The 57,671-nt window shown below is 59.6% G+C and carries 47 protein-coding genes (1 of these 47 running past the window's edge); 22 read left to right on the top strand and 25 right to left on the bottom strand.

The window, feature by feature from the left end; genetic code table 11:
* Positions 1–353 carry the final stretch of a cysteine synthase A gene (cysK, locus tag CKW15_RS11845; protein ID WP_095060660.1) on the top strand. 622 nt of this gene lie to the left of the window's left edge, so the window shows 353 of its 975 coding nt (coding positions 623–975); the start codon falls outside the window, past its left edge; the stop codon is at positions 351–353.
* A gap of 292 nt (positions 354–645) precedes the next feature.
* Here cysK and CKW15_RS11840 read toward each other — a convergent pair whose 3' ends face one another.
* From CKW15_RS11840 to CKW15_RS11825, 4 genes are all read right to left on the bottom strand, one after another.
* Positions 646–1,587, bottom strand: coding sequence for a LysR family transcriptional regulator (locus CKW15_RS11840; protein WP_095060661.1), 942 nt, complete (start codon positions 1,585–1,587; stop codon positions 646–648).
* A 69-nt stretch (positions 1,588–1,656) separates the two neighbouring features.
* Positions 1,657–3,186 (bottom strand): tripartite tricarboxylate transporter permease, encoded by a 1,530-nt coding sequence (locus tag CKW15_RS11835; protein WP_095060662.1) that lies wholly within the window; start codon positions 3,184–3,186, stop codon positions 1,657–1,659.
* Complete coding sequence (locus CKW15_RS11830) at positions 3,183–3,716, bottom strand: tripartite tricarboxylate transporter TctB family protein (RefSeq protein WP_095060663.1); 534 nt, start codon at positions 3,714–3,716, stop codon at positions 3,183–3,185. Before CKW15_RS11830 ends, CKW15_RS11835 begins: the two co-directional genes overlap by 4 nt.
* 51 nt (positions 3,717–3,767) lie before the next feature.
* Positions 3,768–4,781, bottom strand: coding sequence for a tripartite tricarboxylate transporter substrate binding protein (locus tag CKW15_RS11825; protein ID WP_095060665.1), 1,014 nt, complete (start codon positions 4,779–4,781; stop codon positions 3,768–3,770).
* A gap of 429 nt (positions 4,782–5,210) precedes the next feature.
* On the opposite strand from CKW15_RS11825, the gene CKW15_RS11820 reads away from it, so the two are divergent.
* From CKW15_RS11820 to CKW15_RS11795, 6 genes are all read left to right on the top strand, one after another.
* Complete coding sequence (locus CKW15_RS11820; RefSeq protein ID WP_095060666.1) at positions 5,211–6,548, top strand: MFS transporter; 1,338 nt, start codon at positions 5,211–5,213, stop codon at positions 6,546–6,548.
* Positions 6,541–7,512, top strand: a complete 972-nt coding sequence (locus CKW15_RS11815; RefSeq protein WP_371856294.1) for an amidohydrolase — start codon at positions 6,541–6,543, stop codon at positions 7,510–7,512. The genes CKW15_RS11820 and CKW15_RS11815 overlap by 8 nt, the downstream gene beginning before the upstream one ends.
* Positions 7,509–8,513 (top strand): 4-hydroxythreonine-4-phosphate dehydrogenase PdxA, encoded by a 1,005-nt coding sequence (locus CKW15_RS11810; protein ID WP_095060668.1) that lies wholly within the window; start codon positions 7,509–7,511, stop codon positions 8,511–8,513. The genes CKW15_RS11815 and CKW15_RS11810 overlap by 4 nt, the downstream gene beginning before the upstream one ends.
* Positions 8,514–8,833: 320 nt before the next feature.
* Positions 8,834–10,009 (top strand): L-rhamnonate dehydratase, encoded by a 1,176-nt coding sequence (locus tag CKW15_RS11805; protein ID WP_095060670.1) that lies wholly within the window; start codon positions 8,834–8,836, stop codon positions 10,007–10,009.
* A 52-nt stretch (positions 10,010–10,061) separates the two neighbouring features.
* Positions 10,062–11,057 (top strand): AraD1 family protein, encoded by a 996-nt coding sequence (gene araD1 / locus CKW15_RS11800; protein WP_095152166.1) that lies wholly within the window; start codon positions 10,062–10,064, stop codon positions 11,055–11,057.
* Between the two features lie 120 nt (positions 11,058–11,177).
* Positions 11,178–12,758: an aldehyde dehydrogenase (NADP(+)) gene (locus tag CKW15_RS11795; RefSeq protein WP_095060674.1), complete on the top strand. Its 1,581-nt coding sequence runs from the start codon at positions 11,178–11,180 to the stop codon at positions 12,756–12,758.
* 111 nt (positions 12,759–12,869) lie between these two features.
* On the opposite strand, the gene CKW15_RS11790 is transcribed toward CKW15_RS11795, so the two are convergent.
* Entirely contained in the window at positions 12,870–13,778 is a 909-nt protein-coding gene (locus tag CKW15_RS11790) for a DMT family transporter (protein WP_095060676.1), read from the bottom strand.
* A 158-nt stretch (positions 13,779–13,936) separates the two neighbouring features.
* Here CKW15_RS11790 and aceK point away from each other — a divergent pair, with 158 nt between their 5' ends.
* The 3 genes from aceK to CKW15_RS11775 all read left to right on the top strand — a co-directional run bounded on the left by aceK (position 13,937) and on the right by CKW15_RS11775 (position 21,175).
* Positions 13,937–15,655: a bifunctional isocitrate dehydrogenase kinase/phosphatase gene (aceK, locus tag CKW15_RS11785; protein ID WP_095060678.1), complete on the top strand. Its 1,719-nt coding sequence runs from the start codon at positions 13,937–13,939 to the stop codon at positions 15,653–15,655.
* Positions 15,656–15,820: 165 nt separating this feature from the next.
* Complete coding sequence (hrpA, locus tag CKW15_RS11780; RefSeq protein WP_095060680.1) at positions 15,821–19,732, top strand: ATP-dependent RNA helicase HrpA; 3,912 nt, start codon at positions 15,821–15,823, stop codon at positions 19,730–19,732.
* 321 nt (positions 19,733–20,053) lie between these two features.
* Positions 20,054–21,175 carry a beta-ketoacyl-ACP synthase III gene (locus CKW15_RS11775; protein ID WP_095060682.1) on the top strand — a complete coding sequence of 374 codons (1,122 nt, stop codon included), beginning with the start codon at positions 20,054–20,056 and terminating at the stop codon, positions 21,173–21,175.
* Between the two features lie 316 nt (positions 21,176–21,491).
* On the opposite strand, the gene CKW15_RS11770 is transcribed toward CKW15_RS11775, so the two are convergent.
* Positions 21,492–22,823 (bottom strand): putative porin, encoded by a 1,332-nt coding sequence (locus CKW15_RS11770; protein ID WP_095060684.1) that lies wholly within the window; start codon positions 22,821–22,823, stop codon positions 21,492–21,494.
* 283 nt (positions 22,824–23,106) lie between these two features.
* On the opposite strand from CKW15_RS11770, the gene CKW15_RS11765 reads away from it, so the two are divergent.
* Positions 23,107–24,231, top strand: coding sequence for a GNAT family N-acetyltransferase (locus CKW15_RS11765; protein WP_095152165.1), 1,125 nt, complete (start codon positions 23,107–23,109; stop codon positions 24,229–24,231).
* A 12-nt stretch (positions 24,232–24,243) separates the two neighbouring features.
* On the opposite strand, the gene aqpZ is transcribed toward CKW15_RS11765, so the two are convergent.
* The 5 genes from aqpZ to CKW15_RS11740 form a co-directional block, all read right to left on the bottom strand.
* Positions 24,244–24,942 carry an aquaporin Z gene (gene aqpZ / locus CKW15_RS11760; protein ID WP_095060688.1) on the bottom strand — a complete coding sequence of 233 codons (699 nt, stop codon included), beginning with the start codon at positions 24,940–24,942 and terminating at the stop codon, positions 24,244–24,246.
* Positions 24,943–25,245: 303 nt separating this feature from the next.
* A complete protein-coding gene (locus tag CKW15_RS11755) occupies positions 25,246–27,078 on the bottom strand; it encodes an ABC transporter ATP-binding protein (protein ID WP_095152169.1) in 1,833 nt (610 codons plus the stop codon).
* A 93-nt stretch (positions 27,079–27,171) separates the two neighbouring features.
* Positions 27,172–27,729 carry a peptidylprolyl isomerase gene (locus CKW15_RS11750; protein WP_095058941.1) on the bottom strand — a complete coding sequence of 186 codons (558 nt, stop codon included), beginning with the start codon at positions 27,727–27,729 and terminating at the stop codon, positions 27,172–27,174.
* Between the two features lie 3 nt (positions 27,730–27,732).
* On the bottom strand, positions 27,733–28,536 hold the full coding sequence (locus CKW15_RS11745) for an alpha/beta fold hydrolase (RefSeq protein WP_095058942.1): 804 nt from the start codon (positions 28,534–28,536) through the stop codon (positions 27,733–27,735).
* Positions 28,537–28,550: 14 nt separating this feature from the next.
* A complete protein-coding gene (locus CKW15_RS11740) occupies positions 28,551–29,474 on the bottom strand; it encodes a LysR family transcriptional regulator (RefSeq protein ID WP_095058943.1) in 924 nt (307 codons plus the stop codon).
* Positions 29,475–29,523: 49 nt separating this feature from the next.
* On the opposite strand from CKW15_RS11740, the gene CKW15_RS11735 reads away from it, so the two are divergent.
* The 3 genes from CKW15_RS11735 (at position 29,524) to CKW15_RS11725 (ending at position 31,860) form a co-directional block, all read left to right on the top strand.
* On the top strand, positions 29,524–29,838 hold the full coding sequence (locus CKW15_RS11735; protein ID WP_095058944.1) for a 3-phosphoglycerate kinase: 315 nt from the start codon (positions 29,524–29,526) through the stop codon (positions 29,836–29,838).
* A gap of 224 nt (positions 29,839–30,062) precedes the next feature.
* Entirely contained in the window at positions 30,063–30,662 is a 600-nt protein-coding gene (locus CKW15_RS11730) for an FMN-dependent NADH-azoreductase (RefSeq protein ID WP_095058945.1), read from the top strand.
* Between the two features lie 331 nt (positions 30,663–30,993).
* Entirely contained in the window at positions 30,994–31,860 is an 867-nt protein-coding gene (locus tag CKW15_RS11725) for a carboxylate/amino acid/amine transporter (RefSeq protein WP_095152164.1), read from the top strand.
* An 81-nt stretch (positions 31,861–31,941) separates the two neighbouring features.
* Here CKW15_RS11725 and CKW15_RS11720 read toward each other — a convergent pair whose 3' ends face one another.
* A complete protein-coding gene (locus CKW15_RS11720; RefSeq protein ID WP_095152163.1) occupies positions 31,942–33,240 on the bottom strand; it encodes a mechanosensitive ion channel family protein in 1,299 nt (432 codons plus the stop codon).
* Between the two features lie 192 nt (positions 33,241–33,432).
* Here CKW15_RS11720 and CKW15_RS11715 point away from each other — a divergent pair, with 192 nt between their 5' ends.
* Entirely contained in the window at positions 33,433–34,773 is a 1,341-nt protein-coding gene (locus CKW15_RS11715) for a DEAD/DEAH box helicase (protein ID WP_053156346.1), read from the top strand.
* A 113-nt stretch (positions 34,774–34,886) separates the two neighbouring features.
* Here the strand turns inward: CKW15_RS11715 and CKW15_RS11710 are convergent, their stop codons facing one another.
* A complete protein-coding gene (locus CKW15_RS11710) occupies positions 34,887–35,162 on the bottom strand; it encodes a hypothetical protein (RefSeq protein ID WP_095152162.1) in 276 nt (91 codons plus the stop codon).
* 109 nt (positions 35,163–35,271) lie between these two features.
* A complete protein-coding gene (locus tag CKW15_RS11705; RefSeq protein WP_095058949.1) occupies positions 35,272–36,006 on the bottom strand; it encodes a thioredoxin family protein in 735 nt (244 codons plus the stop codon).
* A 194-nt stretch (positions 36,007–36,200) separates the two neighbouring features.
* On the opposite strand from CKW15_RS11705, the gene CKW15_RS11700 reads away from it, so the two are divergent.
* Positions 36,201–36,593 (top strand): transcriptional regulator, encoded by a 393-nt coding sequence (locus CKW15_RS11700; protein ID WP_095152161.1) that lies wholly within the window; start codon positions 36,201–36,203, stop codon positions 36,591–36,593.
* 65 nt (positions 36,594–36,658) lie between these two features.
* Here the strand turns inward: CKW15_RS11700 and CKW15_RS11695 are convergent, their stop codons facing one another.
* The 3 genes from CKW15_RS11695 to CKW15_RS11685 all read right to left on the bottom strand — a co-directional run bounded on the left by CKW15_RS11695 (position 36,659) and on the right by CKW15_RS11685 (position 38,721).
* Positions 36,659–37,525 carry a DUF6279 family lipoprotein gene (locus CKW15_RS11695; protein WP_095152160.1) on the bottom strand — a complete coding sequence of 289 codons (867 nt, stop codon included), beginning with the start codon at positions 37,523–37,525 and terminating at the stop codon, positions 36,659–36,661.
* 77 nt (positions 37,526–37,602) lie between these two features.
* Positions 37,603–38,325: a TorF family putative porin gene (locus CKW15_RS11690; RefSeq protein WP_095152159.1), complete on the bottom strand. Its 723-nt coding sequence runs from the start codon at positions 38,323–38,325 to the stop codon at positions 37,603–37,605.
* 207 nt (positions 38,326–38,532) lie between these two features.
* Positions 38,533–38,721 carry a hypothetical protein gene (locus CKW15_RS11685; protein WP_015096330.1) on the bottom strand — a complete coding sequence of 63 codons (189 nt, stop codon included), beginning with the start codon at positions 38,719–38,721 and terminating at the stop codon, positions 38,533–38,535.
* A gap of 351 nt (positions 38,722–39,072) precedes the next feature.
* Here CKW15_RS11685 and CKW15_RS11680 point away from each other — a divergent pair, with 351 nt between their 5' ends.
* The 3 genes from CKW15_RS11680 to CKW15_RS28725 all read left to right on the top strand — a co-directional run bounded on the left by CKW15_RS11680 (position 39,073) and on the right by CKW15_RS28725 (position 41,360).
* On the top strand, positions 39,073–39,909 hold the full coding sequence (locus CKW15_RS11680) for a S1 RNA-binding domain-containing protein (RefSeq protein WP_095058953.1): 837 nt from the start codon (positions 39,073–39,075) through the stop codon (positions 39,907–39,909).
* Positions 39,910–40,089: 180 nt separating this feature from the next.
* Positions 40,090–41,022, top strand: a complete 933-nt coding sequence (locus CKW15_RS11675; protein ID WP_095152158.1) for a DMT family transporter — start codon at positions 40,090–40,092, stop codon at positions 41,020–41,022.
* 209 nt (positions 41,023–41,231) lie between these two features.
* Complete coding sequence (locus tag CKW15_RS28725) at positions 41,232–41,360, top strand: PA1414 family protein (protein ID WP_007914492.1); 129 nt, start codon at positions 41,232–41,234, stop codon at positions 41,358–41,360.
* Between the two features lie 179 nt (positions 41,361–41,539).
* On the opposite strand, the gene CKW15_RS11670 is transcribed toward CKW15_RS28725, so the two are convergent.
* From CKW15_RS11670 to speB, 5 genes are all read right to left on the bottom strand, one after another.
* Entirely contained in the window at positions 41,540–41,791 is a 252-nt protein-coding gene (locus CKW15_RS11670) for a phosphopantetheine-containing protein (protein WP_095058955.1), read from the bottom strand.
* A gap of 135 nt (positions 41,792–41,926) precedes the next feature.
* Positions 41,927–43,306 (bottom strand): sodium:solute symporter, encoded by a 1,380-nt coding sequence (locus tag CKW15_RS11665; protein WP_095152157.1) that lies wholly within the window; start codon positions 43,304–43,306, stop codon positions 41,927–41,929.
* A gap of 128 nt (positions 43,307–43,434) precedes the next feature.
* Entirely contained in the window at positions 43,435–44,949 is a 1,515-nt protein-coding gene (locus CKW15_RS11660; protein WP_095152156.1) for a cytosine permease, read from the bottom strand.
* 54 nt (positions 44,950–45,003) lie between these two features.
* On the bottom strand, positions 45,004–45,426 hold the full coding sequence (locus tag CKW15_RS11655) for a nuclear transport factor 2 family protein (protein WP_095058958.1): 423 nt from the start codon (positions 45,424–45,426) through the stop codon (positions 45,004–45,006).
* 9 nt (positions 45,427–45,435) lie between these two features.
* The gene (gene speB, locus CKW15_RS11650) at positions 45,436–46,386 is read right to left on the bottom strand and encodes an agmatinase (protein WP_047532133.1); all 951 of its coding nucleotides are present in this window, start codon (positions 46,384–46,386) and stop codon (positions 45,436–45,438) included.
* Positions 46,387–46,723: 337 nt separating this feature from the next.
* Between speB and CKW15_RS11645 the strand changes: the two genes are divergently transcribed.
* Together CKW15_RS11645 and CKW15_RS11640 are read left to right on the top strand one after the other, a co-directional pair.
* Complete coding sequence (locus CKW15_RS11645; protein ID WP_053156392.1) at positions 46,724–47,617, top strand: LysR family transcriptional regulator; 894 nt, start codon at positions 46,724–46,726, stop codon at positions 47,615–47,617.
* A 5-nt stretch (positions 47,618–47,622) separates the two neighbouring features.
* Complete coding sequence (locus tag CKW15_RS11640; protein ID WP_095058959.1) at positions 47,623–48,216, top strand: tRNA-uridine aminocarboxypropyltransferase; 594 nt, start codon at positions 47,623–47,625, stop codon at positions 48,214–48,216.
* A gap of 56 nt (positions 48,217–48,272) precedes the next feature.
* Here the strand turns inward: CKW15_RS11640 and CKW15_RS11635 are convergent, their stop codons facing one another.
* The 3 genes from CKW15_RS11635 to CKW15_RS11625 form a co-directional block, all read right to left on the bottom strand.
* Positions 48,273–49,640 carry an HlyD family type I secretion periplasmic adaptor subunit gene (locus tag CKW15_RS11635; RefSeq protein WP_095058960.1) on the bottom strand — a complete coding sequence of 456 codons (1,368 nt, stop codon included), beginning with the start codon at positions 49,638–49,640 and terminating at the stop codon, positions 48,273–48,275.
* Positions 49,641–49,649: 9 nt separating this feature from the next.
* The gene (locus CKW15_RS11630; protein ID WP_095152155.1) at positions 49,650–51,809 is read right to left on the bottom strand and encodes a type I secretion system permease/ATPase; all 2,160 of its coding nucleotides are present in this window, start codon (positions 51,807–51,809) and stop codon (positions 49,650–49,652) included.
* A gap of 138 nt (positions 51,810–51,947) precedes the next feature.
* Positions 51,948–53,306 (bottom strand): TolC family outer membrane protein, encoded by a 1,359-nt coding sequence (locus tag CKW15_RS11625; RefSeq protein WP_095152154.1) that lies wholly within the window; start codon positions 53,304–53,306, stop codon positions 51,948–51,950.
* A 591-nt stretch (positions 53,307–53,897) separates the two neighbouring features.
* Here CKW15_RS11625 and CKW15_RS11620 point away from each other — a divergent pair.
* A partial coding sequence (locus CKW15_RS11620; RefSeq protein WP_143498425.1) for a retention module-containing protein occupies positions 53,898–57,671 on the top strand: 3,774 nt, incomplete at its 3' end.

Below are 57,671 nucleotides of genomic sequence, written 5' to 3'. Positions count from 1 at the left end.
TCTCCCCGGTGATTACCCAAGCGCTGGCGGGAGAGGAAATCAAACCGAGCCCGCACAAGATCCAGGGCATCGGTGCCGGATTTGTGCCGAAGAACCTGGACCTGTCGATGGTCGACCGTGTCGAGTTGGTCAGCGACGATGAGTCCAAGGCGATGGCCCTGAGGTTGATGCAGGAAGAAGGGATTTTGTGCGGCATCTCCTGCGGTGCAGCGATGGCGGTAGCGGTGCGGTTGGCCGAAACCCCGGAAATGCAGGGCAAGACCATCGTGGTCATCCTGCCGGATTCGGGCGAGCGTTATCTGTCGAGCATGCTCTTCAGCGATCTGTTCACCGAGCAGGAGAACCAGCAGTAACAGTCGGGTGCAGGACAATGAAGGGGCGGGGCAACCGCCTCTTCATCAAGGAGATTCAAGGTCAGCGAGCGTTCAGGTGCTTCATGTTAGCAACGGCTTTGTTGCGTAACTGTTAAGACTGAATGTCGGGTCAGGCGGGTTATTCCCGTGGTTGGCGATGTCGGGTAGTTGTAGGTGGACCTATCCTTTGTCGCAAAGGCGTCCCGGTGTTGGCGGTCGTGGTGCTGACGTTGTTGGGGTATTGGCTGTTTGGGTGATTCTGATGAAGAAACAGCGCTCTGGGAGCGATTTTTTATTTAACCTGAGTATGCTCAGCCCGCACCGAATTCATGAACGCCTGCATCGCCGAAGACTGAATACGATGTCGGCGGGTGATTAACCCATAAGGCGGAAGTCGCGCTTCGAATTTGATCGGCAACACCGCCAGCAGATCCCGGCCGGGATAGTCCTCGACCACTGACACCGGCGTTACACCGAGCATGTCGGTTTGTTGAATCAAAGACAGCAAGGTCATGATCGATGTGGTTTCAACGATGCTGCTCGGGATGTCGACGCGGGCGTTGTGAAACACCTGATTGATGATTGCGCGCATCGGACTTGGGTGTTGTTGCAGCACCCAGGTCATGTTCTGCAATTCGGCCCAGCTCAGTTGCGTGGCTTTGGCCAGTGGATGTTGCGCACCGGCAATCACGCACAGGGCTTCTTCGCCGAGGCTGTCAAAGAGCAATTCTTCGGCGCGGGCACCTGCGGGAATTCGTCCCAACACGATGTCCAGTTGATCCTGCAACAGCGCCTGTACCAGCACGTCGCTGGTATCGACCTGGATGCTCATGGACAAGCGCGGGTGGCTTTTTTTCAAGGTGGCGATGGTGCGGGTCAACAACCCTGAGGCGAGTGCCGGAATGGCGCCGACCGCGACCCGGCCCAGGTTGCCGGATTCGAGGGCGACCAGTTCTTCACGCATGCCGCTCAATTCAGCGAAGACCATGCGCGCGTAATAGATGACGGTTTCCCCGAACGGGGTAGAGCGCATGCCCCGGGGCAGGCGTTCGAAGAGTTCGACGCCGAGCAAGTCCTCGGCTTCGTGAAGCATCTTGGTCGCCGCTGGTTGGGTCATGCCGATGTGGTCGGCAGCGCGGCGCAATGAACCGAATTCCTGCAACGCCAGCATCAGCCGCAATTGGCGCAAACGCAGACGACTATGGATGACATTGGCAACTGGAATTCGGGTCATGGGCCGCGCTCGCAAGAAAGTCTGCGGCAAGCCTGACAACAAATGTCAGGCGTTGCCAGCATTGCTGTGTCACAGCACCGATTTTGGCTTGGCGACGTGAGGTTTGCGCAGGCCGATCAAGAGGCCCAAGGCCTTGGAAATCAACGGCCAGAACAGCATCAGCAGGGCTGCCGTGGTCAGGCTGCCCACCAGTGGGTTGGACCAGAAAATCCCCAGTTGCCCGTCAGAGAACAGCATCGACTGACGGAAGGCGTCTTCCGCTTTGTCTCCCAACACAGCCGCCAGCACCAGCGGCGCAATCGGATAGCCGAGTTTCTTGAACAGGTAACCCAGCGCACCGAAGCCCAGCATCAGGACCACATCGAAGAACGAGTTGTGCACCGAGTACGCGCCGATGGCGCAGACCATGATGATGATCGGCGCGATGATCGAGAACGGAATGCGCAGGATCGAAGCGAATAGCGGCACGGTGGCCAACACCACGATCAGGCTCACCACGTTACCCAGGTACATGCTGGCGATCAGGCCCCAGACAAAGTCGTGTTGCTCGACGAACAGCGTCGGCCCGGGATGCAGCCCCCAGATCATCAAGCCGCCGAGCATGACCGCGGCAGTGGCCGAACCCGGAATGCCGAGGGTCAGCATTGGCAACAGTGCGCTGGTGCCAGCGGCGTGGTCGGCGGTTTCCGGGGCGATCACGCCTTCGATTTCACCTTTGCCGAAATTGTCACGGTTCTTCGAGAAGCGCCGCGCGAGGCTGTAGCTCATGAAGGACGCAGCGGTTGGGCCGCCAGGTGTGATGCCCATCCAGCAACCGACCAGCGTACTGCGCACGATTGTCCACCAGTAGCGCGGCAGCTTTGCCCAGGTGCGCAAAATCACCATCGGCGTGATGCGCGCGTGCTCCCCACGGAACACCAGACCTTCTTCGACCGTGCAGAGGATTTCGCCGATGCCGAACAGGCCGATCACCGCCACCTCGAAACTGATACCGGTCATCAGGATCGGTTGGTCGAAAGTCAGGCGCAGGTTGCCGGAAACGGTGTCCATGCCGACCGCCGCCATGGCGAAACCGATCATCATCGCCACCACGGTTTTCAGCGGCGGGTTCTTGCTCATGCCGATGAAGGTGCAGAACGCCAAGAGGTACACCGCAAAGAACTCCGGTGAACTGAACGACATGGCGAACGCCGCGATCTTGGTCGACAGGAATGTCAGCAGCAGCACCCCGCACAACGCGCCGATCAGGGCCGAACTGAACGCGGCGGTCAACGCCTCGGCAGCGCGGCCTTCGCGGGCCATGGGGTAGCCGTCGAACGTGGTGGCCACCGATGAGGGCTCGCCGGGTATGTTGAACAGGATCGAGGTGATCGAACCGCCGAACAGCGCGCCCCAATACATGCACGACAGCAGAATGATCGCCGACACCGGCGACATGGTGAACGTCAGCGGCAGCAGCAACGCCACGCCATTGGGGGCGCCAAGGCCGGGCAGGACGCCGACCAGAATGCCCAGCAGCACGCCGATCACCATCAAGCCGATGTGGCCTGGGGTGAGGATCAGGTTCATGCCTTGCAGCAGGGAATCGAACTCGCTCATTTGAAATTTCTCCCGACCAGGGCAATCAAGTCGCCCATTGGGCCGGCATCCAGCGGCACCTTGAACCACAACGCGAAAATCAGGTAGCTGGCGAGCACCGCGCCGAGCGATACGCATCCGATCATCAACTTGCCGTACGGCTTGACGCGAACCTTGTCACGCCACATGAACCAGGCGATGAAACACGCCGAGGCCACGTAGATGCCGGTGAACGGCATGGCGCCGACGAACAGTGCAATTGGAATGAACACCGACAACACTTGCCTGAACGCGTCGCGACTGACAAAAGCCACGCTCATGGCCTGCCAGCGCACCAGCGTCAGAACGGCGTTACCCACGCTCGCGGCGCTCAGCAGCAGGCCGATATAAAAGGGGAAGTAACCCGGCTCGGGGCCGGCATCACCCCAGCCGATGCCTTGTTCGACACTGCCGAACATCACCACGGCGCCGATCAGGGTGGTGAACAGCGTCAGGCCGAGTTCGACCCAACGGGTGCCGACCAGCGCCGGTGAATCCGAAGAATGGGACATGAAACACCTCCAGCAGGAGACGCTCGCCCGCAGGCGAGCGGCCGCGACAACTTAGTTTTTCAGCCAGCCGGCTTCTTTGAACACCGGGGTGACGCGGGCGGTGTCTTTTTCGATGTAGGCGGTCAGTGGCTCGCCCTCAAGGAAGGTCGGCACCAGCGCGTTCTGTTTTACGTAGGCCTTGAACTCCGGCGTTTCGGTAACTTTGCGCATCAGCTCGACATAGAACGCCCGTTGTTCGGCGCTGATATCGCCGGGCATGAACACGGTGCGCGGGAAGCGATACTGATCGATCCCAAGGCCCTGTTCATGGCAGGTCGGCACGTCGGCCCAGGCTTTGTCGCCGGCGACTTTTTCGGTGTAGCTCATGCGTTCTTTACTAAACACGCAGAGCGGCTCGACCTGATCACCACGCCACTGGCTGATGCTTTCGCTGGGGTTGTTGACGTTGGCGGCGATGTGTTTGCCGGCCAGTTGGGTCGCGGCCTCGCTGCCGCTCTTGAACGGGATGTACACCAGTTTGCTGTTGTTGGTCTGGTTGAGCAGCAGGGTCAGGGTCTGGTCGACGTCCTTGGACTGGCTGCCACCCATGCGCAGGTTCGATGGGTCAGCCTTGACCGCTTCGTAGAAGCTTTTCGCGTCTTTCCACGGCGCGCCTTTGTAGCTCCAGAGGATGAAGTCATCTTCGGCCACGGCGGCAATCGGCGTCAGCTCCTGCCATTGGTAGCCGAGCTTGGAGACCAGCGGCAACAGGTAGATGTTGTTGGTGCCGATCACCAGTTTCTCGGCATCGCCCTTGTTCATTTTCATGTCGAGGAAGGCTTCGGCACCGTTGCCGCCACCCTTGTTGAGGACGATGGTATTGACGTCGAGCAGCTTGTGCGTGGTGATGATCGACTGGATCAGGCGACCGAGTTGGTCAGTACCGCCTCCGGGGCCACCGGCGACAACGATTTCGACATTTTTGTCCGGTTGCCAGGCGTGAGCCAGCGCGGGAAGGGCGCCGGCGGCGACCAGTGTACAACCGAGAAACAGACGGGATGTGCGACGGACGAATGCATTTCGCATGATGGAAGGGCCTCGTTTTTGTAGTTGTTATGAGTAGTGACTTGTCTGCGCTCGAAAGCTGCAAGCCTGGCCTGAGTGTGTGAAGGTCCAGGCGTGGCGTCTAGTCAAAACAATACATACACCGATAGCCTGGGGTTATAGCAATGGGAGCGAGCCTGCTCCTACAAGGATCTGAGTTGAAAGGTCATTGAAAGCACGACATGACATAACCCGTGGCTATCACCTGATTTCAAGTTTTGATTAGACGGTTATCAGTGAGCCTTCGATAGTGTTCAACAACGTCACAACGCCAATCCCGTAGGAGCCGGCTTGCTGGCGATCATGGCGCATCAACATTGATTGCGACTGACACACCGCTTTCGCCAGCAAGCCGGCTCCTACAGATCGACGTTTGCATCTCCACAAAAATAATAAAACGAGGTACGCACCATGGCTCGATCCAGTGCTTCCCTGAGCCTGCCCGACGCAGGTGTCCAGAAGCAGGCCGCTGCGCCCGCGCAAGCCAGTGCCAAAGCCAGCGGTGTGCGCTGGAAAATCTTCGCGATCATCTTCGCGCTGACCATGGTCAACCTGATCGACCGGGTGTCGCTGTCTATCGCGATGCCGACCATCGCCCATGAGTTCTCCCTGTCACCAAGCCTGCAAGGGCTCATCCTCAGCAGCTTCTTCTGGGCCTATGCGTTGTTGCAGATTCCCGGCGGCTGGTTGATCGATCGCTTCGGCCCGCATCGGGTCATCAGCTGGTCGACGGGATTGTGGGGAACCTTCCAGGTGCTGGCGGCGTTTGCTACCGGCGGCTTGTCGCTGTTATTTGCACGGGTGGCACTGGGTGCGGCGGAAGCGCCGTTGTTCCCGTCGGGTGGCAAGCTGATTTCCTTGTGGCTGGCCCCGAGCGAACGCAGTCGTGGCGCGGTGTTGATGGACAGTGGCAGCCCATTGGGGGTGGCGCTGGGCGGCTTGATCATTGCGTACCTGATCGCGTCGCTGGACTCCTGGCGCCTGGCCTTTGTGATCGCCGGCATTGCCACGTTGGTGCTGGCGTGGGTGGCCCGGCGTTATCTGCGGGATGACCCGGCCAGCCATCCGCAGGTCAACGACGCGGAGCTGGAAAAAATCAACGCCGGTCGTGCAACCCCTGCCGCCGAAGCAGCGCGGGTTCCGGTCAAAGGACTGGGCATCGCCGCCCGTTCCCTGAGCGGTTTGCTGATCGGACGGGCCAGTTGGGCGATGGTGTATTTCGGTCTGCTGACCTGGGGGCCGAGTTATCTGTCTCAGGCTCGCGGCTTTGATATCAAGGGCATTGGTGCCGCGACGTTTGTGATTTTCATCTGCGGTGCGCTGGGTTCGTTGACCGGTGGTTTCCTGTGCGACGGTTTGATCCGCAAAGGTGTCAGCCGCGGTGTCGCGGTCAAGAGCCTGCTGGCGTTTTCCGGGCTGGTCGCACTGGGTGCGTTCCTGATGCTGCCAACACTGACCAATCCCTACGCGGCGGTGGCGTTGTTGGCCATGACTGCGTTTTTCCTGATGTGGGGCAGCCTCTACTGGAGCTTCCCGGCGCTGCTGGCAGCCCCGGCGCGGGTCGGCCTGATCGGCGGTGTGATGAACATGGCCGGCAGCACCGGCGGTATTGCGGTGCCGATTCTGGTGGGGGTGATTCTGCAAGCGGCCGGTGGTTTTGCCCCGGTGCTCGGGTTCTTCGCGGCGTGTTCGGCAGTGTTTGTGCTGGCGACGTTGTTCATCAGCCTCGACGAGGTGCGTCATGACTGAGCCCTTACTGAAAAAAGCCTGGAACGGCCCGATCATCGATGCCCATCATCATTTCTGGGATCCGACCGTCAACGACCATCCGTGGCTCGCGCCCGAGGCCAGCATCCCGTTTCGCTACGGCGATTACACCGCGATCAAACGCCGATATTTCCCTGAGGATTATTTCGCCGATGCAGGTCCGCACAACGTCGTGCAAACGGTGTACGTCGAGACCGAATGGAACCCTGAGGATCCGATTGGCGAAACCCGTTTCATCGAGCAACTCGCCGCCCGCTACGGCGTGCCGAATGCTGTCGTCGCGCAAGCCTGGCTCGATCACCCGGACGCCATCGACGTGCTCACCGAGCAGGCGCGCTTCAAGCATGTGCGCAGCGTGCGCCACAAACCGGGCGGGCCGATCACGGCGTCGCAGGTGGGACACATGCGCAGCCTGATGAGCGACGAGCACTGGCGTCGCAGCTACGCCGCGCTGGAAGGCCTGGGCCTGCATTTCGATTTGCAGACGCCTTGGTGGAACCTGCACGAAGCCGAACGCCTGGCTCGGGATTTCCCTGGCATCACGCTGATTCTCAACCATGCCGGGTTGCCCAATGACCGCAGCGCCGAAGGCCTCGCCGGTTGGCGCCTGGCGATGGCGCGGCTGGCGCAATGGCCGAACGTCGTGGTGAAGATTTCCGGACTGGGCCAGGGCGGCCAACGCTGGCGCGCCAAGGACAACACGTGGATCGTGCGCGAAGTCATCGCCATGTTCGGCAGCCACCGGGCGATGTTCGCCAGCAACTTTCCCGTCGACAGCCTGTGCGGCTCGTTCGATGACATCTACAGCGGTTTCAAATCCATCGTCGCCGATCTGCCCTGGGCTGATCAGGAGCGACTGTTCTACAGCAACGCGCAGCGTGTGTATCGCTGCGAGCCTTGCGCCATTGACCGGGCGCAGCCTGAACCCTTGAGGAGTGAAGCATGAAAAAATCCACCATCGCGATGGTCCTGGGAGACCCCGCGGGCATCGGTCCGGAATTGATCGCACGCCTGCTCGGCGAGTCCGACGTGCGCAGCAAGGCCAACGTGATCCTGATCGCCGACGAAGCGGAAATGCTCCGCGGCATGCGCATCGCCGGGATGGAATTTCCGTATCGACGCGTGGATTCGCTGGAGCAACTTTCCTTTATTGATGACACGCCCCTGTTCTACGACTTTCGCGGCGATGCCGTTGGTGAGTTCCCGCGCAGTGAAGCCAGCGTCGTCGGCGGTCGCTACAGTCTCGATACCCTGGAAGTTGCCCTGCGCCTGACCGAGGCCGGCACGACTGACGCGGTGCTGTTCGGGCCGTTGAACAAGACTTCGCTGCACATGGCCGGCATGGCCCACAGCGATGAGTTGCACTGGTTCGCCGAGCTGCTGGATTTCCACGGGCCGTTCTGCGAATTCAACGTGCTCGACAATCTGTGGACTTCACGGGTGACGTCCCATGTGGCCTTGAAGGATGTGCCGGGGCTGCTCAGCGAAAAGCGGGTGGTCGAAGCGATCCAGTTGATCGACACAGCACTCAAGCGCAACGGCCTGGAAAAACCGCGCATCGGCGTGTGTGGGTTGAATCCGCATAACGGCGACAACGGCTCGTTCGGCCGCGAAGAACTGGACATTATCGGCCCGGCCGTGCGCTCGGCTCAGGCGCTGGGGATTGCGGCGGAAGGACCGTATCCGGGTGACACGATTTTCCTCAAGGTCCAGGGCGATGCCAGTGCTTTCGACGCGGTCGTCACGATGTACCACGACCAGGGCCAGATTGCGATCAAGTTGATGGGGTTCTCTCGCGGCGTGACGGTGCAGGGCGGTCTGCCGATCCCGATCACCACTCCGGCTCACGGCACGGCGTTTGATATCGCGGGGCAGGGCACGGCGAATGTGGGCGCGATTCGCCAGGCGTTCGAGATTGCTTGCCGGATGGGTGGCAACCGCTACTGACTTTCAGACCCACGCAACCCCTTGCAGGAGCTGGCTTGCCAGCGATGACGGCCTGACAGACACCCTTGAAGTGACTGTCGGGCCGCTATCGCTGGCAAGCCAGCTCCTACAGTTTTAGGTATTGCCCCGATAACTCGATCTACGGGGTAACTGCTTTTTCCTATCACCCCAGGTTATCGCCGGATACGCATAAGTGATTATCCGCAGCCCCCGGGCGCTGGCTAAAGTCGGTCCATCGAATGCGAAAGCCCAACTATCCAGAGGCTCTGCGCACACGACCCACAATGACAAGAAGGCCGGTAGCCCAAGGAACTGTATTCATGAAAATCAAAGCGATCCGTACCCGCGTTTTCGAGTGGAAAGGCAAAGTCGTTCCTCCTCAAGCGCACTTCTGCACCAACGCCAGCGACATCCTGTTCGAGCGCGGCGATGCCATGGGCTCGTTCCGTTTCCACGGCTGGCTGGTGGTGGAAGTCGAGACCGACACCGGTCTTGTCGGCATCGGTAACTGCGCCCTGGCACCACGCGTGGCCAAGGAAATCATCGACACCTATCTGGCGCCGATCGCGATTGGCGAAGACCCGTTCGACAACGAATACATCTGGCAGAAAATGTACCGCCAGAGCCACGCCTGGGGCCGCAAAGGCATCGGCATGGCCGCGATCTCGGCCATCGACATTGCCATCTGGGACATCATGGGCAAGGCGGTGAACAAACCGGTGTTCAAGTTGCTGGGCGGGCGCACCAAGGAAAAGATCTGGACCTACGCGTCCAAGCTCTACGCCAACGACAACCTCGACCTGTTCCTCGAAGAAGCCCAGGGCTACCTGAACCAGGGTTTCACCGCGCTGAAAATGCGCTTCGGCTACGGCCCGAAAGACGGCCCTGCGGGCATGCGCCGCAACATCGAACAGGTGCGCGCCCTGCGTCAGCTGGCCGGCCCCGATGTCGACATCATGCTCGAATGCTACATGGGCTGGACCCTGGAATACGCGCGCCGCATGTTGCCGAAACTGGCCGAATTCGAACCGCGCTGGCTCGAAGAACCGGTGATCGCCGACGACATCGAAGGCTACATCGAGCTGAAAAAAATGGGGATCATGCCGATCTCCGGCGGCGAACACGAGTTCACCTCCTACGGCTTCAAGGACCTGCTGGAACGCCGCGCCGTCGACGTGATCCAGTACGACACCAACCGCGTAGGCGGCATCACCGCTGCGCGCAAGATCAACGCCATGGCCGAGGCCTGGTCGGTGCCGGTCATCCCCCACGCCGGGCAGATGCACAATTACCACCTGACCATGTCCACCACCGCCTCGCCGATGGCCGAGTTCTTCCCGGTGTTCGACGTCGAGGTCGGCAACGAGCTCTTCTACTACGTGTTCAAGGGCGAGCCGCAACCGGTCAACGGCTACATCCAGCTCGATGACAACAAACCGGGCCTGGGCCTGGAAATCTCCGATGAGTACCTGAGCGATTTCAACATCATCGAATGACCTTCAGGCGCCGCTTTCGGGCGGCGCCCGGCTGACTTGTCGGAGACACAACATGCACCTGATTCAATTTGAAAACACTGACGGCGAGCGTCAGGTCGGGCTGGTCGCCGGCGCGCAGATTCTGGTCGTGCGCGACACCCGCAGCACTCGTGAACTGGCGCTGGCGGCGATCCGCAGCCAACGCAATCTGCAGGAAGAAGTCGCCTTGCGCGGCACAGACCCGGGCCCGGATTACGCGACGCTATTGCAGCAGCGCAAAGTCCTGCCTCCGCTGGATCACGAAGACCCGGCTCATTGCCTGATCAGCGGCACCGGCCTGACGCATCTGGGCAGCGCCGCGACTCGAGACAAGATGCACCAGCAGGACGGCGCCGTCGAAGCCGGCATGACCGACACCATGCGCATCTTCAAGTGGGGCCTTGAGGGCGGCAAGCCAGAAGCGGGGCAGGTCGGCGCGCAACCGGAATGGTTCTACAAAGGCGATGGCAGCATTGTCGTGCGCCCCGGTGCGGACTTCCCCGTGCCGCCCTTTGCCGAGGACGCCGGTGAAGAACCGGAGCTGACCGGCCTCTACGTGATTGGCGACGATGGCCAGCCGTATCGCGTCGGTTATGCGCTGGGTAACGAGTTCTCCGACCATGTGATGGAACGGCGCAATTACCTGTACCTCGCCCATTCAAAACTGCGCAGTTGTTCCTACGGTCCGGAGCTGCGTGTCGGCGAGTTGCCTAGGCATTTGGTCGGCACCAGCCGGATCAAGCGCAACGGCGAAACGATCTGGGAAAAGGAGTTTCTCAGCGGCGAGGACAACATGTGCCACAGCTTGGCCAACCTTGAATTTCACCACTTCAAATACGCGCAGTTTTTGCGTCCCGGCGATGTCCATGTGCATTACTTCGGCACCGCCACGCTGTCGTTTGCCGACGGCGTGAAAACCCAGCCGGGGGATCGCTTCCAGATCAGCCTCGACGCGTTCGGTGCACCGTTGGTCAACGGCATCGGCGAGAGCGCCCAGCCGTTAGCCATCGGCCAGGTGCGCACACTCTGATCCTGTAGGAGCCGGCTTGCTGGCGATAGCGGCGCATCAATCAACATTGATAGCGCCTGACACACCGCTATCGCCAGCAAGCCGGCTCCTACAGGGCGGCAATTGATCAAGGAATTCGACATGACCACGTTACTCGGACACAACTACATCGGCGGTCGCCGCAGTGCCGATGGCACGACGCAACTGCAAAGTTTCGATGCAACGACGGGCGAACCGCTCCCCGGATTGTACTTTCAGGCATCCGAAGCCGAGGTGAATGCCGCTGCCGATGCCGCTGCCGCGGCGTACCCGATCTACCGCAACCTGAGCGCGGAAAAACGCGCCACTTTCCTCGATGCCATTGCCGATGAAATCGATGCATTGGGCGATGAGTTCGTTGCCACCGTGTGTCGCGAAACCGCGCTGCCAGCCGGGCGTATTCAAGGTGAACGGGGGCGAACCAGCGGCCAGCTGCGTCTGTTCGCCAAAGTACTGCGTCGCGGCGACTTTTACGGTGCGCGCATCGACCGGGCGTTGCCGGATCGCCAACCGTTGCCGCGTCCGGATCTGCGCCAGTACCGCATCGCGCTTGGGCCGGTGGCGGTGTTCGGTGCCAGCAACTTTCCGATGGCATTCTCCACCGCCGGTGGCGATACCGCTTCGGCACTGGCTGCCGGTTGCCCGGTGGTGTTCAAGGCTCACAGCGGGCACATGGCGACGGCCGAATGGGTGGCAGACGCAATCATTCGCGCCGCCGAGCGCACGCAAATGCCAGCCGGCGTGTTCAACATGATCTACGGCGGCGGTGTCGGCGAGTGGCTGGTCAAGCACCCGGCTATTCAGGCCGTGGGTTTTACCGGTTCGCTCAAGGGCGGCAATGCTTTGGGCCAAATGGCCGCGACTCGGTCGCAGCCAATCCCGGTATTCGCCGAGATGTCGAGTATCAATCCGGTGTTCCTGTTGCCCGAGGCGTTGGCGGTGCGCGGTGAGCAGATCGCAGCGCAACTGGCCGGTTCGGTCACGATGGGGTGCGGTCAGTTCTGCACCAATCCCGGCCTGGTCATCGGTTTGCGCTCGCCGCAATTCAGCACCTTTCTGGAAACCTTTTGCGCGAGCATGAACCAGCAACCGCCACAAACCATGCTCAATGCCGGAACCCTGGACAGCTACAGCCGAGGCTTGGGGGAATTGCACGAGCATCCGGGTCTGACCCATTTGGCGGGTAAGCCACAACTGGGCAATCAGGCGCAGCCGCAGGTGTTCAAGGCCGATGTCGGTTTGTTGCTCAAGGGTGATGAGCTGTTGCAGGAGGAAGTGTTCGGGCCGGCGACCATCGTTATCGAAGTCGAGGACCGGGCGCAGCTCACGGCGGCGTTGCAGGGGTTGCGTGGGCAATTGACGGCGACGCTGATCGGCGAGGCCGATGAGTTGCTGGAGTACCGTTGGCTGGCTGAAATGCTGCAAGAGAAAGTTGGACGGATCTTGCTTAATGGCTATCCGACCGGAGTCGAAGTCTGCGAGGCGATGGTGCATGGCGGGCCGTATCCGGCGACGTCGGATTCGCGTGGCACGTCCGTCGGGACCCTGGCGATTGATCGTTTCCTGCGGCCGGTGTGCTTCCAGAATTACCCGGATGCGTTGTTGCCCGAGGCGTTGCAGGACAGTAATCCGTTGAGGATTCGGCGGTTGGTGGATGGGGAGGTCACTCAGTCAGCTTTGTGATTGTTGGTGTCTGATCTGACGCCATCGCTGGCAAGCCAGCGCCTACAGGGTTATACGCGTCCTTGTAGGAGCTGGCTTGCCAGCGATGGCGTCATCAGCAGCACCACCGAACTACTTGGCAGTCACCTCAGCCACCTTCACAGCCGCCGGCTTCAACACCAGCCACAACGCCAGCGCAATCAACAACCCGCCATAGACATGCGCCATCGACAGCGGCTCATCGAGAAACATCGCCCCCCACAATACGCCGAACAGCGGGATCAAAAAGGTTGTGGTCATCGATTTCACCGGACCAATCGAGCTCAGGAGCCGGAAGTAAACAATGTACGCAAACGCCGTGCAGCCCAGGCCCAACCCCAGCAACGACAGCCACACGCTCCAGCCGCCCCAGCTTGCGGGTGGTTGGCTGATCACGCTGTAGCCGAACAGCGGCAGCAGGAACAACGTCGCGCCGAGCATGCTGCCCAGTGCCGACAAACGGCTGTCCAGACCTCCGGCCTGATCGAGCCAGCGGCGGGCCAGAAACCCCGCAAATCCGTAGCAAGTGGTTGCGAGCAGGCAGGCGATGGCACCCATCAGCAGTTCCATATCGAACGCCACCGGGCCGGCACGGGTCAGCACGCCCACGCCGAACAGCCCCAGGCACACGCCGCCGAGTTTGGCGCCGGTGAGCCTTTCATGGAAAAACAGGCCGCCGATCAGCACGCCCATCAAGGGGGTCGTGGCATTGAAAATCGACGAGTAACCGGCCGGCAGCACCTGCGCGGCCACCGAATAGAGCGTCGCCGGAATCCCGGAGTTGATCACCCCGAGCAGCATCACGGTTTTGAGTTTGCCCTTGAAATCCCAACTGATGCGCATCAGCCCAAGAATCACCAGCAGTCCGGCTGCGGCGATCGATACACGGAAAAAAGCGGTCGGAATGCTGCCAATCACCGGAGCGATGATGCGCATGAACAGAAAACTCGCACCCCAAATGGCCGCCAGGGACAGTAAACGGAAAATATCGACGGGGTTCACAGCGCGTTCCTTCCTTGATGAGGGCGAGAGTGTTGCTGACAGCCTTGTCCGTGGCAACCGGAAAACGGGCATTTAATTCCCCGGCAAAATTACGCTTCTCCTGCACCCGTTTCACTGGCTAAGCTCAGGGCTCACGAATTCCCGCAGAGGTCTCACCCATGCCGCAGCAATGGCCAGCCGCCGATATCGCCCGCTTGATCCTCGATGGCTTTGACGATTACCGCGAGCATTTTCGCCAGATCACCGATGGCGCCCGGGCGCGTTTCGAACAAGCCAAGTGGCAGGAAACGCAAACGGCGTCGGCGGCGCGGATCAATCTGTACGAAGATAAAGTCAGCGAAACGGTGGAGAAACTGCGCACTGCGTTTGACGCAGACACGCTGGACGTCAGCTGCTGGCCGCTGGTGAAAAGCGCCTACATCAGCCTGATCGACCTGCGTTTCGACGATGAACTGTCCGAGACCTGGTACAACTCGATCTTCTGCGGGCTGTTCAGCCACGACCTGATCAGCGACGGCTGCATGTTCATCCACACCACCCGACCGAGCCTGCGTCGGGCCCGCGCTGCGCAAACCCGCACTTACAAACCCCAGGGTCAGTTGTCCGGCATGCTCGCGAGCATCTTTGCCGATTACCGTTTCAGCGAGGAATACGCCGACCTGTCCGGTGACTTGACGCGCCTGGAAGCGCAGCTGCGCGAGAACCTGCCGGACTGGGTGTGCAAGGACCCGGAGCTGAGCGTCGAACTGTTTTCCTCGGTGCTCTACCGCAATAAAGGCGCGTACCTGGTGGGGCGCATCTACACCGCCGATGAGCAATGGCCGCTGGCGATTCCGCTGCTGCACCTCGAAGGTCGCGGCATTCAGATCGATGCGTTGATCACCGACGAAGCGGACGTGTCGATCATCTTCTCGTTCACCCGTTCGTATTTCATGGTGGATGTGCCGGTGCCGGCGGAGTTTATCGGCTTTCTCAAGCGCATCCTGCCGGGCAAGCACATCGCCGAGCTGTACACCTCGATCGGTTTCTACAAACACGGCAAGTCGGAGTTCTACCGGGCGCTGATCAATCACCTGGCCAACACCGATGACCAGTTCATCATGGCCCCCGGTGTGCGCGGCATGGTGATGAGCGTGTTCACCCTGCCGGGTTTCAACACCGTGTTCAAAATCATCAAGGACCGATTCTCTCCGTCGAAAAACGTCGACCGCGCCACGGTGATCGAGAAGTACCGGCTGGTAAAAAGCGTCGACCGCGTTGGGCGCATGGCCGATACCCAGGAGTTCGCCGACTTCCGTTTTCCGCTGAGCAAGTTCGATCCGGCGTGCCTCGAAGAATTGCTGGAAGTCGCGGCGTCCACGGTGTCGGTGGAAGGCGACACGGTGCTGATCCGTCACTGCTGGACCGAACGACGCATGACTCCGCTTAACCTGTACCTGGAAAACGCCAACGAGGCGCAGGTGCGTGAAGCGCTGGAGGATTATGGTCTGGCGATCAAGCAACTGGCGGCGGCGAACATCTTTCCCGGTGACATGCTGCTGAAGAACTTCGGCGTCACCCGTCACGGTCGGGTGGTGTTCTACGACTACGACGAGATCTGCTTCCTGACCGAAGCCAACTTCCGCCACATCCCGCTACCGCGCACCCCGGAAGACGAAATGGCCTCCGAGCCGTGGTATTCGATCGGGCCGCTGGACGTGTTCCCCGAAGAGTTCCCGCCGTTCCTGTTTGCCGATTTCGGCCAGCGCAAGCTGTTCGATCAACTGCATGGCGAGTTGTACAACGCCGATTACTGGAAAAGCCTGCAAGAGGCGATTCGGGCGGGGAAGGTGATTGATGTGTTCCCGTATCGGCGCAAGGGCCACGATACCGAATAACCCCCACCTGTAGGAGCCGGCTTGCCGGCGAAGGCAATCCTGAGCCTTGCATCGCCAGTGCGAGCGCCTCCGCCAGCAAGCCGGCTCCTACAAGGGATCTCGTTCATCCTTTAAATCTGCGACAATCCGCACCCTGCGCCACTAGACGACTGAATTGCGTACCCGATGACCGACGAATCGCCCTCCATCGACAAACTGCTGAAAAACCTCGATCACGCCATGCTCGCCGACCGCCACCGGCTGCGGCGGCAGTTGCTTGAGCTGCGCAAGAAACCCGACGAGGCCAAGCTGGCCCAGTGGGTGGCGCGGATGCAGGTGTCCTGTGATCAGGTGCTGGCCCGCCGCGCCAGCCTGCCGCTGATTCGTTACGACGACAGTTTGCCGATTGCCGCCAAGCGCGACGAAATCAAAAAGGCACTGGAAAAGCACCAGGTGCTGATCATCGCTGGCGAAACCGGCTCGGGTAAAACCACCCAGTTGCCGAAAATCTGCCTGGAAATCGGTCGCGGCCAGCATGGCCTGATCGGTCACACCCAACCACGCCGGATCGCGGCGCGCAGCGTGGCCAGTCGCGTTGCCGAAGAGTTGGGCACGCCGTTGGGCGCATTGGTCGGCTATCAGGTGCGGTTCGAGGACCAGAGCGATTCCAATACCCTGATCAAACTGATGACCGACGGCATCTTGCTCGCGGAAACCCAGAACGACCGGTATCTGGAACGCTACGACACGATCATCGTCGACGAAGCCCACGAACGCAGCCTCAACATCGATTTCCTGCTCGGCTACCTGAAAACCCTGCTGCCGCGTCGTCCGGACCTGAAAGTCATCATCACTTCGGCCACCATCGACCTGGAGCGTTTCTCCAAGCATTTCGACGATGCGCCGATTGTCGAAGTCTCCGGTCGCACCTTCCCGGTGGACACCTGGTACCGTCCGCTGACGCTTGAGCAGGACGAAGAGGGCAACCGCGTCGAAGATGACCTGACCGTGGATCAGGCCATCCTCGCCACCCTCGACGAAATCGCCGCGTTTGAGCGCAGCGAACGCCGCAGTCCCGGTGACGTGCTGGTGTTCCTGCCCGGTGAGCGCGAGATTCGCGACGCCGCCGACATGCTGCGCAAGGCCCAGCTCAAGCACACCGAAATTCTGCCGTTGTACGCACGGCTGTCACCCGCCGAGCAACAGCGGATTTTCCAGTCGCACCCAGGGCGTCGCGTGGTGCTGGCGACCAACGTCGCGGAAACCTCGCTGACCGTACCGGGCATCCGTTACGTGATCGACAGCGGCACCGCACGCATCAGTCGCTACAGCTACCGCGCCAAGGTTCAGCGCCTGCCCATCGAAGCGGTTTCCCAGGCCAGCGCCAACCAGCGTAAGGGTCGATGCGGGCGCGTCGAACCGGGCATTTGCATCCGCCTCTACAGCGAAGAAGATTTCCTCGGGCGCCCGGAATTTACCGATCCGGAAATCCTGCGTACCAACCTCGCCGCCGTTATTTTGCAGATGCTGCACCTGCGTCTCGGCGAGGTCACCGCGTTTCCGTTCATCGAGCCGCCAGATGGCAAGGCGATCAGCGACGGTTACAACCTGCTGCAGGAACTCTCGGCGGTGGACCGCAACAGCCAGCTGACCCCGCTCGGTCGCCAGTTGGCGCGGCTGCCGGTGGACCCGCGCATGGGGCGCATGCTGATTGAAGCGGCCAAGCTTGGCAGCTTGCAGGAAGTGCTGATCGTCGCCAGCGCCATGTCGATTCAGGACCCGCGCGAGCGTCCGCCGGAACGCCAGCAAGCGGCGGATCAGGCCCATGCTCAATGGAAAGACACCGATTCGGATTTCGCCGGGCTGGTCAATCTGTGGCGTGGTTTTGAAGAGCAGCGCCAGGCGCTGACGGCCAGTCCACTGCGCAATTGGTGCCGCAAGAATTTCCTCAATTACCTGCGCTTGCGTGAATGGCGTGACTCCCATCGCCAGTTGAGCCTGATCTGCCGCGACATGCAGTTGAGCCTCAATAAAGAGCCGGCGGATTACCCGAAACTGCACAAAGCGGTATTGGTGGGCCTGCTCAGCCAGATCGGCCAGAAGACCGAAGACGGCGATTACCTCGGCGCCCGTCAGCGGCGCTTCTGGATTCACCCGTCGTCGGGCATCGGCAAGAAGCGCCCGCAATGGCTGATGACTGCCGAACTGGTGGAAACCACCAAGCTCTACGCGCGCATGGTCGCCAAGATCGATGCCGACTGGATCGAGCCACTGGCCGGGCACCTGATCAAGAAAAACCACTTCGAACCCCATTGGGAGAAGAAGCGTGGTCAGGTCGTGGCGTTCGAGCAGATCACCTTGTTCGGCTTGATCGTGGTCGGTCGTCGCCCGGTGCATTACGGTCCGGTCGATCCGGTGGTGTCCCGCGAATTGTTCATCCGCGAAGCGCTGGTGCGCGGCGAGATTCAATCCAAAGCCAAATGCCTGACGGCCAATAAAGCGTTGCTGGAACAACTCGACGAACTGGAAGCCAAGGCCCGTCGCCGCGACATTCTGGCCGACGAAGAAACCCTGTACGCCTTCTATGACGCGAGATTGCCGGCAGAGATCCACCAGACCGCGACTTTCGACAGTTGGTACCGGATCAACAGCCAGAAAGATCCGCAACTGCTGATCATGCGCGAAGAAGACGTGCTGGCCCGCGAAGCCAGTGAAGTCACCGCCCAGCATTACCCGGACACGCTGCACATCGGCGATCTGGAACTGGCGCTGAGCTACCACTTCGAACCGAACCATCCACGGGATGGCGTGACCCTGCGTGTGCCGGCGCCGCTGTTGCCGATGCTGCCACCGGAGCGCCTGGAATGGCTGGTGCCGGGTTTGATCGAAGCCAAGTGCATTGCCCTGGTGCGCAACCTGCCCAAGGCCTTGCGCAAGAATTTTGTGCCGGTGCCGGACTTCGTCAAAGCGGCGTTGCAGCGCATGACGTTTGCCGAGGGCTCGCTGCCCCAGGCGTTGGGCCGTGAACTGTTGCGCATGACCGGCGCCCGCGTCAGCGACGAAGCCTGGAGCGAAGCGGCGCAGCAGGTCGAAAGCCATCTGCGGATGAACCTGGAAATCGTCGACGCCCAGGGCAAATTCCTCGGCGAAGGTCGCGATCTGGCTGAACTGACGGCGCGTTTTGCCGAAGCCAGCCAGGCGGCATTGGCCGTACCGCAAACCGCAAAAAACCAGCAACCGGTCGAGCCGAAAGTGTTCGCTGCCGTGGCCGAGAAAACCCAGCAGAAGATCGCCGGGCTGTCGATGACGGTTTACCCTGCCTTGGTGGAAGAGGGTGGCACGGTCAAGGAAGGGCGTTTCTCGACCCCGGCCGAAGCCGAGTTCCAGCATCGCCGCGCCTTGCAACGCCTGCTGATGCAGCAACTGGCTGAACCCGCCAAGTTCCTGCGCGGCAAGTTGCCGGGCTTGACCGAGCTGGGCCTGCTGTACCGCGACATGGGCCGTGTCGATGCGCTGGTGGAAGACATTCTGCTAGCCAGCCTCGACAGCTGCATTCTCGAGGGCGAAGACCCGTTACCCCGTGACGGCGCCGGTCTGGCATCGCTGGCCGAGCGCAAGCGTGGCGCCTGGACCGAGCACGCCGAGCGCGTGGCGAAGTTGACCCTGGAAATCCTCAAGCTCTGGCATGGCCTGCAAAAACGCTTCAAGGGCAAGATCGACCTCGCCCAAGCCGTGGCCCTGAACGACATCAAGCAACAGCTCAGTCATCTGGTGTACCCGGGGTTTGTCCGGGAAACGCCGATGCAGTGGCTCAAGGAACTGCCGCGTTATCTCAAGGCGATCGAACAACGCTTCGAAAAAATCGGCGCCCAGGTACAGCGGGATCGGGTCTGGAGCGGCGAATTGTCCGGTCTGTGGGCGCAATACCAGACCCGCGCCAACAAGCATGCCCAGGAAGGCAAGCGTGATCCGCAGCTGGAGCTGTATCGCTGGTGGCTCGAGGAGTACCGGGTTTCATTGTTCGCCCAGCAATTGGGGACCAAGGTCCCGATCTCCGATAAGCGCCTGAACAAGCAGTGGACTCAGGTCGAACCCTGACACAGCCCCCTGTAGGAGCCGGCTTGCTGGCGATGGCGTTCTTCAAGGCGCTTTCGCCAGCAAGCCGGCTCCTACAGGTTAGTCATCCCCATTCCGAAACGCCGTTTCAGGTCAAGTCATCTCGCAAATAGGGCGAAAACCCAAGGTTTATGGCAAACTTCGCGCCTATAAATGCCGACCCCGCGGTTTTGAGCCTTCGCGCCGTGAGCAGGACGGATAATGTGATGCCAGGTTTGCCTCCCCGGATGGGAATAGACCCCTTGTGTGTTGGTACGTCGGTGCCAATGCTTTCTGCCTGAACAGATTATTAGAGACACGACCATGCATAACGTCGTCATCAGCGGCACCGGCCTGTACACCCCGGCCAACAGCATCTCCAACGAAGAGCTGGTGCAGTCTTTCAATACTTATGTGGCGCAATTCAACGCCGATAACGCCGACGCCATTGCGCGCGGTGAAGTCGACGCGTTGACCGAATCCAGCGCAGCCTTCATCGAAAAAGCGTCCGGCATCAAGAGCCGCTTTGTCATGGACAAGGAAGGCATCCTCGATCCGCAACGCATGGCACCGCGCTTGCCGGAGCGTTCCAACGACGAATGGTCGGTGCTTTGCCAAATGGCCATCGGCGCTGCCGAACAAGCCTTGCAACGCGCCGGCAAGACCGCCGCTGATATCGACGGCGTGATCGTCGCCTGTTCCAACCTGCAACGCGCCTACCCGGCCATTGCGATCGAAGTTCAGGAAGCGCTGGGCATCCAGGGTTTCGGTTTCGACATGAACGTGGCGTGCTCCTCGGCGACCTTCGGCATCCAGACCGCTGCCAACAGCGTGCAACTGGGCCAGGCCCGGGCGATCCTGATGGTCAACCCGGAAGTCTGCACCGGTCACCTGAACTTCCGCGACCGCGACAGCCACTTCATCTTCGGTGACGCCGCCACCGCCGTGATCATCGAACGTGCCGATCTGGCGACGTCCAAGCACCAGTTCGACATCGTCAGCACCAAGTTGCTGACCAAGTTCTCCAACAACATCCGCAACAACTTCGGCTTCCTCAACCGCGCGGCGGAAGAGGGCATCGGTGCCAAGGACAAATTGTTCGTGCAGGAAGGCCGCAAGGTGTTCCGCGATGTTTGCCCGATGGTGGCCGAGCTGATCGCTACGCACCTGGAAGAAAACCAGCTCAACATCAGCGACGTGAAGCGCTTCTGGCTGCACCAGGCCAACCTGAGCATGAACCACCTGATCGTCAGGAAACTGCTCGGTCGCGACGCTACCGAACTGGAAGCGCCGGTGATTCTCGACACATACGCCAACACCAGCTCCGCAGGCTCCGTGATTGCATTCCACAAGAACCAGGACGATCTGGCTGCCGGCTCGCTGGCGGTACTGAGCTCGTTCGGTGCCGGTTATTCGATTGGTAGTGTGTTGCTGCGCAAGCGCTGATTGTGTTGCGGTAACTGAAAAGATCGCGTGTTTTGTGGCGGTGAGTTTTTTGTGGCGAGGGGGCTTGCCCCCGTTCGACGACGCAGTCGTCGCAATACAGCGGTGCGGTGTGTCCGACAGTCTGCGATGGCTGCTTTCGGGACCGCTTCGCAGTCCAGCGCGAGCAAGCTCGCTCGCCACAAATGTCCGGTTTTCCAGGCTTTGAAAAACAAAAAGCCCAGCGTTGAAGTATCGGCGGATGATGGGGACCGATACATCAACGCGAGGCTGTAAAACGGGCTCAGGCATCCTTGCTGGAGTCGTATGGCGCGGTGAATCAGAACTTCGCTTCAGCATCCAGTTGCAGGGTGTTGATGTCAGAATCTTTCTTGTTGGTGCTGGCGTTGGTGTAGTCAGAGTTAGCCATGAAGTACGTGGCGCCGAGGGTGAAGTTCTTGTCCAACTCGTAGCTCGCTTTCAACTTACTGCCGCGCGAACCGGTGTAACCGTAGGCGAAGTCAGAGTCGGTGAAGGCGCCGACCACCGCGTTACGTTGTACATCACGGTAGTTGTAGTCCAGTGCAACGCCGTAGAACTTGGTCTTGACCCCGGCCAACCAAGCAGTGTCCTGGTCATTGCTGGCGTCGGTGTTGTTGACGTACTGACCGTACAGCGACAGCGGCATTGGCAGACCGCCGATGTCCAACTGACCGAAACCTTCGTACAAGTTGAATTCTTCGCCCGGGCTGTTGCCATTGACGGCCAGCGCACACGGCGCAGTGGTGCTGCCGGAGGTAGGGCAAGCGCTGTCTTCATCGTTGTCGTAGGCGTAGAGACTGCCGCCCAGGGTCATTTTCAGGTTGTCAGTGAGAGCGAAGCGCCCACCCAACTGACCTGCGTAAAGACGCAGGTCATTTTTGAATTGCACGCCTTCGCCGTCGACGTTGTCCTTGAGGGTGTAGTGACCAGCGCTACCGAACAGCTCGGTGCTGCCGCCCAGCGGGTACTTGTAAGTGACTGCCAGTCCTTCCGGGTTGACGTCGCTATCCCAGATGATGTCGCCCATGCTCACCCATTGCTGCGGCATCTTGCCGCCAACGAGGTGCAGGTTCTTGATGGCGTCGGGGTGGTAGTCGATGTAACCCAGGTCCAGCCAAATCTCCTTCTTGTTAAAGTAGTTGTCCAAGTCCTGGTTGGTGGAGCGAGCGTCGTCGTTGCTGCCAGTGGCAATACGAATACCGGTGTCGACTTGCGGGTTGATTTCGCTGTAGGCACCCAGGCGGGCACGAATACGCTGACGGTTCTTGTCTTTGTTGTTGGGCGCGTCGTTGTTCTCGATAGATTCCTGACGGAAACGCATGTCGCCCTTGAATTGGGTCTTGGCAGCCCACGCCAGTTTCTGGTCGAAGGTGCTCAGGGCTTCGGTTTTCTTCGCGGTCGCGGTGATTTGCTCGTTGGTCTCTTGTTGAGCCTGACGGGCAATTTGCTGATCTTTCTGATCCCGGGCCAGTTCGGCCTGCAGTTCGCTGTACTGCGCGTTGGTAATCGAGCCGTTAGCCTTGAGCATGTCGAGCAGTTTGGCGTCGACTGCGGCGTTGGCCGAAACACTCATGGCCAGCATCAGGCTGCCGCAGAGGGCCGCCGCAGTTTTCGTGGAAGCAAGACGCATATCAATCTCCGAAGATGAGAGTGGATGACTGAGCCATCCAGGGCACAACCGACCATTGATGGACGGAAAACAGTGGCCGGGTTAGAACCCGACGCTCTAAAAACTGGCGCCAGTATCGCGATGGTTTATTACAAGGCAGTGGCAATGTGATGTCATGTCGGTGACGATACGAAGTCACCCTGAACTATTGAGTTAGAGCCTTGTCGGCCGAATGCCCGTGTGAAAAGGGGAGCGATAAGCGATACTCGCGAGGCTTTCACGCCATAAAAGAGTGAGGACGGTAATGCCGTTGCAACGCCTGCAAAAACTGTCAGAAATCGCCCCGCCGACGTGGGATGCACTGGTGCCCGAGACGCAGCCTTTTCTGCGCCATGCCTTTCTGAGCGCACTCGAAGACAGTGGCAGTGTCGGTCCCCATACCGGCTGGAAGCCCGAGCATTTGCTGCACATAGAAGGTGATCGCCTGATCGCCGCGCTGCCCGGTTACCGTAAATGGCACTCTTACGGCGAATACGTGTTCGATCACGCTTGGGCCGATGCCTGTGAACGTGCCGGCATCGACTACTACCCCAAGTTTCTGAGCGCCGTACCGTTCAGTCCGGTGAGTGGGCCGCGTATGCTGGCGGCCACTATTGAGGACGGTTTTGAACTACTCAAAAGCCTGCCGGGCTACCTCGAAATCGAACAACTCTCCAGCGCCCACATCAATTTCACCGACCCGTTCACCGATGCCGCCTTGAGCGAACAGCCAGGTTGGCTGCAGCGCATCGGCTGCCAGTATCACTGGCAGAACCGCGGTTATCGGGATTTTCAGGATTTTCTCGATGCATTGAGTTCGCGCAAGCGCAAACAGATGCGCAAGGAACGCGAGCAGGTAGCGGGGCAGGGCATCGATTTTGAATGGCTCGAAGGCAGGGAACTGAGCGAGGCACAGTGGGATTTTGTTTACGCCTGTTATGCCAATACGTACGCGATGCGTCGGCAAGCACCTTATCTGACCCGCGACTTTTTCAGCCTGTTGGCCGAGCGCATGCCGGAATCGATTCGTGTGGTGCTGGCCAGGCAGGGCTCACGCCCGGTGGCGATGGCGTTCAGTCTGGTGGGGGGCGACAGCTTTTACGGACGCTATTGGGGATGCCTGGCGGAGTACGATCGCCTGCATTTCGAGACCTGTTTCTATCAGGGTATGGACTATGCGATCGCCAACGGTTTCCAGCGCTTTGATGCCGGGGCGCAAGGGGAGCACAAGTTGATTCGCGGCTTCGAGCCCGTCATTACGCATTCCTGGCATTACTTGCGGCATCCGGGTTTGAAAGCGGCGGTGAAGGATTTTCTGGAACAGGAGCGGCTTGGCGTACTGGGTTACGCAGAAGAAGCGAGATCAGCCCTGCCTTATCGGCAAGGCTGATCCAGTTACCGGTCAGTTCTCTTCTTTACCCAACCAGCGATAAAGCACACCGCCGACCACGGCGCCGAGCAACGGCGCGACCCAGAACAACCAGAGTTGTTGGATCGCCCAACCGCCGACGATCAGTGCCGGGCCGGTGCTGCGCGCCGGGTTGACTGAGGTGTTGGTCACCGGGATCGAGATCAGGTGAATCAGGGTCAGGCCCAGGCCGATGGCAATCGGTGCAAGTCCTGCCGGGGCGCGTTTGTCGGTGGCACCGAGGATGATCAGGATGAACATCGCGGTCATCACCAGTTCAGTGACAAACCCCGCCGCCATCGAGTAGCCGCCAGGCGAGTGTTCGCCGTAGCCGTTGGACGCCAGGCCCGAGGCCAGTTCAAAACCGGGTTTGCCGCTGGCAATGAAGTACAACAGGGCCGCTGCGATCACTGCGCCAATCACCTGGGCGATGATGTAGGCGGGCAGCTCCTTGGCCGGAAAACGTCCGCCGACCACCAGGCCCAACGACACCGCCGGGTTGAGGTGGCAACCGGAGATATGGCCGATGGCAAACGCCATGGTCAGCACGGTCAGGCCGAACGCGAAGGAAACCCCCAGCAGGCCGATCCCCACGTCCGGAAAAGCCGCGGCCAGCACCGCACTGCCGCAACCACCCAGCACCAGCCAGAATGTACCTACCAACTCTGTAGCGGAACGTTTGAACAGAGACATGAGAAAGTGCCTTATCGAAATTATGCTGCCTTGTGCATCCAGCCGATGGACCGCAGAACCATCTCCAGAACGTTGAAGTGAGTACAGCACGGTTTTTTGAGATTTCCACGTGCTAAGAACTGCGAGAGCCCGTTTTTGACAGGTTCTGGCGGTTTTTTTTGTGCACGATTGTCTTTACTGGCTCCCCTGTGGGAGCGAGCGAGGGTGCTCGCGATGGCGGTGAATCAGACGAACTGATGTCGACCGACACTCCATCATCGCGAGCAAGCTCGCTCCTACAGGGAAAGCGTGGTGCTCGCTGGATCAGTCGATCCCGACAAACCCACCCGTCTGGTGTTGCCACAACCGTGCATACAAACCGCCGTGGGCCAGCAGTTCGGCGTGGCTGCCGGTCTCTGCGATCTTGCCGTTTTCCAGTACCACCAACCGATCCATCCGGGCGATGGTCGAGAGACGGTGGGCGATGGCGATCACGGTTTTGCCCTGCATCAGGGTTTCGAGGCTTTCCTGGATCGCCGCTTCAACTTCCGAATCCAGCGCCGAGGTCGCCTCGTCCATGATCAGGATGGGCGCATCCTTGAGCAGCACCCGGGCGATGGCGATGCGCTGGCGCTGACCGCCGGAAAGTTTCACCCCGCGCTCACCGACGTGGGCATCGAAACCGGTACGGCCTTCGGCGTCCGACAGCGACGGGATGAACCCGTCGGCCCGGGCTTTATGTACGGCTTCCCAGAGTTCGGCGTCGGTGGCATCGGGTTTGCCGTACAGCAAGTTGTCGCGGATCGAGCGGTGCAGCAGCGACGTGTCCTGGGTGATCATGCCGATGCGTTCGCGCAGGCTTTCCTGGCTGACGTCGGCAATGTTCTGGCCATCGATGAGGATGCGTCCGCCTTCAACGTCATAGAGGCGCAACAGCAGGTTCACCAAGGTCGATTTGCCCGCGCCGGACGGACCGATCAGGCCGATTTTTTCGCCGGGTTTGATGTTCAGGTTGAGACCACCAATGATCCCGCTCTGCTTGCCGTAGTGGAAATCCACGTGTTCGAAGCGCACTTCACCACGGGCCACGGCCAAGGGTTTGGCTTGATCGCGGTCGGTGACGGACACCGGTTGCGAAATGCTCTGCAAGCCGTCCTGGACCATGCCGATGTTTTCGAAAATGCCGGTCACCACCCACATGATCCAGCCGGACATGTTGACGATCCGGATCACCAGGCCCGTGGCCAGGGCAATCGCGCCCACGGTGATCAGCGACTGCGTCCACAGCCACAGGGCCAGACCGGTGGTGCAGACGATCAGCAGGCCGTTGATGCTGGTGATGACCACGTCCATGCTGGTGACGACACGGCCGGCCATTTGGGCTTTCTCGGTTTGTTCCCTGATGGCTTCGCGGGCGTATTGCTGTTCGAAATTGGTGTGGGCGAACAGCTTCAGGGTCGTGATGTTGGTGTAGCCGTCGACAATCCGACCCATGAGTTTGGAGCGCGCGTCGGACGCCAGCACCGAGCGGTCCTTGACCCGTGGCACGAAGTAATAGAGCGCGCCGATGAAGGCGATGATCCACGTCAGCAACGGGATCATCAGGCGCCAGTCGGCTTCGGCGAACAGCACCAGCGAGCTGATGGCGTAGATGAGCACATGCCACAGTGCGTCCACGGCCTGCACGGCGGAATCGCGCAGTGAGTTGCCGGTCTGCATGATGCGTTGGGCGATGCGCCCGGCGAAGTCGTTCTGGAAAAAGTTCAGGCTCTGTTTGAGCACGTAGCTGTGGTTCTGCCAGCGGATCATGCTGGTCATGCTGGGGCTCAGGGTCTGGTGCACCAGCAGGTCATGCAGGCCGACAAAAATCGGGCGCAGGACCAGTGCCACGACCACCATCCACGCCAGTTCCAGGCCATGCTCCTTGAACAGATTGACGTTCGGCTCGCCCTGGGCCAGGTCGATGATGCGGCTCAGGTAGCTGAACAGCGCCACTTCGATCAAGGCACCGAACAGTCCGACGATCAACAGGGCGGCAAAGCTTGGCCACACCTGCTTGAGGTAATAGGTATAAAAAGGGAAGACCCGGTCCGGCGGGGACGCCGTCGGTGCATCACGGAAAATATCGATCAGTTTTTCAAAGCGGCGATAAAGCATTGTTTTTTCGCCCACAAAGGGGCTCTCCTTTAAACGGTTTGAGCGTTGCCGGCAGCACCGGCAACGGCTCGGACGTCCTTGTCCAGCTTAGTCTCAGTCGATGCGCTTGGCCGACTTGATGAATACCGGGTCGGCCGGTACGTCTTTCATACCGCCACGCGTGGTAGTTGGCGAGTTGACGATGATGTCCACCACGTCCATGCCTTTGACCACTTTGCCGAATACCGCGTAGCCATCACCCTGGTCGAGGAAGTCGTTGTCCTTGACGTTGATGAAGAATTGGCTGGTGGCCGAATCAGGCACCGAGGTACGGGCCATGGACAAGGTGCCGCGCACGTTGTGCAGGCCGTTTTTCGATTCGTTCTTGATCGGTGCGTTGGTGTCTTTTTGCTGCATCTGTTGCGTGAAACCGCCGCCCTGGACCATGAAGCCCGGGATCACACGGTGGAAAATCGTGTTGTTGTAGAAGCCTTTGTCGACGTACTCAAGGAAGTTCTTGGTACTGATCGGGGCCTTGACCGCGTCCAGTTCGATTTCGATCTGGCCGTTGGTGGTCTCCAGCAGAACGTGCGGCGCTGTTGCAGGCGTCGCGGCCATCAGGTTGGCGGCAAACAGAACGGAGCCAGCGGCGAGGGCGATTTTTTTCAGCATGGGTCAATGATCCTGAGTGGTGGTGTCGACTGCGGTGAGGAACTCGAGCAGCGTCTGGTTGAATGCTTCCGGCTGATCCAATGGCGTGGCGTGGCGTGAATCGGCGATCACCGCCAGCCGCGCATCAGGCAGCAGTTTGACGTAGTTTTCCTTCAGCGAAACCGGTGTGTAATCACGGTCGGCGCTGACGATGAGCGTTGGACAGGATACCTTCGAAAGTCGTTCCTGAACCCCCCAGCCCACGATGGCATTGAAGCTGGCGAGATAAGCATGTTTGTCGTTTTTTGCCCAGCGTTCGGCCATCTTTTGTCGCAAATCGGCCTGCTCGGGTTTCGGGAACAGCTTGCTGCCCAGTGCTTTGCCGATGGTGCCCAGGCTCAGCACATGCATCAGGCTCCAGCGCTTGAACCACTGCCAGTAGTCGTCGCGGGTGCGCAGTTTGACCTCGGGCGCGCTGTTAACGATGCACAGGCTTTTGAGCAGTTGCGGCTGATCCGCGCCCAGTTGAAAGCCGATCATGCCACCCATCGACAAGCCTACATAATGTGTCGGGCCAAGGTTCAGATGCTCCATCAGCGCGATCATATCTGCGCTGAACCCGGCAATGCTGTAGCGCTCCCGGGGTTTGTCCGAGCGACCGTGGCCGCGTACATCCGGGACGATGACCCGATAGCGGCTTGAAAGCGCCGGGATCTGTTTTTCCCAGTCCAGCGTGCTGGAACCCAGCCCATGGACCAGCAGCAGCGGCGCGCCGTGGCCGTATTCCTCATAGTGCAGGTTGCAACCTTCGTGTTCGAAATAGGCCATGCATACACTCCGTGTCAGGCTTGTTCAGGGGCGGCAAACGGTGCATCCAGCGGCGCGGTGTCGAAGGTGCGCAGCAGTTCGATGAGAATTTGCGTGGCCGGCCCCAGCGGTTTGTCCTTGTTCGAATACAGGTAGAAGCTCGGGTTGCGGCTTCCGCCCTGATCCAACGGTAGCAGCTTGAGCGTCCCTTCCTTGAGTTCCCGCTCGATCATGTGCCGAGGCAGCCAGGCAAACCCCAGACCGCTGCTGACGAACGTCGCGGCGGTGGCCAGGCTGCCGACGGTCCAGCGCTGTTCGGCACCGAGCCAGCCGACGTCCCGAGGTTGCTGGCGGCCCGAGTCGCGGATCACCACTTGCATCTGGCTTTCCAGGTCCTGGAAGTTCAGCTCGCGGTTGAGGCGGTGCAGGGGATGCTCCGGGTGGGCCACCGCCACGAATTCGACGTCGCTCAATTCCGCACCCAGATAACCGGGAATGCTGAAACCCGTGATGGCCAGGTCGGCCACGCCTTCGAGCAGCACTTCCTCCACGCCCGACAGCACTTCTTCACGCAGACGCACGCGGCAGCCACGGCTTTGCGGCATGAAGGCCGTCAGCGCGCGCACGAGGCGGGCGCTCGGGTAGGCGGCATCGACCACCAGACGCACTTCGGCCTCCCAGCCTTGCTCCATGTGGTGGGCGAGGTCCTCCAGCTGACTGGCCTGTTTCACCAGTTGTCGGGAGCGGCGCAACAACACGCCGCCGGCTTCGGTCAGCACCGCTTTACGCCCATCGATGCGCAACAGCGGCACGCCGAGCTGATCCTGCATGCGCGCCACGGTGTAGCTGACCGACGATTGCGAACGGTGCAGCGCCTCGGCGGCCTGGGCGAAGCCGCCGTGATCGACCACGGCCTGAAGCGTTCGCCATTGATCAAGGGTCACGCGGGGCGCTTTCATGTTGAGCTCCTCTTGTCCTAAGCTGGCAGCCCTTACTGGAGGCTGCCGAATGAAGAAAATCTGTTGTGTGCTGCTGGCGATGTTGCCGCTGACCGCGTTTGCCTATCCGATCGATGTGAAGAAAAACCTCAACGACATGAAAATCGACTTCGAAACCTTCGATACCGATAGCGATATTGGCTCCATTCGAGTGGCCAACTACGGCGATGTCGATGCGAGCTGCAAGGCAGTTTTCAGTAATGGTCCGGAAGCTCCGCGCACACGTAAATTCGAGGTCCCGGCCGGCAAACATAAATCCGCCACCGCCAAATTCAGCCGCAACATCATCAAGCTGCGTATCGAGCTGACCTGCACCCCGAAATAGAGCCCTGTGCAGGAGCTCGCTCGCGATGCGGTGGTTAATCGATATCACCGTGTCTGCTACACCCTCGCGAGCAGGCTCGCTCCTGCAAAGGGCAGAGGACAGGGTTTTCTTATAAACGAATTTATTGATGGGTTATAGCAGTTATTTGCGCTTTTTCATCGATACGACTCTGTTTAACCTTCACTCCATCGACCTACAGCATTCTCAGATGGAGGCTACATCCAATGTCCCGCGTTCTGATCATCGAAAGCAGTGCCCGTCAGCAAGACTCGGTTTCCCGTCAGCTGACCCAGACCTTCATCAAGCAGTGGCAAGCCTCCCACCCGAACGACCAGATCACAGTGCGTGACCTGGCCGTCAATCCGGTACCGCACCTGGACATCAACCTGCTGGGTGGCTGGATGAAGCCCGCCGAGCAGCGCAATGACATCGAACAGGTCTCTCTGGAACGCTCCAACCACTTGACCGATGAATTGCTCGCCGCCGATGTGCTGGTGATGGCTGCGCCGATGTACAACTTTGCGATTCCCAGCACCCTGAAAGCCTGGCTCGACCACGTGCTGCGTGCCGGTGTGACCTTCAAGTACACCGAAACCGGTCCCCAAGGCCTGCTCAGCGGCAAGCGCGCCTATGTGTTGACGGCTCGTGGCGGGATCTATGCCGGCAGCACGGCCGATCACCAGGAACCGTATCTGCGCCAGGTCATGGGCTTCATCGGGATTCACGACGTGACGTTCATTCACGCCGAAGGCATGAACCTGGGTGGCGACTTCCAGGAGAAAGGCCTGAACCAGGCGAACGCCAAGCTTGCCCAGGTGGCCTGACCCGTTAATCGCCAGATAATCGCTGCATGGTCTAGTGACCTGGCGCAACCCTTCAAGGCTGCACGCGCATCGAACCTCCCTTCGCACTTGTTGCTCCTGAGTGCTCCCGCCCGATTGAACGCTTTAGCGAGATCGGGCTTTTTTTTGCCTGGGATTCGGCAAAACACCACCGAACCTGTAGGAGCCGGCTTGCTGGCGATTGCGGGGTGTCATTGTCGACTGACACGCCCTCATCGCCAGCAAACCGGCTCCTACAGGGTTTGTATTGTTTGGGGGTTCGCGATCAGTAGCAAAACCCGCTATCGTCGCCGCCATTCGAAATGAGGCGAGCATGGGCTATCTACTTTTTGTCACGCTGATCCAGGCGTTTTCCTTCAGTTTGATCGGCGAATACCTGGCCGGTCATGTCGACAGCTACTTCGCCGTGCTGGTACGCGTGCTGCTGGCGGGGCTGGTGTTCATTCCATTGACGCGCTGGCGCTCGGTGGAGCCGGCGTTCATGCGCGGGATGTTGCTGATCGGCGCGTTGCAGTTCGGCGTGACCTACGTTTGCCTGTACCTGAGCTTCCGGGTGCTGACGGTGCCGGAAGTCTTGCTGTTCACCATCCTCACGCCCCTGCACGTGACCCTGATCGAAGATGCGCTCAATCGTCGCTTCAATCCCTGGGCCCTGGTCGCGGCGCTGGTGGCTGTGGGTGGGGCGGCGGTGATTCGCTTCGACCGGATCAACCCGGATTTCTTCATGGGTTTCCTGTTGCTGCAGCTGGCCAACTTCACCTACGCGGCCGGGCAGGTGCTGTACAAACACCTGGTCGCGCGGCATCCGAGTGATCTGCCGCATTACCGGCGCTTCGGCTACTTCTACCTCGGTGCCCTGGCGGTGGCGTTGCCAGCGTTTCTGCTGTTCGGCAAACAGAACTTCCTGCCCGAAGCCCTACTGCAATGGGGTGTGCTGCTGTTCCTCGGCCTGGTCTCAACCGCGTTGGGGCTGTACTGGTGGAACAAAGGCGCGTGCCTGGTCAACGGCGGCACGCTGGCGGTGATGAACAACCTGCATGTGCCGGTGGGGCTGTTGATCAATCTGCTGATCTGGAATCAGCACGAAGAGCTGGGGCGGTTGTTGCTCGGTGGTTCGGTGATTCTGATGGCGGTGTGGATCAGTCGCTTGGGCATCAAGCGAGAGGCGAGCCTGGTGTAGGCGCTGGCGCAGGCTGCGACCTTTTGATCTTGAACAACACAAGATCGCAGCCTTCGGCAGCTCCTACAGGGTTTTGTGGTGTTACATCAGGTGTTTTTCCTGCTCGGGGATGTGGCTTGCGCCGAGCATCGCCGGCAGCAGCCCGGCCCGCAGATCCGTGCCGCTTGGTTGCTGATACAGGCTCAAGCCAAACTCCGGCAGCACCGCCAGCAAGTAATCAAAAATATCCCCCTGAATCCGCTCGTAGTCCGCCCACGCCGTGGTGCGGGTAAAGCAGTAGATTTCCAGTGGCACACCTTGGGCCGTGGTCTGCATCTGCCGGACCATGCAGGTCATGTTCGGCTGGATCTCCGCATGGCTCTTCAGGTACGACAGCGCATAGGCGCGGAAGGTGCCGATGTTGGTCATCCGACGGCGGTTGGCTGACAGGGCCGCGACGTTGCCCTGGGCTTCGTTCCAGGCCTTGAGCTCGGCCTGTTTGCGACTAATGTAGTCGGTGAGCAGATGAACCTGCGACAGCTTGAACTCTTCTTCATCGCGCAAAAAGCGCACACCGCTGGCGTCGATGAACAGGCTGCGCTTGATCCGGCGCCCCCCGGAGGCCTGCATGCCGCGCCAGTTCTTGAATGACTCGGACATCAGGCGCCAGGTCGGGATGGAGACGATGGTCTTGTCGAAATTCTGCACCTTGACCGTGTGCAGAGTGATGTCCACCACATCGCCATCGGCGCCGACCTGAGGCATTTCGATCCAGTCGCCGACCCGCAACATGTCGTTACTGGTCAACTGCACGCTGGCGACGAATGACAGCAGGGTGTCCTTGTAGACCAACAGGATCACCGCCGACATCGCACCCAGACCCGACAGCAGCAACAGTGGCGAGCGGTCGATCAGCGTGGCGACGATGATGATCGAACCGAAGATGTACAAGACCATCTTCGTCAGCTGCACATAGCCTTTGATCGAACGTGTACGGGCGTGTTCGGTGCGGGCGTAGATGTCCAGCAAGGCATTGAGCAGGGAACTGACGGCCAACAGCAGAAACAGGAAGGTGAAGGCCAGGGCGACATTGCCGAGGAAGTTCAGGGTGGTCTTGTGCAGTTCGGGGATCAGGTTCAAACCGAACTGGATCACCAGCGAGGGCACGACCTGCGCCAGACGATGGAACACCTTGTTGTCGAGAAAATCATTGAGCCAGTACATCGACGGTTGTCGACCGAGCAATTTGACGGTGTGCAGGATGAGGTAGCGCGCCACTCGTCCGAGCATCAGCGCGATGCTCAGCAGCAACAGCAGAGCCAGGGCTGAGTAAACGCGTGGATGGCTCTCCAGCGCACTCCAGAGTTCTTGGGCGTTGAGCCAGAGCTGTTTGATATCCATGGGCTAGAACGATTCTTTTGTAAGGCAAGAAAGGTGATTAGAGCATTTAAGACGCTTTGATTAGCCTCTTGCGACAAAACTGGCAGCAAAAAAACCACTGTTTACTGCCTTTTGTACAAAGAAACTCGGCCTACGCGCTCGAAACCGTTACCCTATGCAGCTGTTTTTTTGTATTTCTTCGAGGTAGCACCCGTGTTTTCCCAATTCGCCCTGCACGAACGCCTGCTCAAAGCCGTGGCCGAGCTGAAATTTGTCGAGCCAACGCCTGTGCAAGCCGCGGCTATCCCGCTGGCGCTCCAAGGGCGTGACCTGCGGGTGACAGCGCAAACCGGTAGCGGCAAAACCGCTGCATTCGTTTTGCCGATCCTCAACCGCCTGATCGGTCCGGCCAAGGTTCGCGTCAGCATCAAGACCCTGATCCTGCTGCCAACCCGTGAGCTGGCCCAGCAGACCTTGAAAGAAGTTGAACGCTTCTCGCAGTTCACCTTCATCAAGTCCGGCCTGATCACTGGCGGCGAAGACTTCAAGGTCCAGGCGGCCATGCTGCGCAAGGTGCCGGACATCCTGATCGGTACGCCGGGCCGGATGATCGAGCAACTCAACGCCGGCAACCTCGACCTGAAAGAAGTTGAAGTACTGGTACTCGACGAAGCCGACCGCATGCTCGACATGGGCTTCGCCGACGACGTTCAGCGTCTGGTTGACGAATGCACCAACCGTCAGCAGACCATGCTGTTCTCCGCCACCACCGGCGGTTCGGGCCTGCGCGAGATGATCGCCAAGGTCCTGAACAACCCTGAGCATTTGCAGCTCAACGCAGTCAGCCAGCTGAACGAAACCACCCGTCAGCAAATCATCACCGCTGACCACAACCAGCATAAAGAACAGATCGTGAACTGGCTGCTGGCCAACGAGACCTACCAGAAGGCCATCGTGTTCACCAACACCCGTGCCATGGCAGACCGGATCTACGGTCGTCTGGTGGCGCAGGAATACAAAGCGTTCGTGCTGCACGGCGAGAAAGACCAGAAGGATCGCAAACTGGCGATCGATCGTCTGAAGCAGGGCGGCGTGAAAATCCTCGTCGCCACCGACGTTGCCGCTCGCGGCCTGGACGTCGATGGTCTGGACCTGGTGATCAACTTCGACATGCCACGCAGCGGCGACGAATACGTTCACCGCATCGGCCGTACCGGTCGCGCCGGTAACGATGGCCTGGCGATCTCGCTGATCTGCCATGGCGACTGGAACCTGATGTCGAGCATCGAGCGCTACCTCAAGCAGAGCTTCGAGCGTCGCACCATCAAGGAAGTCAAAGGCACCTACGGCGGACCGAAAAAGGTCAAGGCCTCGGGTAAAGCCGTCGGCGTGAAGAAGAAAAAGACCGACGCCAAGGGCGACAAGAAAAAAACCGCCGCCAAGACCCCGACCAAGCGCAAGAGCGCCAACCGGCCGAAAAGCGACTCCCTGGTGAGCAGCGATGGCATGGCCCCGCTCAAGCGCCGCAAGCCGGAAGCCCCGGCTGCTGAATGACGCACGGTACCTGCTGATAAAAAACCGGACATAGTCCGGTTTTTTTTATTTAAAAGATCGCAGCCTGCGGCAGCTCCTACATGGCGGCGATCTTTTGCTCTTGCCTTTAATCGTCAGCTTTCAGCTTTTTTCTCCGCCGTGCCCAACTCCTTCAAACGCTGATCAATCAACTGGCACTTGTCCGGCAAGTCCTTGGCGGCGGTTCCCAGGTCCATCTTCTGCAATTCGTCGTTGATCTCCTTGGCCTTGGCCGGATTCTGTTCAGTGAGCCTGGTCACTTCCTGGGCCAGTTGCTCGCGCTTCTGCGTGGCTTCTTCCGGGGTGCAGGCCCAGACGGGAAGGGCGCAGGTCAGCGTTGCGACAAGGGTGAGCTTGAGTAGTGATTTCATGGGGGCAGGCCTCAGTTCCGGTTAAGGCGGGTTATCCGGTTGAGGGCTGCCACCCGTGGAAAGTTCACTCAAACACTTGCTCGCGATTTGCCATGACTCGGTATCAAACCTAACCACCATGGCAGCAACTCGCCGGGGCTTCGTCTTCATACCGGTCGTGATACTGCACCCACTCCATGATTTCCTCTTCATTGCGGCCCTTCGGCGTCAGGTCGAGGTAGTTGTAAGCCCCGACCAACATGTCCAAGCCACGGGCATAGGTGGAGTAGGTGTGGAAGATTTCGCCAGCCTCGTTGCGATAAAACACGCTCAGGCCTGGGAGTTCTTCTTCAGCACCGTCAGTTTTTTCGTAGTTGTAGGTAGCCTTTCCGGCGGCGACGTCTTCGGCTCGAGCTGTCACGCCGAAGTCGTAGTTGAAATCGCAACCTTCTGACGAGAACCAGTCGAATTTCCAGCCCATGCGCCGCTTGAATGGCTGGAACTCGGCGAACGGCGCGTGGGACACCGCCACCACGGCCACATCGTGGTGGGCCAGGTGCTGGTTGGCGCCGTCGATGTGGTCTGAAAGGAACGAACAACCCGGGCAACCTTCGTCCCAACCTTCGGCGAACATGAAGTGGTAGATGACCAACTGGCTGCGACCGCCGAAAAGATCCGCCAGTTTCAGTTCACCATTCGGCCCCTGAAAGTGGTAGTCCTTGTCGATCCTCACCCAGGGCAGAGCACGGCGTTCGGCGCTGAGTTTGTCCCGTTCTTTGGTGAAGGCTTTTTCGTGGGCCAAGTGCTGTTTGCGGGCGACCAGCCATTCTTCCCGCGACACGACGGGATGATTCTGAATGTTCATGGTGTTTTTCTCCTGCGTGGGGCTGGGAGTGGGCTTACACAGCCTAGTCGTTTGACCTGCACTGCATTCGACAGACCGCTGGTCGGTCGGTGTCTGACGGCCGGCTGAACGGCAGCCGCCGGTACCGGTCACAACCGTAAGGCCCTGACTTTCACGCGGGCATCCATCACATTGGCTCCGGAGGTTGAATCAGGATGACGACTTACAACTGGGATTTGATTGAATACTTGCTGCATGAAGTACAGAACGGTGCTGGCCACAGCTTCACGCCGCGACCTTATGCCGAGCAGTACGCTGCGCAGAAAGCCTCCGAAGGCGAGCCGATTGAAAACCTCGATCACCTGAAAACGGTGGCTGGCGAGTACGAAAAGTTACTGCTGATGCGAGGCTACATCGAACCGCGACCGGAGGATGAAGGGGGGAACGGCGAGAACTACATTTTGACAGCGCGGGGTTCGCGCTTGTTGAGCCTGATCGACAGCAGTATTCCAGGCAATGATCATCCTCGACAGGTGCTGGATGAGCAGGAAGATGCGCTGGATGAGGTGACGTTTGATCGGGTGGCGTCGAAGCCGCAGATTGCCTGAAGACGGTGTGTTTCCCTTGTAAGAGCGAGCAAGCTCGCTCTTACAAGTGCTTAGCCGTTGGACCACTATCCTTTTGCGGCTTTCAGGCACTTCAAATCACTGAAATCCTTCCTCACGCCCTCAATCTTCGTCAGTAACCGCTGCCGTTGCGTCGGCGTGCTCTCAGCCATCAAATCGACGAACAGCGCTCTTGCCTGGGCTTCGGTGGTGGCAAAAGCCTCGCGGTAGGCCGGTGTCCACAAACGCTCGCGATCGACCAGAAGCGTCTCGATTCGTTGTGGGAATTCCGGACTTTGACGCTGCGCCACGGCGGCACTGAACTGTTTCTGCCAGTGGGCGCGGTTGGCGAGCCACTGAGTGTTCTGTTCGCCCAAGGCTTTCGACCATGCCGCGACACGCTGTTTCTGGCTTGGGGTGAGTGGTCCGAGCCAGTCGTTGAGGCGCTTTTCCATGCGCTCGGCACGGTCCTTGATTTGCTGGTCGAGGGATGGTTTGAGGTACTGCTCCTGGCGTTTGCGCTGATCTTTGGCGAAGGCGTCGTTCATCTCCGCGACTTGCTTGTCATCCAGCCCTTGCAGCAGTTCGATGGCCGAAGGGGTGATTTGCCGGGCGCTCTCGGCGATCGCTTGCCGAGCTTCAACGGCTCGGGCTTGCAGTCCTGCATCGGTGACCTGGTTGGTCGCGATCATGGTTTGCAAACGGTCCAGCCAGTCCAGGTAGCCCGGCAGTTGAGTGGTGCAGTGCCAGCTCAAGTGCTCCTTCAACCGTTCGTCCAGCCAGCCTTTTTGCTCGCCGTTCATGTCCAGGTAATCGCTGAGCGTCCAGGGGATGATCACGTCGAGGTTGCGGTAAGCCAGGCCCATGCGACTGCAAGCGCCGAGCGAGAGAGCGACGGTGAGCGCAATGGCTATATGTGTGAGCCAGCGAGACATGGGCGAGTCCTTGCGAAAGCCTGCCTTCGGGGTCTGATTCTCATGTGAACGCAGCATGAGCCAGGCAGTTCAGCCGATCAATAGAACGTGTGCACGGCCTTGAGGGTGACCAGCCCGTCGCATTGACTGTTGTGACCGGAATAGGCCGAGCAATCGTTGCCCCGCAGGCTTGAGTCACTGTAGATCAGGTCCAGGTCGATGCCCATGAACGGACGGGACAATTTCAACGACCAATCGGTAAAACTGCCTACATAACCGCCGTCCACTGCGATCGGTGCGTTGAGCTGGTGGGTGGTGTATTTCATACTCACGCCGATGCCGAAGGGTTGATTGCCGCTCAAGTCCGCGAAAAGGGTGTTGTTCTGTTTGTCCGGGTCATTGCTGAAAGCGACGCCGAAACGGCTGCCCAGCAAGGTCAGGCCTCCGAAAAACTCTTGGCTGTTCAGGGTTTCCACTTCGGGGTAGCTGTAGCGGATCATGCCGACTTCGTAACCCAGGGTTTGGTCGAAGGGCTGTTTAAAGCCAGCGTAGGAATCGATTTCGAGGTTATTGCCTGGGCTGATGCCCATGCTCGGCGACCATTGGCCCACGTAGAAGCCGCTGTCGTGGCTCAGGTCCAGGCCGCCATGGAACGAGCCGGCCGCGTTGGGTTTGACCAGTCCCTGGGCCATGCTGCGGGTGGGGCTGGTGCCAAGCTTGAGGTCGAAATTACCCAGTTCGCGCTGCAAGATTTGGCCGTGCGCCAGTGGGCATGCCAGCAGGCTGACGAACAATAGCGATAAACAGGATGATTTGAGCATGCGTCACTCCTTGAGCAGCGAGCGCCGACAATGAATCGGCTGAAACGCTTGATCCAGACGTGTGCAAGGATACCGGCGAATGATCGGCATCGAGGGCCGTTCGTCGATTTTTAAACGATTGATTGTAGGAAGGGACGATATTCGAGGGGTTCCAGTCCAAGCGCTTCGAGCTTCAAAGCGCTTGAGGACCAGGTGACGCGGGGGGTATTACTTTTTGCCCAAGGTGATCTGCTTGGACGGGCCGAATGTCTGGCCGCTGACGCCTTTGGCAATTTGCTGGATTTCACCGCCGGACTTGAGGAACGCAGCAATCTGGCTGTTGATCGATTCGCTGGTTTCGACGGCTGGAGCTGGCTTTGCTTTGCTGGTGGATGCTTTTACGCGCATGGCGGCCATTAACCTGTAGAAAATTAACTTGGCCATGCATCGTACAGGAAACAGCGGATAATTGCTTGGCGAATATCCCCTCGGAATACTCAGGGTGTGAGTGAAATCAATTGTCGGTGAATCTTCGAATTATTCTCCTAAGCCGCTGTTTTAACTAAAAAGATTGCAGGAAAAAATACGACGTCGCGCGAGCCAGGCGCTGGCATAAATGCCCCGAACGGTCTGACGAGCGGGCAGTCGCGCAGCGCGAGCCCCGAAAATTCAGGGCTTGCACAGGATTTTCCCGCGCCACCGGGCCGGGCACCGAACGCGACCGTTAAAACCGGGTAGAATGCCGCCCACGCAATGAGGGTATTGGACATGGCTTTAGTCGGGCGTTACAACAGTTTGCAAGTGGTTAAACACACTAACTTCGGTTTATATCTGGACGGCGGTGCGGATGGCGAAATCCTTCTGCCTAATCGTTATATTCCAAAAGATATTCCCAGCGAAGATGAAGACTGGCTCAACGTTTTTATTTATCTGGACAGCGATGACAAACTCATCGCAACGACGGAAAAACCGAAAGTTCAAGTCGGTGAATTCGCCAGTTTGAAAGTAGTTGAAGTCAACAGTATCGGTGTATTCCTGGATTGGGGACTGCCGAAGGATCTGTTGCTGCCGTATTCCGAAGAAAAGCGTCAAATGACGGCCGGCGAATATGTGGTGGTGCACGTCTACCTCGACAAGCACACTCGCCGCATCACCGCGACGGCACGTCTGGATCGCTATCTGGACAAGACCCCGGCCAATTACACCGCGGGCCAGGAAGTTGATTTGCTGGTTGCCGAAGCCACTGACATGGGCTTCAAGGCGATCATCAACAACAAGCACTGGGGCCTGATCCACAAGAACGAAATCTTCAAGTTCATGCGCGCAGGTAAAGAAGAGAAGGGTTTCATCAAGGAAGTGCGCACCGATGGCAAGATCAGCCTGAGCCTGCAACCGGTCGGCCAGGAGGCGGCGACCAGCCTGAACTCGAAGATCCTCGCCAAGTTGCGCGAAAACAATGGCAGCCTGGCGGTCAGCGACAAGAGTGATCCGGTATTGATCACCAGCCTGTTCGGTGTCAGCAAGGGCAACTTCAAAAAGGCCATTGGTGCGCTGTACAAGAATGGTCAGATCGTCATTCATGCCGATCGCATCGAACTAAGCTGATCCCCGTAGGAGCTGCCGCAGGCTGCGATCTTTTGATTTTGATGATTGAAAAGAAAAGATCGCAGCCGGCGACAGCTCCTACGGTTGGTATCCTTGATTGTTTACCCCGGAATCAGAAGGCCGGGGTTTTTGTTTTTACTGCCGAGTCTCAGCCATGGTTCGTGAAATCGAGGTGTTTAGGTGACTGCCACCCGGCGTAGCGCCGATGGCTTTGCCCTGCAAGTGATGGTCGGGTTGTGCCTGGTCTGGGGCGTTCAGCAGGTGATGATCAAGTGGGCCGCGCCGGACATTGCACCGGTGATGCAGGCGGCAGCGCGGTCAGGCATGTCCGCTTTGCTCGTAGGATTATTGATCTGCTGGAAAGGCGGCTGGGATCAGGTTCCTTCTACCTGGCGCGGTGGGCTGTTGGCCGGCGCGTTGTTTGGTGTCGAATTCTTCTTCATTTCCGAAGGCCTGCAACTCACCACCGCGGCACACATGTCGGTGTTTCTCTACACCGCGCCGATCTTTACCGCATTGGGCGTGCATTGGTTGCTGCCCAGTGAGCGTTTGAGACCCCTGCAATGGTTGGGGATCATCTTCGCGTTCATCGGGATCGCCATCGCGTTTGCCGGTGGTGTCTCCTGGGACAATCTTGATCGCCGCATGTTGATGGGGGATGCGCTGGGCGTGCTCGCCGGTGCCGCCTGGGGTGCCACAACGGTGGTGGTGCGTGCTTCACGGCTGTCGGAAGCGCCCGTCACGTTGACGCTGTTCTATCAATTGATCGTCGGCTTCGTCGGGTTGTTGTTGATTGCTCTGCTCAGCGGGCAAATCACCCACGTCAACCTGACCACCGTGGCGGTGGCCAGTGTGCTGTTTCAGGGCGTCGTGGTGTCGTTCTTCAGTTACCTGGTCTGGTTCTGGCTGTTGCGCCGTTACCTGGCGGCGAACCTTGCAGTGTTTTCGTTCATGACGCCGCTGTTTGGCGTCACGTTCGGCGTGGTGCTGCTGGGCGAAGAACTGAGCGTCAACTTCGTCGTCGGCGCGGTATTGGTGCTGTCGGGCATTACTTTTGTCAGTGCCGAGCAGTGGGTGCGCCGTCGTTTGCGCAAAGTCCTTGGGCAGCACTGACGCTGAATGCGTGGATTGAACAACAGCAGGCAGTTTTTCCGCCGGCTTCGGCGCGGGCGCAGGCCATTGCCTGAACGCGGGATGATTGTGATGGATTCAGTAACAGATCATTGCGACATTGGCCGAGCATTGCTGGGGACTTCGGACTATTATCAGTGCAAAGGGGCTACAGAATTTTGGCCGCTCGGCACTACCCTGAAGGGGGCACCATGAAAGAGAAAATCCAAAACTGGCTGCACGACCTGGGTGTTGCACTCGGTCTGATCGAACCGCCTCTGCAACCTGTGCCTATTCGTACTGACGATGAGCAACGTCGGCGCCAGCAGCGACGCCGGTAACGGTTGACGTTATCTGGCTGTTTGGGGGGCTTGCTGTGGCGAGGGCGCTTGCTCCCGTTGGACCGCGAAGCGGTCCCAAGTACCACTGAGTTGCATCAGGCTTCATCACTCGATCGCTGATTTCGACGGCAGCGCCGTCGAGCGGGAATGTCACAAAGGGCAGTGCGTGCGACTCAGTCTCAATACTGCCCAATTTCCATCAAGAACCAGCTTAAATCACTCGCCGTCCTGGCAGTCTTGAGCATTCGGTCTTCTTCGGCGGTAAACGCCGTCAAATCCAGCTCATCCTCCAGACGGAAGATCAGCTCTTCCATATCTTCTTTATCCAGTCCCAACTTCGCCAGACTGGCGTTGTCGTCAAAGTCTTGCTGATTTTCCAGCAGGCGGTTGATGTGGCGACGCACGACGACAAGGACGCTGGCTCTGTTCATGAGGACTCTTCGGTATTCTCCCTGTCGTGAGTACAGCAGGCTTTGGCTGCGAGTGGGTTTCTCCAGACGAAAAAAAACGGGTGTGGCAACCGACGCCACACCCGTCGAAGAAAGCATCAAGTTGTTATGTTCAGCTTAGGCGAGGCTCGCCACTGCGGCCGGGCGACGGGACATCAGGCTGACGACCACGAAGCTCACCAGGCCTACACCGAGGCTGTAGTAGATCGGGGTGTTGGCATCCAGGCCGTCCTTGAACATGAACAGCAGCGCAGTCGCGAAACCCATGCCCATGCTGGCGATGGCGCCGGCGGTGGTAGCACGTTTCCAGAAGATGGCACCCATCAGCGGGATCAGCATGCCGCCCACCAGCAGGTTGTAGGCCAGGGTCAGGGCGCTGATCACGTCGTTCACGATCAGGGCGATGCCGAGTACCACGATGCCGGTCAACAGGGTGAACAGGCGGTTCATCGCCAGGCTCGACTGTTTACCGCCACGCAGTTTCGGCAGCAGGTCTTCGGTCAGGGTGGTGGCAGCGGCGAGCAGGCCGGCGCTGGCGGTGGACATCATGGCGGCCAGTGCGGCAGCAATCACCAGACCACGGACACCGTCCGGCAGGGACAGTTTGACGATGGCGGCGAAGGCGTTGTTGACGTTGTCCAGATCCGGGATCAATACATGTGCAGCCATGCCGATCAGCGCGCAGGCCAGACCGTAGAGGATGCAGTAGATACCGGCAGCGGTACCGGCAACCTGAGCCACTTTGGCGGTCTTGACGGTGAACACCCGTTGCCAGATGTCCTGACCGATCAGGATGCCGAAGAAGTAGATCATGAAGTAGGTGATGATGGTGTCCCAGCCGATGGTGGTGAAGCTGAAGCTCGCCGCCGGCAGTTTCAACACCAACTCATCCCAACCGCCGACGCGGTACAGGCAGATTGGCAACAGGATGAACATCAGGCCAACGGTCTTGATCACGAACTGAACGATGTCGGTCAGGGTCAGGGACCACATGCCGCCGATGGCCGAGTAAATCACCACGACGCCGCCACCCAGCACGACCGAGATCCAGAACGGCAGACCGAACAGCACTTGCAGCACAGTGCCGATTGCCAGAATCGACGTCACGCCGATCATCAGCGCGTAGGCCAGCATGATCACCGCGCTCGCCGAGCGGGCCATCGGGTTGTAGCGTTTCTCCAGCACCTGGGTAACGGTGTAGATCTTCAGCTTGAGCAGCGGTTTGGCGAGGAACAGGTTCAGCGCCACGATCCCGCAACCGAGGGCCGCGCACAGCCAGAAACCGGAGATGCCATGGACGTAACCCAGACGCACGGTGCCGACAGTGGACGCGCCGCCCAGAACGGTGGCGGCCATGGTGCCCATGTACAGGCTCGGACCGAGGTTACGACCGGCGACCAAAAAGTCTTCGTTGGTCTTGGCCTTGCGCATGCCGTAGTAGCCGAGTATCAGCATCGCGGCGGCGTAGATGAGTACGACGAATAAATCCAAAGCCATGATGGCGTGTCTCCGATTGTCTTTTTTATGGTGAAACAAAGTTGCGTTATGGCTATGGGGTAGTTTTTGTGGCGAGGGAGCAAGCTCCCTCGCCACAGAGGTCACCTCAAGGCCCTGTCTTCAAAAAATCAGGCGGCTTGGTGCATCGCCGGTTTAGCGAGCGAATCCGTGCTCTTGCTGCGTGGGTCATTCGGGCCAAACACCGCGCTCGATTCCGGGAACAGACTCAGCAGCGCCAGGTACACCAGCGAGGCCAGGCCCAGGGTCACCGGCAGGCTGATGTCGATACCACCGGCCATTTCGCCCAGCGGACCGACGAACTGCCCCGGCAGATTCACGAAGCACAGGCCGACGGCCGCGCTCGGGATCCAGGCACCCAGGCCGCGCCAGTTCCAGCCGTGGGTAAACCAGTAGCGGCCACCTTTTTCGCCACGGGTGAACACTTGCAAGTCATCCGGGCAGTAGAAGCCGCGACGTACCAGCAGGCCGATGATCATGATCACCATCCATGGGGTGGTGCAGGTGATGATCAGCACGGCGAAAGTCGACACGCTCTGCACCAGGTTCGCCGCGAAGCGTCCGATGAAGATGAAGGCAATCGACATCACACCGATCAGCAGCGTGGCTTTGACTCGCGACAGCACCTGTGGGAACACGCTGGACATGTCCAAGCCGGTGCCGTACAGCGAAGTGGTGCCGGTGGACATGCCGCCGATCACCGCAATCAGGCACACCGGCAGGAAGAACCAGCTCGGCGAAACTGCCAGCAGACCGCCGACGTAGTTGTTCGCTGCGATGTAGTCCGGTGCCTTGACCGCTACGATGGTGGCGGTGACCAGGCCGAACAGGAACGGGATCAGCGTGGCCAATTGCGCAGCGATCACCGACACCATGATCCGGCCTTTCGGCGTTTCCCGCGGGATGTAACGCGACCAGTCGCCGAGGAATGCACCGAAGGAAATCGGGTTGCTCATGGCCACCAGCGCGGCGCCGATAAACGCAGCCCAGAAACCCGCCTGGCCCATGGCGACGGTGCCGGCGTACTGGCTGTCGAATGCAGGGGCGAAAGCGAAAACACCCAGCAGGAACAGCAGGCTCGCCGCCCACACCGCGATGCGGTTGACCCACAACATGAAGCGGAAGCCATAGATGCAGACGGTCAAAACCAGCAACGCGAACAAACCGTAGGCCAGGCCCAGGGTCAGATCGGTTTCCGGCAGATCGATCAGGCGTTTGGCGCCGCCTACCAACGCATCTCCCGAACTCCAGACGGAGAGCGAGAAGAACGCGATGGCGGTCAACAGCGACAGGAAGGAACCGACGATACGCCCGTGCACACCGAAGTGTGCGCCGGAAGACACGGCGTTGTTGGTGCCATTGATCGGCCCGAACAGGCCCATCGGCGCCAGGATCAGCGCACCGAGCACCACGCCCAGCACAATCGCCCAGACCCCAGCCTGGAATGAAAGGCCGAACAGCACCGGGAAACTGCCGAGCACGGCGGTGGCAAAGGTGTTGGCGCCGCCGAAGATCAGGCGAAACAAATCGCTGGGACGGGCGGTACGCTCATGGTCCGGGATCTGTTCGACCCCGTTTGTTTCAATGCGGCTAAGGCTTTTTTCTTTGTTGTTGTTGTTATTCATGATCTGCTCCGATCATAAAGGCGCGCTCATCGTGTGTGAGCGTCACCTGTTTGGCTAAGGGGGTGGCAGCCCTTCCGGCATGGCGGACAAATGTTCGTGGCAGGCCAGCCATAGGCCTTGTTGTTCTTGGCCAGACGCTTGTTTCTTGAAAACAATCGTCTCGCGCTCCTGGCTAAAGTGCTGCTCCCCTTGCATGCGCAGCTCGGTGGCCACGTCATGGATGAAAATCGCCACGTCACCCTGGAGGCTGACGAAAGCGTTGCTTGAGGTGCACGAAAGCACCTCGAAGCCATCCTCGGAGCGCCAGCCGTCCCACATCGCCTGATAGGCGTCGCGCGACAGCAGGGGTTGTTCGAGGGTGTAGAAGACGAAGCTGGCATCGGCGCTGAACGCGCCGAAGTAGGCTTCGCGATCGTTACGGGAAAACGCCGACACCAGATCGGCGGCGGCTTTCAAAACCTGATCACGTTCGGTCATGACCCTTCCTCAGCGGTGGACTACGCCAGGCAGTACGCAGAGCATTTCGTACAGCAGGTTGGCGGCCAGCAGCGAGGTGTTGCCGGTGGTGTCATAAGCGGGCGAGACTTCTACCAGATCGCAACCGACCAGGTCGAGGCCCTGGCAGCCACGAACGATCTCAATGGCCTGAATGGTCGTCAGCCCACCGATTTCCGGGGTGCCGGTGCCAGGCGCCCAGGCCGGGTCGATGCCGTCGATGTCGAAGCTCAGGTACACCGGGCCGCCGCCGACTTTCTCGCGGACTTCAGCCATCAGTGGCGCCAGGGATTTGTGCCAGCACTCTTCGGCCTGAACCACACGGAAACCCTGGTTGCGGCTCCAGTTGAAGTCGTCGGCGGTGTAACCCTGGGCGCGCAGGCCGATCTGCACGACACGGTCCGGATCCAGCAGGCCTTCTTCGACGGCGCGGCGGAAGGTGGTGCCGTGGGCGATTTTCTCGCCGAACATGTGATCGTTCACATCGGCGTGAGCGTCGATGTGCACCAGGCCGACCTTGCCGTGCTTTTTATGGATGGCACGCAGGATGGGCAGGGTGATGGTGTGGTCGCCGCCGAGGGTCAGCGGGATCACGTCGTGTTCGAGGATGTTGTCGTAGGATTCTTCGATGATCCGTACGGCATCCAGTAAGTTGAAGGTGTTGATAGCGATGTCGCCGATGTCGGCAACCGACAGCGAGTCAAACGGGGCAGCGCCGGTGGCCATGTTGTACGGGCGGATCATCACCGACTCGGCGCGGATTTCGCGAGGTCCGAAACGGGTGCCGGGGCGCAGCGAAGTACCGATGTCCAGTGGCACGCCTACGAAGGCAGCGTCCAGACCGGCAGCGGTGTTCAAGTGGGGGAGTCGCATCATGGTGGCGATGCCGCCGAAGCGCGGCATTTCGTTGCCGCCCAGTGGTTGGTGAAGAATCTTGTCCACGGGTAAGGCCTCATCGTCGTTGTTTTATTTATTGGTTGCGCCGTTCACGGAAGGTACGGGCACCGATTTGTGCGGATTCTGCGAAATGTAGTGGCCGGGAAGAATCGCTACGGGCAAATACTTAGTTCAGATTTTTCTAAACTAATAGCTGGGACAGCGATAGACTTAAGGTGCTCCGCAGAATCCTGTGGCGAGGGAGCTTGCTCCCGCTGGGGTGCGAAGCAGCCCCAAACCATTCACCCCAGTGCGGCAGACAAACCTCATGAGCAGGTTTACGACTGCTGCGCAGCCGAGCGGGAGCAAGCTCCCTCGCCACAAGAGCAGGAGCCCCCCCCCCATGGCCAACGCTTTACCCGACCTCAAACTATTGCGCATCTTCGTCAGCGTGGTACGCCATCAGGGGTTCGCCAATGCCCAGCATGAGCTCAACCTCTCGACATCGGCGATCAGCACCTACATGAGCCAGCTCGAATCGGCCCTCGGCCTGGTGCTCTGCCATCGTGGGCGTGGCGGTTTCAGCCTGACCAGCAAGGGTGAGCTGTTCCATCAGGAGACCCTGCGTCTGCTGGGTGAACTCGAAGGCTTCGAGCAGTACGCCGCCGCCCTCAAGGGCGAGTTGCGCGGGACGTTGAACCTCGGCGTGATCGACTCGACCGTCAGCGATAAAGCCTTGCCGTTCGCCGAAGCCATCGGCGCCTACAGCCAGGAACACCCGGCCGTGCACCTGCACCTGTCGGTCATGAGCCCATACGAATTGCAGCTGGGCGTGCAGGACAACCGACTCGACCTGGCCATCGGTGCGTTCTCCACCCGCATGAGCGGACTGGTGTACATGCCGCTCTACCGCGAGCAACATTGGCTGTATTGCAGCACGCGGCATCCGCTGTTTAACGAGCGGCGCATTCCCGAGCAGGTCATCACTCAGCAGCGCATGGTCGGTCGCGGTTACTGGAGCCAGGCCGAACTGGCGCGCCACGGCTTCAAGCACAGTGCTGCGACGGTGGAAAGCATGGAGGCCCAGTTGATTCTGGTGCTGTCCGGCGCCTATATCGGTTACTTGCCGGAGCACTACGCCCAGGCCTGGGCCGACAAGGGGGATTTACGTGTGCTGTTGCCGGCGACGTTCGGCTATCAGGCGCCATTTTCGATGATCGTGCGACGGGGGCGTAGCCGGGAGCCGCTGATCCAGACCTTCCGCGATTTGCTTAAAGCTCAACTGAATCAGGCCTGAAAACGATGTCCAGAATCCAATGCCCGCGCTGCCTGCGTCCGCAAACCCACTGCCTGTGCCCGTTGATTCCGAGCCTCGACAGCCGCACCCGGGTGCTGCTGTTGCAGCATCCGAGTGAAGTCAATCATGCCTTGAACACGGCACGTCTGGCCGCGCTGGGTTTGAATCGTGCCGAGTTGATCGTGGGGGAGGTGTTCGAGGATTTGTCGGCGCTGTTGAATCAGCCGGGGTATCGGGCACGGTTGCTGTTTCCGGGCGAGGACGCTCAACCGATGCAGGCTTACGCTGACAGTGAAGAGCCGTTGCTGCTGGTGGTCCCCGACGGCACTTGGCGCAAGGCGCGCAAGATGCTGCACCTCAATCCGCTGTTGGCGGCGTTGCCGAGGGTGACGCTGGCGGAAGGGGGGGTGTCCCGTTATCGGCTGCGCAAGGCACCGGGACCAGGGGCGTTGTCGACGGTGGAGGCGATTGTGCAGGCGTTGGAAGCCCTCGAAGCACCGACCACGTTTGCACCGTTGTTGAAACCGTTCGAGGCGTTGATCGAGGGGCAGATTGCGGCGATGGGGGAGGAGGTTTACCGCAAGAATCACAAGCAATGAAGTTCTTTGTGGAGCGGGAGCAAGCTCCCTCGCCACAACAGCCCTGCAACTCAGGCCTACCTTTCCCGCATCGCCTCAGTCCGCGCCTTCAGCACCGGTTTGAGCAAGTAGTCGAGCACCGTTTTCTCCCCGGTAATAATGTCTACCGTCGCCACCATCCCCGGAATGATCAGCAGCGGTTTCACGTCCCCGCCCAAGTGGTTTTTATCGGTGCGCACCTGGATCAGGTAGAAGCTGTTGCCCTTGTCATCGGTGATGGTATCGGCGCCGATCAGCTCCAGTTTGGCGCTCAAGCCGCCGTAGATCGTGTAATCGTAGGCACTGAACTTGACCATGGCTTTCTGGCCCGGGTGCAGGAATGCCACGTCCTGTGGCCGCACTTTGGCCTCGATCAGCAAGTTGTCTTCCAGTGGCACGATTTCCACCATGTCGCTGCCCGGCTGGACCACACCGCCGATGGTATTGACCTTCAGCAGTTTGATAATGCCCTTGACCGGTGAGGTCACCGTGGTGCGGGTCACGCGGTCGTCGATGGCGATGCTCGTGGCCGTGATTTTCGACAGATCGGTGCGTTTCTCGTTCAGCTCCTTGGCCGCTTCCGAGCGGAAGGTTTGTTCCGACTCGTCGATCTTGCTGCGGATCTCGGCAATCGCCGACTCCGCACGGGGGATGGCCAGGGTGGTCGCGTTCAGCGAACCGCGAATCTCCACGGCGCTGCGCTTGAGTCGCAGGATTTCCACGGGTGAAACGGCACCGGTCTTGACCAGTGGTTCGGACATGTTCATCTCTTGATTGACCAGCGCCAGGCTTGAACTGTATTGCCCTGCCTTGGAACGGAACTCCGCGAGTTCCTGGGTTTTCTGCCGCAGTTGTTCGCTCAAGGTGCGCTGCTCACTGGCCAGTCGGCGTTGCCGTTGTTCGTACAGCGAGCGCTCGTCTTCGGCCACTTGCGGGGCCTTGGCGATCACTTCTGCCGACAGCAGGAACGGCCGGCCTTCGGCTTCCGCTGACAAGCGTTCGACCTGTGCGGTCAGGGCATAACGATCGACTTCGCTTTCGCCCTTGTTCGACAGGTAGCGCGTGTCATCCAGGCGCAGCAGGGTGTCGCCCTTGTTCACCATTTGCCCTTCGCGCACGAATATTTCGCTGACGATCCCGCCTTCAAGGTTCTGGATGACCTGGACTTTGCTCGACGGGATCGCCTTGCCTTCGCCCATGGTCACTTCCTGGAGCACGGCGAATTTAGCCCAGAGCACGGCGCTGACAACCAACCCGGCCGCGAGCCATACGGTGATCCGCGACCAGCGCGGCGAGTCTTGCAGTGCGGCGCCGGCGGTTTCCGGCATGAACTCTGTTTCGGCGCTTTTGTTGAAACTGTCGAAGTAGCCGCGATCGTTCGACGGTACAGGCTGATCAGCAGACATGGGCGACTCCTAGGCAGCCGCAGAGCCGACGCGGCCCTTGCGCAGTGCATCGATGACCGCTTCTTTCGGACCGTCAGCGACGATCCGCCCGTTGTCCAGGACGACCAGCCGATCCACCAGGCTGAGCATTGATGTGCGGTGAGTCACCAACAAGACGGTTTTACCCTGGACCAGGCTATGGAGTTTTTGCCGAAGAATGTCTTCACTGGTGTTGTCCATGGCGCTAGTGGGTTCGTCGAGCAGCATGATCGGCGGGTCGAGCAGCAATGCCCGAGCGAGCAACACGGCCTGGCGTTGACCGCCGGACAACAGTTGCCCACGTTCGCCCACAGGCCGGTCGAAACCTTGGGGATGCTGGCGGGCCAGTTCGGTGACACCGGTGAGTTCCGCCACTTCCAGCATGCGGGCGTCGCTGATATAGCGCGCGCCGAGGGTCAGGTTGTCACGCAGGCTGCCGGCCAGCAGTGGCAGGTCGTGGGCGACGTAACCGATTTGATGGCGCAGGTCGGCGACGTCCAGTTGCCGCAGGTCCAGGCCATCGAGCAGCAGTTGGCCTTCTGCCGGTTCGTAGAAACCCATCACCAGACGCGCCAGGGTGCTTTTGCCCGAACCGCTGCGGCCGATGATGCCGATGCGTTCACCGGGTTTGACGCTGAAACTGACATTGTTCAGCGCCGGGGCGCTTTGGCCGTTGTAGTGGAAGGTTACGCCCACGACATCCAGCCCCCCTTTCAGTTGGGTGCGCTCAAGTGGCCGTTGCCGGGCATCGCGCTCCTGAGGCAGGCCCATCAGCGCGTCAGTGCTTTTCATGGTCAGTTGCGCTTGTTGGTAGCGAGTGATCAGGCCGGCGATCTGCCCCAGTGGCGCGAGCACCCGACTGCCCAGCATGTAGGTCGCCACCAGTGCGCCCACGCTGAGGTTGCCGGCGATGATGCTGTAGACCCCGGCAATGATGGTTGCCATGCCGGAGACCTGCTGGATGAACAGCGTGCCGTTGGTGGCCATGGCAGAGAGATTGCGCGCATGGCTGTCGAGGCGGGTGAGGGCGCCGTGGGTGCTTTCCCATCGGTGCTGGCGCTCGCTTTCGGCGCTGCAGGCCTTGAGGGTTTCCAGGCCGCTGAGGGTTTCGATCAGCAAGGCCTGGCGCTCGGCGCCCAGGCTCAGGCTTTTCTGCACGGTGTCGCGCAGCCGTACCTGAATCACCATGGCGAAGATAATGGTGATGGGAAACGCCAGCACCGGAATCACCACCAGCCAACCGCCGAGCAGAGCGATCACCACCAGCATCAGCAAGGCGAAGGGCAGGTCGATCAGGCTGGTCAGTGTCACGGCGGTGAGAAACTCACGCAGGCCCTGGAAGTCATGAATGCTTTGGGCAAATCCGCCGATGGTCGCCGGCCGTGCTTTCATCGACATGCCGGTGATGCGTTCGAACAGCGTCGCGGACAGGATGACGTCGGTTTTCTTGCCGGCGGTATCGAGCAAGTGCGCCCGCACTATCCGCAACACCAGTTCGAAACCGGTGCCGATCAGCAGGCCGATCGACAGCACCCACAGGGTCGAGGTGGCCTGGTTCGGCACCACGCGGTCGTAGGTCTGCATCACGAACAGCGGCACCATCAAGCCCAGCAGGTTGATCAGGAAACTCGCCAGAATTGCGTCGCTGTATAGCCATTTCGACAGTTTCAGGGTGTCGCGAAACCAGGCTTGCACCCGCGGTACCAGTGGCGAACGCAGGTCTTCAAGTTCATGCCGAGGACGGGCAAACAAGGCCTGTCCGGCGTAATGTTCCTCTAGCTCTTCAGGGCTGATCCATTGTTCTCCGCCGTCAGCTTCGCTGGGCAGAATAAGCACCCGACCGTCCTCAGCATAACGACGCAGGACGGCCGTGCGGCCATTGTTGAGCAACAGCATCACGGGCAGGTTGAGCGGGGAGATGTCTTTGAGGTCGCGGCGCAGCAAGCGTGCCTGTAAACCGGCGCGGGCCGCAGCGCGCGGCAGCAGGTCCAGGCTCAGGCGTTGGTGTGCCATTGGCAACCCGGCACTGAGGCTGGCACGACTGACCGTCGCACCGTGGAGTTTGCAGAGGATCAACAGACCGTCCAAAAGCGGGTCATCGAAACTCAGGCGCGGATCGACACCAGTATTGCCGGGTTCCATGCTGGTCAAATTGATCGCTCCGGTTGCACTACAACAATTGGCATCGACACGCTGAACTGCAGGAGCTATCGAAGGCTCGGGCCGCGGTCGATCGATCTTGTGAATAGACAAGATCAAAAGATCGCTGCCTTCGGCAGCGCCTACAAGTTACTTCAGTTCAGGCAAACGGGCTTCGCTCTTCACTTCGGTCTGGGCAACGGCGTCGGCAGGCAACACTACGTGCTGTTTGCTGAGCAACTGGCCCATGTTCGCCAGCACGCGGTACATCGAGAACTCCTCGGTGTAGCGCACTTCTGTGTAGCGACGGTTGGCGTTGTAGAGCTCGTTTTCACTGTCGAGCAAGTCGAGCAAGGTGCGTTGGCCGAGGCCGAACTGATCCTGGTAAGCCATGCGTACGCGCTTACTGGTGTCGGCGTATTCGCGGGCGGTCGGGGTTTGTTTCTTGGCATTGACCATGGCGTTCCAGGCCAGGTGAATGTTTTCGTTGAGCTGGCGCAGGGCGTTGTTACGGATGTCCATCGCCTGATTGATCTTGTGCGCGTCGGAGGCCAGGCGAGCCTTGTCGCTGCCACCACGGAACAGGTTGTAGTTCATCACCACGCCGACACGCCATTCGTTGTCATGGCCTTCATCGCCCTGAATGTTGTTGTTCGCACCCACCGCAGCCTCGGCATCGAAGCGTGGGTAGAACGGCGACTTGGCGACTTCGTACTGACTCTCGGCCGATTGCACGTCGGCCTGGGCGGATTTCAGGTAAGGGTTGTTTTCCATCATGCTTTGCTGGGCATCCGACAGGCCTGCGGGTAATTCGCCACGGATCGATGGCGGGGTTTCCAGCTCATCGGGCAAGCGCCCTACAACGGCGTAGAAGTTCGACTCGGCATCGGCCAGATCGACTTCGGCGGTGTCGAGGTTGTTTTCCGCCAGTGCCCGGCGAGCAGTGGACTGGTCGGCGTCGGCGGTACTGCCAATGCCGCGCTGGGTGCGCAGGCCGATCTGGTCGTTGACCCGCAAGTGCGCTTGCAGGTTGTTCTTGGCCAGGGTCACCAGTTCACGGCGCTTGAGTACTTCGAGGTAAACCTCGGTGGTGCGCAGCGCCAGATCCTGGGCGGTGCCCTGAGCGTAATAGGCTCGGGAGTTGACCACTCCTTTGGTGCGCTCGACTTCATTAGAGGTGTTGAACCCGTCGAAGAGCATTTGCCGCAGGCGCAGCTCCGACTGGGTGTAGTTGAGGATTTCGGTGTGGTGATCGCCAAATGCCCGGGTACTGGTGTTGTCGCTGTATCCGCGCCCGTACGCAGCATTTAGATCAACCGATGGGTAAAAGCCCCCTTTGGCGACTTTCACGTCTTCATCGGCCGACAGTCGGCTGTCTACCCTCGATGCCAGTTCCGGGTGGGTCGCGATGGTGCTCTGGATCGCATCGGTCAGCGACATCGCATGAGCTTGGGATGAGCAGGCCATCGCCAGAAGAATCGCACTGCAGAGGGGGGTTAGTTGGCGCATGGGTGCATCTCCCTGAATCCTGATGGTACTTATTAGTCGCCAATTATTTGACGACATTTATAGGCAAAACCGTTTCATGCTTGTAACAACAGAGCTAAGAACATTTTCGAGTTTAGCTAAGAAATTTTTTTCATAGCGGTTATTCCAAAAAAAACTTATGCACCTCGCCAAATCCAGCACATTGTTCACACCGGAAGCCCTTGAATTACGAGCTGTAGGGCGCTCGTCGAGGACTTTTAAAAAGTTCCAATCCACTTATCGACATAGGGCAGGGAAGTGCAGGAAGGGAGGGGAGCGAACGATTTTATGGCGACGGTTTTTTGTCACTCTGTTGTTTCAAGATCGTTACGCATCACTCACAGGCAAGTTGTTGCGGAACAGGGATGCGATGCCATTGATTGCATAGGATTTTTCCCGAACCGAAAACATTGCGGTGAGTGAAATGGCAGGTCGAGATTGTCGCCGGGGCTATGACGTACGTCATGTAACTGGCACCCGGCAGACAATCCGGCAGGCTACCCGCTCGAGCCACTAGCACGTTCTTCGCTCAAACCAAGGTGCCGACAGCGGTTGGCAGCGGAGGAAGTACACATGGCTACGCAAATCGGCACCGTCAGTCAGGTTATCGGTCAAGTTTTCGTGCAGTCGAGCGACGGCACGCGCCGCGCTGTGGTCGAGGGCGATCGTTTGTTTGCCGGAGAACAATTGTCCACGGGCGCGGAAGGCGCGGTGGCGGTCCGTCTGCAAAATGGCCAGGAGCTGACGCTCGGGCGCGACAGCAGTCAGCAACTGACGACTCAGATGCTCGAGAAGCAGATCCCCCATGTCGAAACCGCTGAAGCAGCGACGCCGAGCCAGTCACAGCTGAGCGATGTTGAACAGCTGCAAAAAGCAATCGCGGCCGGCGATGACCCGACCCAAACCGCTGAAGCCACCGCTGCCGGTCCAACGACTACGACTGCAACGGGTGGTGCGCCGGGTGGCGGTCACAGTTTTGTCATGCTCGAAGAAGTGGGTGGACGGGTCGATCCCACCATCGGTTTCCCCACTGCCGGTTTCAACGGCATTCCAGAATTCCCCGAAGAGCGTCTGAACGCTGCTCCGGAAGAAGTTGTGCCTGCCGATGCGCCAGTGATCGTGCCACCTAATAATCCGGTCACCCTCGATGGTCTATCGGTGACGGGCGGCGAGTTGACTGTCAACGAAGCCAATCTGGCCGACGGTTCCGCCGGGAACGCCGGTGCGTTGACGCAAAACGGCACGTTCACTGTTTCGGCACCCGATGGCTTGAGCAGTCTGAGTGTCGGCGGGATCAACGTGGTCAGCGGTGGTGTGGCCTCCGGCTTCCCGCAGTCGATCACCACGCTGCTGGGCAGCACCCTGACAATCACCGGATACAACCCCGCCACGGGCGTGGTCAGTTACAGCTATACCCTCAACGGCAGCGAAACCCATGCGAGCGTTGAGGGCGCCAATAGCGTCGGTGAACAATTCACCGTGGTGGCTGGCGACAGCAACGGGGACAGCGTCACCGGTTCCCTGGACATCAACATCACCGATGACGTGCCCAATGCGGTTAACGATGGCAATGGCACTGCCTCGGAAACCCAGCTGACCCTCAACGGCAACGTGTTGACCAACGACGTGCAAGGCGCCGACCGAATTGCTGTTGGAGAGAATTCCGGCCCGATCACCCCCGGCACGTTTACCGGTACTTACGGCACGTTGGTACTGAACGCCAACGGCACGTACACCTACACCCTCACGACCACGGATGCGGATTTCAAAGCCCTGCACGGTGGTGGCAACGGCACGGAAACTTTCACCTATACGCTGACGGACGCCGATGGCGATACCAGCACCGCGAACCTGGTCCTGCAGATCCAGAACAACGATGACCCGATCACGATTGGTGGGTTAAGCGTCAACGGTGGCGAGCTCACCGTCTTCGAGAAAAACCTCAGCGACGGCAGTGATGCGAACAACTCGGCACTGACCCAGAGCGGCACCTTCACCATCACCGCGCCGGACGGCGTGCAAACCCTGACCTTTGGCGGTATCGCCGTGGTTACTGATGGCGTGGCTGCTGGTTTTCCACAATCGGTTGCTACACCGTTGGGCAGTATATTGACCGTCACCGGGTTCGATGCCACGACAGGCGTCGTCAGTTACAGCTACACCTTGGTCGATAACGAAACGCACCCTGATGCGGGTGGCGCCAACTCACTGGGTGAGCAGTTTGCTGTCACGGTGGTCGATGACAATGGCACCACGGCCAATGCCACGTTCGACGTCAGCATCATCGACGACCTGCCGCAAGGCGTGAATGACTCCAACGCCGGCACTGCCTCGGAAACTCTGCTGACCCTCAATGGCAATGTATTAACCAATGATGTGCAAGGCGCTGACCGCGTATCGATTGGCGAAAATACCGGCCCGATCACTGCCGGTGTTTTCATCGGTACTTACGGCACGTTGGTACTGAACGCCAACGGCACGTATAGCTACTCCCTGGACACCACGGATGCCGACTTCAAAGCCCTGACCGGCGGAGGCAACGGCACCGAAACCTTCACCTACACCATCACCGATGCAGACGGCGATACCAGCACTGCAAACCTGGTGCTGCAGATCCACAACAATGACGATGGGGTGACCATCGATGGCCTCAACGTCAACGGTGGTGAACTCAGCGTCTACGAGAAGAACCTCAGCGATGGCAGCGATGCGAACAACACAGCTCTGACCCAGAGCGGCACGTTCACCATTACCGCGTTGGACGGTGTGCAAACCCTCACCGTGGGCGGGATTGCCGTGGTTACCAACGGCGCAAGCGCAGGCTTTCCGCAATCGGTCACCACGCCGTTGGGCAGTACACTGACCATCACCGGATTCGATGCCACGACAGGCGTCGTCAGCTACAGCTACACCCTGGTCGATAACGAAACGCACCCTAATGCTGATGGCGCCAACTCACTGCCCGAGCAGTTTGCGGTCACGGTGGTCGATGACAATGGCACCACTGCCAATGCCACACTCGACGTCAACATCATTGATGACTTGCCGCAAGGCGTGGACGACACCAACGCTGGCACGGCCTCGGAAACCAATCTGACGCTGAGCGGCAATGTTCTCGGTAACGATGTGCAGGGCGCCGACCGCGTCCCGGTTGGTGAAAGTGCCGGCCCGATCACTGCCGGTAACTTCACCGGCACTTACGGCACGTTGGCCCTGAACGCCAACGGTACGTACACCTACACCCTCACGACCACGGATGCGGATTTCAAAGCGCTGCATGGCGGTGGCAACGGCACCGAAACCTTCACCTACACCATCACCGATGCGGACGGCGATACCAGCACTGCGAACCTGGTGCTGCAGATCCACAACAATGACGATGGGGTGACCATCGATGGACTCAACGTCAACGGTGGTGAGCTGACTGTCTACGAGAAAAACCTCTTCGACGGCAGCGATGCGGACAACACAGCACTGACCCAGAGCGGCACCTTCACCATCACCGCGCTGGACGGCGTGCAAACCCTTACCGTGGGCGGTATCGCGGTCGTCAGCAACGGCGTGGCGGCTGGTTTCCCGCAATCTACCGGCACCCCGCTGGGCAGCACGCTGACCATCACCGGGTTCAACGCCACAACCGGTGTTGTCAGTTACAGCTACACCCTGGTCGATAACGAAGCGCACCCTAATGCGAGTGGCGCCAACTCACTGCCTGAGCAGTTTGCGGTCACGGTGGTCGATGACAATGGCACCACGGCCAATGCCACACTCGACGTCAACATCATTGATGACTTGCCGCAAGGCGTGGACGACACCAACGCTGGCACGGCCTCGGAAACCAATCTGACGCTGAGCGGCAATGTTCTCGGTAACGATGTGCAGGGCGCCGACCGCATCCCGGTTGGTGAACCGGCCGGCCCGATTACTGGCGGTAACTTCACCGGCACTTACGGCACGTTGGCCCTGAACGCCAACGGTACGTATACCTACACCCTTACGACCACGGATGCGGATTTCAAAGCGCTGCATGGCGGTGGCAACGGCACCGAAACCTTCACCTACACCATCACCGATGCGGACGGCGATACCAGCACTGCAAACCTGGTGCTGCAGATCCACAACAATGACGATGGAGTGACCATCGATGGCCTCAACGTCAACGGTGGTGAGCTGACTGTCTACGAGAAAAACCTCTTCGACGGCAGCGATGCGAGCAACACAGCACTGACCCAGAGCGGCACCTTCACCATCACCGCGCTGGACGGCGTGCAAACCCTCACCGTGGGCGGTATCGCCGTCGTCAGCAACGGCGTGGCGGTTGGTTTTCCGCAATCTATCGGCACACCG

Origin of the sequence: Pseudomonas sp. Irchel s3b5, from assembly GCF_900187435.1 — a bacterium.
Taxonomy (GTDB): domain Bacteria; phylum Pseudomonadota; class Gammaproteobacteria; order Pseudomonadales; family Pseudomonadaceae; genus Aquipseudomonas.
This window is presented reverse-complemented; position numbering and strand designations above follow the sequence as displayed.

Excerpts from the sequence above, each read along its gene's own strand:
- CKW15_RS11840 (WP_095060661.1), bottom strand. The coding sequence starts at position 1,587 with ATGACCCGAATTCCAGTTGCCAATGTCATCCATAGTCGTCTGCGTTTG.
- CKW15_RS11835 (WP_095060662.1), bottom strand. The coding sequence starts at position 3,186 with ATGAGCGAGTTCGATTCCCTGCTGCAAGGCATGAACCTGATCCTCACC.
- CKW15_RS11830 (WP_095060663.1), bottom strand. The coding sequence starts at position 3,716 with ATGTCCCATTCTTCGGATTCACCGGCGCTGGTCGGCACCCGTTGGGTC.
- CKW15_RS11825 (WP_095060665.1), bottom strand. The coding sequence starts at position 4,781 with ATGCGAAATGCATTCGTCCGTCGCACATCCCGTCTGTTTCTCGGTTGT.
- CKW15_RS11820 (WP_095060666.1), top strand. The coding sequence starts at position 5,211 with ATGGCTCGATCCAGTGCTTCCCTGAGCCTGCCCGACGCAGGTGTCCAG.
- CKW15_RS11815 (WP_371856294.1), top strand. The coding sequence starts at position 6,541 with ATGACTGAGCCCTTACTGAAAAAAGCCTGGAACGGCCCGATCATCGAT.
- CKW15_RS11810 (WP_095060668.1), top strand. The coding sequence starts at position 7,509 with ATGAAAAAATCCACCATCGCGATGGTCCTGGGAGACCCCGCGGGCATC.
- CKW15_RS11805 (WP_095060670.1), top strand. The coding sequence starts at position 8,834 with ATGAAAATCAAAGCGATCCGTACCCGCGTTTTCGAGTGGAAAGGCAAA.
- araD1 (WP_095152166.1), top strand. The coding sequence starts at position 10,062 with ATGCACCTGATTCAATTTGAAAACACTGACGGCGAGCGTCAGGTCGGG.
- CKW15_RS11795 (WP_095060674.1), top strand. The coding sequence starts at position 11,178 with ATGACCACGTTACTCGGACACAACTACATCGGCGGTCGCCGCAGTGCC.
- aceK (WP_095060678.1), top strand. The coding sequence starts at position 13,937 with ATGCCGCAGCAATGGCCAGCCGCCGATATCGCCCGCTTGATCCTCGAT.
- hrpA (WP_095060680.1), top strand. The coding sequence starts at position 15,821 with ATGACCGACGAATCGCCCTCCATCGACAAACTGCTGAAAAACCTCGAT.
- CKW15_RS11775 (WP_095060682.1), top strand. The coding sequence starts at position 20,054 with ATGCATAACGTCGTCATCAGCGGCACCGGCCTGTACACCCCGGCCAAC.
- CKW15_RS11770 (WP_095060684.1), bottom strand. The coding sequence starts at position 22,823 with ATGCGTCTTGCTTCCACGAAAACTGCGGCGGCCCTCTGCGGCAGCCTG.
- CKW15_RS11765 (WP_095152165.1), top strand. The coding sequence starts at position 23,107 with ATGCCGTTGCAACGCCTGCAAAAACTGTCAGAAATCGCCCCGCCGACG.
- aqpZ (WP_095060688.1), bottom strand. The coding sequence starts at position 24,942 with ATGTCTCTGTTCAAACGTTCCGCTACAGAGTTGGTAGGTACATTCTGG.
- CKW15_RS11755 (WP_095152169.1), bottom strand. The coding sequence starts at position 27,078 with ATGCTTTATCGCCGCTTTGAAAAACTGATCGATATTTTCCGTGATGCA.
- CKW15_RS11750 (WP_095058941.1), bottom strand. The coding sequence starts at position 27,729 with ATGCTGAAAAAAATCGCCCTCGCCGCTGGCTCCGTTCTGTTTGCCGCC.
- CKW15_RS11745 (WP_095058942.1), bottom strand. The coding sequence starts at position 28,536 with ATGGCCTATTTCGAACACGAAGGTTGCAACCTGCACTATGAGGAATAC.
- CKW15_RS11740 (WP_095058943.1), bottom strand. The coding sequence starts at position 29,474 with ATGAAAGCGCCCCGCGTGACCCTTGATCAATGGCGAACGCTTCAGGCC.
- CKW15_RS11735 (WP_095058944.1), top strand. The coding sequence starts at position 29,524 with ATGAAGAAAATCTGTTGTGTGCTGCTGGCGATGTTGCCGCTGACCGCG.
- CKW15_RS11730 (WP_095058945.1), top strand. The coding sequence starts at position 30,063 with ATGTCCCGCGTTCTGATCATCGAAAGCAGTGCCCGTCAGCAAGACTCG.
- CKW15_RS11725 (WP_095152164.1), top strand. The coding sequence starts at position 30,994 with ATGGGCTATCTACTTTTTGTCACGCTGATCCAGGCGTTTTCCTTCAGT.
- CKW15_RS11720 (WP_095152163.1), bottom strand. The coding sequence starts at position 33,240 with ATGGATATCAAACAGCTCTGGCTCAACGCCCAAGAACTCTGGAGTGCG.
- CKW15_RS11710 (WP_095152162.1), bottom strand. The coding sequence starts at position 35,162 with ATGAAATCACTACTCAAGCTCACCCTTGTCGCAACGCTGACCTGCGCC.
- CKW15_RS11705 (WP_095058949.1), bottom strand. The coding sequence starts at position 36,006 with ATGAACATTCAGAATCATCCCGTCGTGTCGCGGGAAGAATGGCTGGTC.
- CKW15_RS11700 (WP_095152161.1), top strand. The coding sequence starts at position 36,201 with ATGACGACTTACAACTGGGATTTGATTGAATACTTGCTGCATGAAGTA.
- CKW15_RS11695 (WP_095152160.1), bottom strand. The coding sequence starts at position 37,525 with ATGTCTCGCTGGCTCACACATATAGCCATTGCGCTCACCGTCGCTCTC.
- CKW15_RS11690 (WP_095152159.1), bottom strand. The coding sequence starts at position 38,325 with ATGCTCAAATCATCCTGTTTATCGCTATTGTTCGTCAGCCTGCTGGCA.
- CKW15_RS11685 (WP_015096330.1), bottom strand. The coding sequence starts at position 38,721 with ATGGCCGCCATGCGCGTAAAAGCATCCACCAGCAAAGCAAAGCCAGCT.
- CKW15_RS11680 (WP_095058953.1), top strand. The coding sequence starts at position 39,073 with ATGGCTTTAGTCGGGCGTTACAACAGTTTGCAAGTGGTTAAACACACT.
- CKW15_RS28725 (WP_007914492.1), top strand. The coding sequence starts at position 41,232 with ATGAAAGAGAAAATCCAAAACTGGCTGCACGACCTGGGTGTTGCACTC.
- CKW15_RS11670 (WP_095058955.1), bottom strand. The coding sequence starts at position 41,791 with ATGAACAGAGCCAGCGTCCTTGTCGTCGTGCGTCGCCACATCAACCGC.
- CKW15_RS11665 (WP_095152157.1), bottom strand. The coding sequence starts at position 43,306 with ATGGCTTTGGATTTATTCGTCGTACTCATCTACGCCGCCGCGATGCTG.
- CKW15_RS11660 (WP_095152156.1), bottom strand. The coding sequence starts at position 44,949 with ATGAATAACAACAACAACAAAGAAAAAAGCCTTAGCCGCATTGAAACA.
- CKW15_RS11655 (WP_095058958.1), bottom strand. The coding sequence starts at position 45,426 with ATGACCGAACGTGATCAGGTTTTGAAAGCCGCCGCCGATCTGGTGTCG.
- CKW15_RS11645 (WP_053156392.1), top strand. The coding sequence starts at position 46,724 with ATGGCCAACGCTTTACCCGACCTCAAACTATTGCGCATCTTCGTCAGC.
- CKW15_RS11640 (WP_095058959.1), top strand. The coding sequence starts at position 47,623 with ATGTCCAGAATCCAATGCCCGCGCTGCCTGCGTCCGCAAACCCACTGC.
- CKW15_RS11635 (WP_095058960.1), bottom strand. The coding sequence starts at position 49,640 with ATGTCTGCTGATCAGCCTGTACCGTCGAACGATCGCGGCTACTTCGAC.
- CKW15_RS11625 (WP_095152154.1), bottom strand. The coding sequence starts at position 53,306 with ATGCGCCAACTAACCCCCCTCTGCAGTGCGATTCTTCTGGCGATGGCC.